This window comes from Providencia sp. PROV208 (assembly GCF_028479465.1).
In the GTDB taxonomy this organism is placed as follows: Bacteria; Pseudomonadota; Gammaproteobacteria; order Enterobacterales; family Enterobacteriaceae; genus Providencia; species Providencia alcalifaciens.
Genome location: NZ_JAMPNS010000008.1, coordinates 1 through 57,671, shown reverse-complemented (window position 1 = coordinate 57,671; position 57,671 = coordinate 1). Strand labels below are relative to the sequence as shown.

Annotated in this window: 51 protein-coding genes and 3 tRNA genes (1 of these 54 running past the window's edge); 33 read left to right on the top strand and 21 right to left on the bottom strand. The window is 42.0% G+C overall.

What is annotated here, in order from left to right; all coding sequences use genetic code 11:
* The 3 genes in view from recB to PR766_RS06725 are tightly spaced (at most 56 nt apart) and all read left to right on the top strand, a layout consistent with a single transcriptional unit that may run on beyond the window.
* Positions 1–2,448, top strand: the 3' portion of a protein-coding gene (recB, locus tag PR766_RS06735) for an exodeoxyribonuclease V subunit beta (RefSeq protein ID WP_230086777.1). It extends 1,164 nt beyond the left edge of the window; the window shows 2,448 of its 3,612 coding nt (coding positions 1,165–3,612); the start codon falls outside the window, past its left edge; the stop codon is at positions 2,446–2,448.
* Positions 2,448–4,373 (top strand): exodeoxyribonuclease V subunit alpha, encoded by a 1,926-nt coding sequence (recD, locus tag PR766_RS06730; RefSeq protein WP_036983422.1) that lies wholly within the window; start codon positions 2,448–2,450, stop codon positions 4,371–4,373. Before recB ends, recD begins: the two co-directional genes overlap by 1 nt.
* A gap of 56 nt (positions 4,374–4,429) precedes the next feature.
* A complete protein-coding gene (locus PR766_RS06725) occupies positions 4,430–5,005 on the top strand; it encodes a hypothetical protein (RefSeq protein ID WP_006659231.1) in 576 nt (191 codons plus the stop codon).
* Between the two features lie 112 nt (positions 5,006–5,117).
* On the opposite strand, the gene argA is transcribed toward PR766_RS06725, so the two are convergent.
* On the bottom strand, positions 5,118–6,458 hold the full coding sequence (gene argA / locus PR766_RS06720; protein ID WP_006662976.1) for an amino-acid N-acetyltransferase: 1,341 nt from the start codon (positions 6,456–6,458) through the stop codon (positions 5,118–5,120).
* A 393-nt stretch (positions 6,459–6,851) separates the two neighbouring features.
* On the opposite strand from argA, the gene amiC reads away from it, so the two are divergent.
* Positions 6,852–8,102: an N-acetylmuramoyl-L-alanine amidase AmiC gene (amiC, locus tag PR766_RS06715; protein ID WP_006659233.1), complete on the top strand. Its 1,251-nt coding sequence runs from the start codon at positions 6,852–6,854 to the stop codon at positions 8,100–8,102.
* Positions 8,103–8,257: 155 nt separating this feature from the next.
* Here amiC and PR766_RS06710 read toward each other — a convergent pair.
* From PR766_RS06710 to PR766_RS06700, 3 genes are all read right to left on the bottom strand, one after another.
* A tRNA-Met gene (locus PR766_RS06710) sits at positions 8,258–8,334 on the bottom strand.
* Positions 8,335–8,360: 26 nt separating this feature from the next.
* A tRNA-Met gene (locus tag PR766_RS06705) sits at positions 8,361–8,437 on the bottom strand.
* 87 nt (positions 8,438–8,524) lie between these two features.
* Positions 8,525–8,601: transfer RNA gene (locus PR766_RS06700), tRNA-Met, on the bottom strand.
* Positions 8,602–8,827: 226 nt separating this feature from the next.
* On the opposite strand from PR766_RS06700, the gene mltA reads away from it, so the two are divergent.
* Together mltA and tcdA are read left to right on the top strand one after the other, a co-directional pair.
* On the top strand, positions 8,828–9,919 hold the full coding sequence (mltA, locus tag PR766_RS06695) for a murein transglycosylase A (protein WP_006660126.1): 1,092 nt from the start codon (positions 8,828–8,830) through the stop codon (positions 9,917–9,919).
* Between the two features lie 62 nt (positions 9,920–9,981).
* Complete coding sequence (gene tcdA, locus PR766_RS06690; RefSeq protein ID WP_036962882.1) at positions 9,982–10,791, top strand: tRNA cyclic N6-threonylcarbamoyladenosine(37) synthase TcdA; 810 nt, start codon at positions 9,982–9,984, stop codon at positions 10,789–10,791.
* Between the two features lie 43 nt (positions 10,792–10,834).
* On the opposite strand, the gene csdE is transcribed toward tcdA, so the two are convergent.
* A complete protein-coding gene (csdE, locus tag PR766_RS06685) occupies positions 10,835–11,296 on the bottom strand; it encodes a cysteine desulfurase sulfur acceptor subunit CsdE (RefSeq protein ID WP_036962884.1) in 462 nt (153 codons plus the stop codon).
* Between the two features lie 11 nt (positions 11,297–11,307).
* The gene (gene csdA / locus PR766_RS06680; RefSeq protein ID WP_036968857.1) at positions 11,308–12,513 is read right to left on the bottom strand and encodes a cysteine desulfurase CsdA; all 1,206 of its coding nucleotides are present in this window, start codon (positions 12,511–12,513) and stop codon (positions 11,308–11,310) included.
* 637 nt (positions 12,514–13,150) lie between these two features.
* On the opposite strand from csdA, the gene PR766_RS06675 reads away from it, so the two are divergent.
* Genes PR766_RS06675 through rlmM form a run of 3 tightly spaced genes read left to right on the top strand, consistent with a single transcriptional unit; the run spans position 13,151 to position 15,611 of the window.
* Positions 13,151–14,092 (top strand): transcriptional regulator GcvA, encoded by a 942-nt coding sequence (locus PR766_RS06675; protein ID WP_154636125.1) that lies wholly within the window; start codon positions 13,151–13,153, stop codon positions 14,090–14,092.
* A 27-nt stretch (positions 14,093–14,119) separates the two neighbouring features.
* Positions 14,120–14,515, top strand: a complete 396-nt coding sequence (locus PR766_RS06670; RefSeq protein WP_006662981.1) for a DUF423 domain-containing protein — start codon at positions 14,120–14,122, stop codon at positions 14,513–14,515.
* A complete protein-coding gene (rlmM, locus tag PR766_RS06665; protein ID WP_036962889.1) occupies positions 14,508–15,611 on the top strand; it encodes a 23S rRNA (cytidine(2498)-2'-O)-methyltransferase RlmM in 1,104 nt (367 codons plus the stop codon). Before PR766_RS06670 ends, rlmM begins: the two co-directional genes overlap by 8 nt.
* 62 nt (positions 15,612–15,673) lie before the next feature.
* Here the strand turns inward: rlmM and xni are convergent, their stop codons facing one another.
* From xni to queF, 3 genes are all read right to left on the bottom strand, one after another.
* A complete protein-coding gene (gene xni, locus PR766_RS06660; protein WP_006662983.1) occupies positions 15,674–16,429 on the bottom strand; it encodes a flap endonuclease Xni in 756 nt (251 codons plus the stop codon).
* 44 nt (positions 16,430–16,473) lie between these two features.
* Positions 16,474–17,841, bottom strand: coding sequence for a nucleotide 5'-monophosphate nucleosidase PpnN (gene ppnN, locus PR766_RS06655; protein ID WP_006662984.1), 1,368 nt, complete (start codon positions 17,839–17,841; stop codon positions 16,474–16,476).
* Between the two features lie 103 nt (positions 17,842–17,944).
* Positions 17,945–18,790 carry an NADPH-dependent 7-cyano-7-deazaguanine reductase QueF gene (queF, locus tag PR766_RS06650; RefSeq protein ID WP_006658421.1) on the bottom strand — a complete coding sequence of 282 codons (846 nt, stop codon included), beginning with the start codon at positions 18,788–18,790 and terminating at the stop codon, positions 17,945–17,947.
* Positions 18,791–18,945: 155 nt separating this feature from the next.
* Here queF and syd point away from each other — a divergent pair, with 155 nt between their 5' ends.
* A complete protein-coding gene (gene syd / locus PR766_RS06645) occupies positions 18,946–19,506 on the top strand; it encodes a SecY-interacting protein (protein WP_006662985.1) in 561 nt (186 codons plus the stop codon).
* 383 nt (positions 19,507–19,889) lie between these two features.
* Here the strand turns inward: syd and PR766_RS06640 are convergent, their stop codons facing one another.
* Complete coding sequence (locus PR766_RS06640) at positions 19,890–20,786, bottom strand: VirK/YbjX family protein (protein ID WP_006662986.1); 897 nt, start codon at positions 20,784–20,786, stop codon at positions 19,890–19,892.
* Positions 20,787–21,034: 248 nt separating this feature from the next.
* Here PR766_RS06640 and PR766_RS06635 point away from each other — a divergent pair, with 248 nt between their 5' ends.
* Genes PR766_RS06635 through PR766_RS06625 form a run of 3 tightly spaced genes read left to right on the top strand, consistent with a single transcriptional unit; the run spans position 21,035 to position 22,612 of the window.
* The gene (locus PR766_RS06635; RefSeq protein ID WP_006658417.1) at positions 21,035–21,373 is read left to right on the top strand and encodes a YqcC family protein; all 339 of its coding nucleotides are present in this window, start codon (positions 21,035–21,037) and stop codon (positions 21,371–21,373) included.
* Between the two features lie 3 nt (positions 21,374–21,376).
* Positions 21,377–22,135, top strand: coding sequence for a tRNA pseudouridine(65) synthase TruC (truC, locus tag PR766_RS06630; RefSeq protein ID WP_154633219.1), 759 nt, complete (start codon positions 21,377–21,379; stop codon positions 22,133–22,135).
* A 24-nt stretch (positions 22,136–22,159) separates the two neighbouring features.
* Positions 22,160–22,612: a flavodoxin gene (locus tag PR766_RS06625; RefSeq protein ID WP_006658415.1), complete on the top strand. Its 453-nt coding sequence runs from the start codon at positions 22,160–22,162 to the stop codon at positions 22,610–22,612.
* An 84-nt stretch (positions 22,613–22,696) separates the two neighbouring features.
* Here PR766_RS06625 and PR766_RS06620 read toward each other — a convergent pair whose 3' ends face one another.
* From PR766_RS06620 to map, 4 genes are all read right to left on the bottom strand, one after another.
* A complete protein-coding gene (locus PR766_RS06620; RefSeq protein ID WP_006658414.1) occupies positions 22,697–23,083 on the bottom strand; it encodes a DUF3461 family protein in 387 nt (128 codons plus the stop codon).
* Between the two features lie 458 nt (positions 23,084–23,541).
* Positions 23,542–24,369 carry a 2,3,4,5-tetrahydropyridine-2,6-dicarboxylate N-succinyltransferase gene (dapD, locus tag PR766_RS06615; protein WP_006658413.1) on the bottom strand — a complete coding sequence of 276 codons (828 nt, stop codon included), beginning with the start codon at positions 24,367–24,369 and terminating at the stop codon, positions 23,542–23,544.
* 59 nt (positions 24,370–24,428) lie between these two features.
* A complete protein-coding gene (gene glnD, locus PR766_RS06610) occupies positions 24,429–27,068 on the bottom strand; it encodes a bifunctional uridylyltransferase/uridylyl-removing protein GlnD (RefSeq protein ID WP_154636126.1) in 2,640 nt (879 codons plus the stop codon).
* 105 nt (positions 27,069–27,173) lie between these two features.
* A complete protein-coding gene (map, locus tag PR766_RS06605; RefSeq protein ID WP_006658411.1) occupies positions 27,174–27,971 on the bottom strand; it encodes a type I methionyl aminopeptidase in 798 nt (265 codons plus the stop codon).
* Between the two features lie 675 nt (positions 27,972–28,646).
* Between map and rpsB the strand changes: the two genes are divergently transcribed.
* The 18 genes from rpsB (at position 28,647) to tilS (ending at position 49,724) form a co-directional block, all read left to right on the top strand.
* Positions 28,647–29,372, top strand: a complete 726-nt coding sequence (gene rpsB, locus PR766_RS06600) for a 30S ribosomal protein S2 (protein ID WP_006658410.1) — start codon at positions 28,647–28,649, stop codon at positions 29,370–29,372.
* A gap of 147 nt (positions 29,373–29,519) precedes the next feature.
* Positions 29,520–30,371, top strand: a complete 852-nt coding sequence (gene tsf, locus PR766_RS06595) for a translation elongation factor Ts (RefSeq protein ID WP_006658409.1) — start codon at positions 29,520–29,522, stop codon at positions 30,369–30,371.
* A gap of 206 nt (positions 30,372–30,577) precedes the next feature.
* Positions 30,578–31,306: a UMP kinase gene (pyrH, locus tag PR766_RS06590; RefSeq protein ID WP_006658408.1), complete on the top strand. Its 729-nt coding sequence runs from the start codon at positions 30,578–30,580 to the stop codon at positions 31,304–31,306.
* Between the two features lie 108 nt (positions 31,307–31,414).
* Positions 31,415–31,972 (top strand): ribosome recycling factor, encoded by a 558-nt coding sequence (gene frr, locus PR766_RS06585; RefSeq protein WP_006658407.1) that lies wholly within the window; start codon positions 31,415–31,417, stop codon positions 31,970–31,972.
* Positions 31,973–32,121: 149 nt separating this feature from the next.
* On the top strand, positions 32,122–33,315 hold the full coding sequence (gene ispC, locus PR766_RS06580; RefSeq protein ID WP_006658406.1) for a 1-deoxy-D-xylulose-5-phosphate reductoisomerase: 1,194 nt from the start codon (positions 32,122–32,124) through the stop codon (positions 33,313–33,315).
* Positions 33,316–33,496: 181 nt separating this feature from the next.
* Positions 33,497–34,249, top strand: coding sequence for a polyprenyl diphosphate synthase (gene uppS / locus PR766_RS06575; RefSeq protein WP_006658405.1), 753 nt, complete (start codon positions 33,497–33,499; stop codon positions 34,247–34,249).
* 6 nt (positions 34,250–34,255) lie between these two features.
* The gene (gene cdsA, locus PR766_RS06570) at positions 34,256–35,122 is read left to right on the top strand and encodes a phosphatidate cytidylyltransferase (RefSeq protein WP_006658404.1); all 867 of its coding nucleotides are present in this window, start codon (positions 34,256–34,258) and stop codon (positions 35,120–35,122) included.
* A gap of 8 nt (positions 35,123–35,130) precedes the next feature.
* On the top strand, positions 35,131–36,483 hold the full coding sequence (gene rseP, locus PR766_RS06565) for a sigma E protease regulator RseP (protein WP_006662990.1): 1,353 nt from the start codon (positions 35,131–35,133) through the stop codon (positions 36,481–36,483).
* 41 nt (positions 36,484–36,524) lie between these two features.
* Positions 36,525–38,939 carry an outer membrane protein assembly factor BamA gene (gene bamA, locus PR766_RS06560; RefSeq protein WP_154636127.1) on the top strand — a complete coding sequence of 805 codons (2,415 nt, stop codon included), beginning with the start codon at positions 36,525–36,527 and terminating at the stop codon, positions 38,937–38,939.
* A gap of 87 nt (positions 38,940–39,026) precedes the next feature.
* The gene (skp, locus tag PR766_RS06555; protein WP_006658401.1) at positions 39,027–39,521 is read left to right on the top strand and encodes a molecular chaperone Skp; all 495 of its coding nucleotides are present in this window, start codon (positions 39,027–39,029) and stop codon (positions 39,519–39,521) included.
* A gap of 3 nt (positions 39,522–39,524) precedes the next feature.
* Positions 39,525–40,562, top strand: coding sequence for a UDP-3-O-(3-hydroxymyristoyl)glucosamine N-acyltransferase (gene lpxD / locus PR766_RS06550; RefSeq protein WP_006658400.1), 1,038 nt, complete (start codon positions 39,525–39,527; stop codon positions 40,560–40,562).
* A gap of 129 nt (positions 40,563–40,691) precedes the next feature.
* On the top strand, positions 40,692–41,144 hold the full coding sequence (gene fabZ, locus PR766_RS06545) for a 3-hydroxyacyl-ACP dehydratase FabZ (protein ID WP_006658399.1): 453 nt from the start codon (positions 40,692–40,694) through the stop codon (positions 41,142–41,144).
* 1 nt (position 41,145) lies between these two features.
* Positions 41,146–41,943, top strand: a complete 798-nt coding sequence (gene lpxA, locus PR766_RS06540) for an acyl-ACP--UDP-N-acetylglucosamine O-acyltransferase (RefSeq protein ID WP_006658398.1) — start codon at positions 41,146–41,148, stop codon at positions 41,941–41,943.
* A gap of 53 nt (positions 41,944–41,996) precedes the next feature.
* On the top strand, positions 41,997–43,151 hold the full coding sequence (gene lpxB, locus PR766_RS06535) for a lipid-A-disaccharide synthase (protein WP_006658397.1): 1,155 nt from the start codon (positions 41,997–41,999) through the stop codon (positions 43,149–43,151).
* A complete protein-coding gene (rnhB, locus tag PR766_RS06530) occupies positions 43,151–43,741 on the top strand; it encodes a ribonuclease HII (RefSeq protein WP_006658396.1) in 591 nt (196 codons plus the stop codon). The genes lpxB and rnhB overlap by 1 nt, the downstream gene beginning before the upstream one ends.
* Before the next feature lie 28 nt (positions 43,742–43,769).
* The gene (dnaE, locus tag PR766_RS06525) at positions 43,770–47,252 is read left to right on the top strand and encodes a DNA polymerase III subunit alpha (protein WP_154636128.1); all 3,483 of its coding nucleotides are present in this window, start codon (positions 43,770–43,772) and stop codon (positions 47,250–47,252) included.
* Between the two features lie 12 nt (positions 47,253–47,264).
* Positions 47,265–48,224 carry an acetyl-CoA carboxylase carboxyl transferase subunit alpha gene (gene accA, locus PR766_RS06520; RefSeq protein WP_036979569.1) on the top strand — a complete coding sequence of 320 codons (960 nt, stop codon included), beginning with the start codon at positions 47,265–47,267 and terminating at the stop codon, positions 48,222–48,224.
* 123 nt (positions 48,225–48,347) lie between these two features.
* A complete protein-coding gene (tilS, locus tag PR766_RS06515) occupies positions 48,348–49,724 on the top strand; it encodes a tRNA lysidine(34) synthetase TilS (protein ID WP_036962736.1) in 1,377 nt (458 codons plus the stop codon).
* A 73-nt stretch (positions 49,725–49,797) separates the two neighbouring features.
* Here the strand turns inward: tilS and rof are convergent, their stop codons facing one another.
* A complete protein-coding gene (rof, locus tag PR766_RS06510; protein WP_006658392.1) occupies positions 49,798–50,061 on the bottom strand; it encodes a Rho-binding antiterminator in 264 nt (87 codons plus the stop codon).
* A gap of 312 nt (positions 50,062–50,373) precedes the next feature.
* Between rof and PR766_RS06505 the strand changes: the two genes are divergently transcribed.
* Positions 50,374–51,030: a copper resistance protein NlpE N-terminal domain-containing protein gene (locus tag PR766_RS06505; RefSeq protein ID WP_006658391.1), complete on the top strand. Its 657-nt coding sequence runs from the start codon at positions 50,374–50,376 to the stop codon at positions 51,028–51,030.
* Positions 51,031–51,117: 87 nt separating this feature from the next.
* Here the strand turns inward: PR766_RS06505 and proS are convergent, their stop codons facing one another.
* From proS to metN, 6 genes are all read right to left on the bottom strand, one after another.
* On the bottom strand, positions 51,118–52,836 hold the full coding sequence (proS, locus tag PR766_RS06500; RefSeq protein ID WP_006658390.1) for a proline--tRNA ligase: 1,719 nt from the start codon (positions 52,834–52,836) through the stop codon (positions 51,118–51,120).
* 120 nt (positions 52,837–52,956) lie between these two features.
* The gene (tsaA, locus tag PR766_RS06495) at positions 52,957–53,676 is read right to left on the bottom strand and encodes a tRNA (N6-threonylcarbamoyladenosine(37)-N6)-methyltransferase TrmO (protein WP_036962733.1); all 720 of its coding nucleotides are present in this window, start codon (positions 53,674–53,676) and stop codon (positions 52,957–52,959) included.
* Positions 53,677–53,683: 7 nt separating this feature from the next.
* A complete protein-coding gene (rcsF, locus tag PR766_RS06490) occupies positions 53,684–54,091 on the bottom strand; it encodes an Rcs stress response system protein RcsF (protein ID WP_006658388.1) in 408 nt (135 codons plus the stop codon).
* Positions 54,092–54,209: 118 nt separating this feature from the next.
* Positions 54,210–55,031: a MetQ/NlpA family lipoprotein gene (locus PR766_RS06485; protein ID WP_006658387.1), complete on the bottom strand. Its 822-nt coding sequence runs from the start codon at positions 55,029–55,031 to the stop codon at positions 54,210–54,212.
* 91 nt (positions 55,032–55,122) lie between these two features.
* Positions 55,123–55,776, bottom strand: coding sequence for a methionine ABC transporter permease MetI (gene metI / locus PR766_RS06480; protein ID WP_036968878.1), 654 nt, complete (start codon positions 55,774–55,776; stop codon positions 55,123–55,125).
* The gene (gene metN, locus PR766_RS06475; RefSeq protein ID WP_036975983.1) at positions 55,769–56,800 is read right to left on the bottom strand and encodes a methionine ABC transporter ATP-binding protein MetN; all 1,032 of its coding nucleotides are present in this window, start codon (positions 56,798–56,800) and stop codon (positions 55,769–55,771) included. Before metN ends, metI begins: the two co-directional genes overlap by 8 nt.
* Before the next feature lie 169 nt (positions 56,801–56,969).
* Here metN and gmhB point away from each other — a divergent pair, with 169 nt between their 5' ends.
* Positions 56,970–57,536: a D-glycero-beta-D-manno-heptose 1,7-bisphosphate 7-phosphatase gene (gmhB, locus tag PR766_RS06470; protein ID WP_230086778.1), complete on the top strand. Its 567-nt coding sequence runs from the start codon at positions 56,970–56,972 to the stop codon at positions 57,534–57,536.
* The last annotated feature ends 135 nt before the right edge of the window (positions 57,537–57,671 follow it).

The window sequence follows — 57,671 nt, the reverse complement described above, 5'->3', positions numbered from 1 at the left end:
GTCGCTATGATCGATGAATTTCAAGACACCGACCCGCAGCAATATCGTATTTTTCAGCGAATCTATCAAGAAGCAGACGAGACAGCCTTGCTGTTTATCGGTGATCCGAAACAGGCGATTTATGCTTTCCGTGGGGCAGATATTTTTACGTATATTGCTGCAAAGACGCAAGTTAGTGCTCACTATACGTTAGAAACAAACTATCGCTCATCACAGCATATGGTTGAGGCGGTCAATCAGGTTTTTCATCATGCAGAAAACCCCTTTATTTTTGAACAAATTCCATTTCAAAGTGTTAATTTTGCACAAAGCAATAGCGACAAAAAACTGATCCATGATGGAAAGGAAGTTAAAGCCCTCACGTTTTGGTTGCAGCAAGCGGAAGCTGTCTCAGTTTCAGAATATGAACAAGCGGTTGCACTGCAGTGTGCAGCTCAAATTGGGGAATATCTTGCTGGTGGCCAGCAAGGCTTTACTTACTTTAAAAATAAACAGCAAAAAACACCGGTTGAAGCTTCTGATATCACAGTGTTAGTGCGTAGTCGCCGAGAAGCAGTATTAATCCGTGATGCGCTGAATCAACTTAATATTCCGTCTGTGTTCCAATCGAATAGGGAAAGTGTATTTGCAACCCAAGAAGCTAAAGAGATTCTTTGGTTATTATTGGCGGTATTAACACCGGAAAAAGAACGGGTACTACGCAGCGCGTTAGCCACGGGCTTATTAGGTTTAACTGCTGAAGATATTGATAACCTGAATTACGATGAAAAAGCGTGGGAAGCCTTGGTTGATGAGTTTGCACGATATGCAGTAATTTGGCGTAAACGTGGCGTTTTGCCTATGTTGAGGGGAATTATGTCCCAACGACATATCGCGGAAACTTTGCTGTCGGGTACTGAAGGTGAACGTCGTTTGATGGATCTCATGCATATTGGTGAATTATTGCAAGAGATGTCTCTCCAACTTGAAGGTGAGCACACACTAACTCGTTGGTTGGCACAACAGATTGCGCATCCTGATCATCAATCAGATGCCCAACAAATGCGTTTGGAAAGTGATCGTCATTTAGTGCAAATTAGCACCATTCACAAATCTAAAGGTTTGGAATATAAAATTGTCTGGTTGCCGTTTGCGAGTAATTTTTTACCTCAGTCAAAAGGCTTGTTCCATGATCGTAATGATTACATGACTAAACTCGATCTTGATGATGCCGAAAAATACGTTGAATTAGCGGACGAAGAGCGCTTAGCGGAAGATTTACGTTTGTTGTATGTCGCGCTCACTCGTGCAATTTACCATTGTAGTGTAGGGGTAGCACCGCTTATCAAAGGTAACCGCAAAAAGTCAGGTAATACAGATTTGCATTTATCCGCACTGGGTTATTTACTGCAAAAAGGTCAAGAAGGCGATGCTTCATTACTCAGTAACATGCTAGACGTTATCAGCAACGATGTCATTGATATAAAACCGATTGTTGCGTCGCAAATGGCAAGGTTGAATTTAACGAAAGAGACTGACTGTGAGCTATATGCGAGAGAAATGTCTCGTCATTTTGATGACCATTGGCGTGTTACCAGTTATTCGGGGTTGAGCTATAGCAGTTCTCATGGAGAAGAAGAACAAACATTATCTGCTTTGCAATTTGCAAATTCATTAGCACCAAAAATGGATATCGAAGCTAGCCAAGATGTTAACGCTGAAGAGATACAAGAAAACCAACTGACGCCACACCAATTTCCTAAAGGCTCAGCTCCTGGAACTTTCTTGCATAGTTTGATGGAGGAAATTGATTTTTCAGGTGAAATTTCACCTCAGTGGTTAGAAGAAAAACTACAAGCTGCGGGGTTTGATATTCAATGGGCTCCGATGTTGCAAGTTTGGCTAAATGCGATTCTCAACGTTCCTTTGGCTGATGATGGGCTTTGCTTATCAGCGCTTCCCGCCCAAGATAGATTGGATGAAATGCAATTTTATCTGCCAATAGATAGCCTACTTAATGCAAAAGATGTCGATCGCGTGACTCACCAACATGATCCATTATCCAAACATTGCCCACCGCTTAACTTTGAGCAGGTGCAAGGGATTTTAAAAGGCTTTATTGACTTAACTTTTTGTTGGAAAGGGAAATTTTACTTATTAGATTATAAGTCTAATTATTTAGGTGAAGATGCGTCGTATTATACGCAAGAGGCGATGGCAGACGCGATGATAGACCATCGTTATGATCTGCAATACCAACTCTATTCACTCGCTTTACACCGCTTTTTACAGCAGAGGATGCCAAATTATAATTATGAAACCCATTTTGGCGGTGTTTACTATCTCTTTCTACGTGGGACTGAGCGCGTAGATTCTCAAAATGGCATCTTTTTTTATCGCCCAACAATTGAATTTATCCATGAATTTGATGCGCTCTTTCGTGAGGCTCAATCTAAGGAGCTTCAATAATGAAAGTGCTATTTAATCAAGCTATTGAAGCGCGTTTATTCACGCCTCTTGATGTACAATTTGCCTATAATATTGCAAATGAGGAAAACCCAATACTTTTGCTGGTGGGAGCACTTCTTAGCGCGGAAACCATGTCAGGGCATGTCTGTTTATCATTAGATGATATTCATCCTAACTCGTTATTTATGGGAAGGCACCCTGAGTTTGCAGCGCAGTTGTGGCAAATGATAGGGGAGCCGGATCCTAGCACGATAAGAGCCGCATTGCTGTCGAGTGAATCAGTATGTGAAGTTGGAAATAATGGCGTAGCTCCCTTGATATTGTCCGGTGATTTTCTTTATTTTCAACGCATGTGGCAATATGAGCAGTGTGTCGCACACTTTTTTTCACAGACAGGGTCAACAGATTGTGATGTAGTTAAAACCCAGTCAATTTTGTCGCAGTTATTCCCAGTCTCTGAAGATATTGATTGGCAAAAAATTGCTGCTGCAGTTGCTGTCACAAGCCGAGTTTCAGTCATCTCCGGTGGACCCGGAACAGGTAAAACCACGACAGTAGCTAAAATTTTAGCGTTATTGATTAAGTTAGGTCACCTGCCACATCGTTTACGCATCGAATTAGCCGCGCCAACAGGTAAAGCCGCCGCACGTTTAACGGAATCTTTAGGGCATGCTCTGAAGCAGTTGCCGCTGAATGATGAAGAGCGGACGTTGTTACCCACCCAAGCCAAAACATTACATCGCTTGCTAGGCGCTCAGCCAGAAAGCCAACAATTTCGTTATCATCGTGATAACCCGTTGGCACTGGACATACTGATTGTGGATGAAGCATCGATGGTAGACTTACCGATGATGAGCAAACTCATTGAAGCGTTGCCTAACTCGGCTAAGTTGATATTTCTTGGGGATAAGGATCAGCTCGCATCAGTCGAGGCGGGGGCTGTTCTTGGTGATATTTGCCGTTTTGCCGATAAAGGTTATAGCTATGAGCGAGCTGCCCAGCTTGAATTACTGACTGGATGCCCATTAAGTGATTTTACCTCCAATGAGGGGCCTGTTATTCGCGATAGTTTATGTTTACTGAGAAAAAGCTACCGTTTTTCTGCTGAGTCAGGGATAGGGCAATTAGCCTATGCCGTCAACGCAGGAAATGTAAAACGGGTTGATGAAATTCTTACCCAGAATTTCGCAGACATTCATAATTATATTTCTAACAATAATCCAAATAGCCCCTCTGAACATGAAGCCCAATCTGAGCTCGAAAGTGGAGAAAGTTACGCTCAGATGTTATTAGATGCCGTTGGTTTCTATCAAAACTATCTGTTGGCGGTTAAAGTCGGTGAAAAACCTGCAGATATTCTTTATAAATTTAACCAATACCGTTTGCTTGCTGCATTAAGAGAAGGGGCTTACGGGGTTTCTGGTTTAAATGACAAGCTTGAAAAATTACTTCACCGCCAAGGCTTAATTACAAAACCGTATAATTTACAACATAAACACTATGTTGGAAGACCTATCATGATCAGCCGTAATGATAGTGCTTTGGGGCTCTTTAATGGAGATATTGGTATTATTCTATTTGATGAAGAGCGGCAACTAAGAGCCTACTTTCAGTTCCCTGACGGTACTATTCGTGGGATTCAACCGAATCGATTACCAGCCCATGAGACAGCTTATGTGATGACGGTACATAAATCACAAGGTTCAGAGTTTGCTCATACCGCCTTGGTTTTACCCTATGTATATTCGCCCGTGATTACTCGTGAACTTGTCTATACGGCAATGACTCGAGCCAAGAATGAACTTTCGCTGTATGGCAGTAAAAAAGTGTTGCGTCGCGCGATAGAAACGCCGACTAAACGCCGTAGCGGCTTAGCATTACAGTTTGAGCAATTAAACAGTCACCATGGGATTGCTAAGAACTAGCTACAGATAATGAATTACAGAGAATTAAATTAATCCCCTGACTTTAAGGTACTTCTATGGAAAACCAGCAGCAAATGACCGCCGTAACAGTAACACTAAATGCCAAAATTGACCCCGCTCGCCGTGCAGATTTAGAAGACGCATTTGATCAAGCAATGGAAAAGCTAGGCAAGGAAGGGCAAATTCAAGTCAGCGGTGGTGGTACTCAATTAGGTGAAAATGGCGAAGTTGCTGAATGTGATATTGAATTGGCATTAACCGATGCGAGTGATGAGAATATTAGCCTAATTATTCAGATGTTCTCGGCAATGTTAGCGCCTAAAGGTTCTCGTTTAACTATTCATGGTGAAGATGTACAAATCGATTTTGGTACAGATGAAGGTTTAGCTATTTACTTTAATGGCACAGAGCTACCCGATGAAGTATATGAAAACAATGATATTAATGATTTATTTGACCAACTGGATGAGGCAGTAGAGGATATTGGTGGCATCCACGGTGTTTGGGATGGACCAACTGAAACCGCATTTTACTTTTATGGTAGTTCTTTTGCTGAAATGGAAGCAATTTTACGCCCATTATTAGATGCAAATCCACTGTGTGAAAAGTGCCGCGTCGTTCAAACCGCTTAACTTAACACTAAGTTGTATTAAAGAAAAACCCAGAATGTTGCTTGAACATCTGGGTTTATGATTGCGCATTAAATCGTGTGGCGAATTAATTTTTTCGCCTGTTTCTGGGGACTTAAGCCGCTTGGCTTTTAATATCGAGCATTAATATTTTTGATTTACGCTGATAGTTATAGAGCGCCTGTTTTTTCATGGGGAGCATTTCAATCTCAGCGGGGATAAAACCACGTTCTTGGAACCAATGAATACTTCGGGTGGTTAAGACGAAAAGTTTATCCAATTCCAGTTGCTTCGCTTGTGCCATGACACGCTGTAATAGCTCTTCACCACGAGAGGAGCTGCGGTAATCTGGGTGTACGGCTACGCACGCCATCTCACCAAGTTTTTCTTCAGGGTAAGGGTAAAGCGCTGCGCAAGCGATCACCAAGTTATCCCGCTCAATTATGGTAAATTTATCAATCTCCATTTCGAGTTGTTCACGTGAACGCCTAACTAAAATTCCTTGCTGCTCAAGTGGTCTAATTAACTCTAAAATTCCCCCAATATCATTAATATTGGCTCGGCGAGTTTTTTCAGAGCTTTCCATAACGATTTGCGTACCGATACCATCACGGGAGAATAACTCTTGGATTAACGCGCCATTTTCTTGATAGCTGAGTAAGTGACTACGGCGAACACCTCGGCGGCATGCTGAAGCAGCACCCCGTAAAAAGCGAACGGTTCCAGAGTAATAATCACCTTCTGACTCCAATTCTTGGATTCGTTCTTCAGCTTCATTCGGGAATAGCTCAGATAAGATATTACCTTCTTTATCAGCAACCCCTTGAGATGAGCAAAAACCAATGAGTTTTTCGGCTTTAATTTTAACGGCAAGCTGGGTGGCAATTTCTTCAGAGGTAAGATTAAAGCTTTCACCAGTCACTGAAACGGCGACAGGACCAATCAAAACGATCGAACCGTTATCTAATTGCGCATTGATTGCATCTTCGTTAATGCGACGGATACGACCACTATGGCAATAGTCAATGCCATCATCTACGCCAAGAGGTTGTGCAATGACGAAATTACCACTCACAACGTTAATATGTGCCCCTTGTAACGGTGTATTGCCTAAACTCATTGATAAGCGGGCTGTAATATCTAGCTGTAGAGCACCAGAAGCCTGTTTAACGTATTCAAGAGTATTCGCATCTGTCACACGGGTATGCTTGTGATAAATAGCATCGTAATTATGCTCTGCAAGAATCCCTTCTATCTGAGGACGAGCACCATAAACGACGACTATACGGATGCCTAAACTATGCAATAAACCTATATCATTGACAATGCTAGGAAAATTTTCATGCGCTATTGCTTCACCGCCAAGCATGATAATGAATGTCTTGCCTCGGTGGGCGTTTATATAAGGTACCGAATGGCGAAACTCATCAACCAACTCGGTGCTGCGCTCTTTCATAACTACCCTCTTAACTGAATTTTTATTCGCAATAACTGTATTTTTATTCTTTTTGACAAGAAATATCAAGTAAAAGTTGGGACAATAAAAGTAACAAATTTATTTTTAAGGTTTACATATCTCTAAATATAAATGGATATAATCACAACAATTCAATCTGCATATCAGATTATTGCCAATAAATGTTATTCGACATTTGAGCATCATTAACTATTTAAATTACGTAAATATGGCGTTTATATGGCATTGAATAGATGCGTGCTGGGATATAAATAGAATAGATTGGTAATGACAAAGGATGAAGAACTAGATAGAGTGCGAATTAATCGCTAATATATTATCTCTTATTTTAGATATTATTAAACTTTTCAGGAAATAGATTCGGAATTATTGATGAGTCATCAAGATCACAGCCCATCAAAACGTCGCCTATTGCAAGGTGCGGCGGCAGTCATGCTATTAAGTGTCAGCCCATTTGGATTTGCTGCCAGTAGTAGTGTTGTTGCTGTTCGTATTTGGCCAGCCTCGAGTTATACCCGTATTACTCTTGAATCCAGCATTCCTTTAAAGTATCGCCAGTTTGTTTTAAACAACCCTGAGCGTATTGTTGTTGATTTAGAAGGCGTCCAATTAAATAACGTTCTTAAGAATATGGGAAGTCAAATTCAGTCTCGAGACCCTTACTTAAAATTAGTTAGGGTGGGGCAGTTTGATCCTAAAACGGTACGTTTAGTGTTTGAAGTTAAGAATAAAGTCACACCTCGGTTCTTTACTTTACCGCCAGTAGCTGAGTTTAAACACCGTTTAGTCATGGACTTTTACCCAGGTAAAGGGGTTGAAACCAATGATGATCCGTTACTTGCGCTTCTTGAAGATTACAATAAAGGTGATTTAGAAGAGAGCATGCCTGCACAGGCGAAGAAACCGGGTAAAGCAGGTACGGATAGACCGATTGTTATTATGATTGACCCTGGTCATGGTGGGGAAGATCCCGGTGCGATTGGTAAATATAAAACGCGTGAAAAAGATGTGGTTTTACAAATTGCGCGTCGTTTGAAAACGCTAATAGATAAAGATCCTAAAATGCGAGCTTATATGACGCGTAATGAGGATGTCTTTATCCCATTGAAAGTGCGTGTTGCGAAAGCGAGAAAAATGCAGGCAGACTTATTCGTTTCTATTCATGCGGATGCATTTACGAATCGCTCAGCGAATGGCTCATCTGTTTTTGCATTATCCACGAAAGGAGCGACCAGTAATACGGCGCGTTATCTTGCTCAAACTCAGAACGAAGCTGACTTAATCGGTGGCGTGAGCAAAAGTGGTGATGTCTATCTTGACCATACAATGTTAGATCTGGTGCAAACAGCAACCATTAATGACAGTTTGAAGTTTGGTGATGAAGTCCTGAAACGGATGGGTAGAGTGAATCGGCTGCATAAAAACAAAGTAGACCAAGCTGGTTTTGCTGTATTGAAAGCTCCTGAAATTCCGTCTATTTTGGTAGAAACTGCGTTTATCAGTAACCTAGATGAAGAGCGTAAGCTTAAAACCGCGAAATTCCAACAGCAGATGGCAGAGTCTATTTTTGAAGGGATTAAAGCCTATTTTCGTAATGGTGGCGAGTTAGCTATTCGTAACTAATTATTTGATTTATATATGAAAGAAGGTGGCAAGCTGCAATGTGAGTCGCCTTTTTTATTGATAAAATAAATCGTAAATGAAGCTAGAATAATTAAAAATTAATTTGAGTGTTGAGTTTGGGACGATAAAGAAGAAAGAAAAGGAAACATAAGAATTGGTTGCGGGGGCTGGATTTGAACCAACGACCTTCGGGTTATGAGCCCGACGAGCTACCATGCTGCTCCACCCCGCGACTGAAGAGGCTAATATATCAGGAATTGGTTGCGGGAGCTGGATTTGAACCAACGACCTTCGGGTTATGAGCCCGACGAGCTACCATGCTGCTCCATCCCGCGCCTGAAATATTCACTACTTTGGGATACTACTTTGATTTTACTGCTGAATTTACTTTGACTAAATCAATATTGACTGAATCAAGAAATTGGTTGCGGGGGCTGGATTTGAACCAACGACCTTCGGGTTATGAGCCCGACGAGCTACCATGCTGCTCCACCCCGCGTCCGATAGCGGGCACTATACTCGGGATGAGATCTGATGCAAGTTTTTTCGTGTTTTTTTTTCATTTTTCATCGATGGGAGTTTAAAAATCGCACAGAATGTTGCTTTTTTGTTCTTTAGTGGTGTTGAACTCAGAAATAACTTAACTAAATATTTATACTCGTTTCATTCTCAATTTGGGTTTGCTATTGTGCGCTTCATATTGGATATGTGTTAGGTGGTAAAAGATGAATTCATGGCAGAAAGGGTTAATTGCGGGCGTCTTTTTTTCTTTACTTGCAGGGTGTCAGTCTCATCCGACAGATAAAGGACAACAATATAAAGACGGAAAAATGCATAGTGACTTGCAACAAGTTAATCAGGTTAATGTGCAAGGGCGACCAATAAATGCGCCGGATTTTAATCGCCAAGTGACTGAGATTCAAAATGCATCACCACGCTTATTCAACAGCAATAATGATACTTACCATGCGATAGAGAATTGGTTAATGGCAGGTGGGGATCCGGCTCAGTTGTCGCGGTTTAATTTATCAGCCTTCCAAATGGAAGGGATGGATAACTACGGAAACGTTCAGTTTACAGGTTACTACACTCCCGTAATTGAAGCCCGTCGTTCGCCACAAGGGGATTATCAACATCCGTTATATGGAATGCCGTCAAAAGGTAAGAAACGTTTACCAAGTCGCGCACAAATCTATAATGGTGCGCTCAGTAACAACTTGATCCTCGCTTACAGTAATTCTCCTGTCGATAACTTCATGATGGAAGTGCAAGGTAGTGGTTATGTCGACTTTGGGGATGGTAGCCCTTTGAATTTCTTTGCTTATGCAGGGAAAAATGGTCATGCCTATAAAAGTATTGGCAAAGTATTGGTTGATAGAGGCGAAGTGCCATTAGAAAAAATGTCGCTGCAAGCAATTCATGATTGGACTAACACGCACAGTGAGCAAGAGGTTCGTGAATTACTGGAAAGCAACCCATCATTTGTCTTCTTTAAACCACAATCGTTTGTCCCAGTTAGGGGAGCGAGTGCTGTGCCATTAGTGGCAAAAGCCTCGGTAGCATCAGATAAAACATTGATTCCACCTGGAACTGCATTGCTAGCCGAAGTGCCAGTATTAGATAGTAATGGAAAATTTACGGGTAGATACGAAATGCGTATGATGGTTGCTCTCGATGTGGGGGGCGCAATTAAAGGGCACCATTTCGATATTTATCATGGAACTGGGCACGAAGCGGGCAAAATGGCAGGCTTTTATAACCATTATGGTCGTGTATGGGTACTGAAAAAGAGCCAGCCTGTTTTTAGTGCGATGTAGTGATTATTTACTAGACTGTTATTTTTACTAAGTTACCGTTTTAACTAAGGTTGTTTGTGATTATGCAAGCTCAGCTTTCTGAGGCGTGGATGCAGCGATTCGCTGGAATTGGGCGCTTATATGGGCAAAAAGCCCTTCATCTTTTTGCGCGTTCACATGTGTGCGTTATTGGTGTGGGCGGCGTTGGCGTTTGGGCTGCGGAAGCATTAGCACGCTCTGGTATTGGTGCGATCACTTTGATCGATATGGATGACATTTGCGTCACAAATACCAATCGTCAATTGCATGCATTGAAATCGACGGTGGGATTACCAAAAGTTGATGTAATGAAAGAGCGTATTTTAGCCATCAACCCAGAATGTACCGTCAATGTTATTGATGACTTTATAACAGTCGATAATGTGGCTGAGTACCTTTCTTTGGGGTTTGATTACGTTATCGATGCCATCGACAGTGTAAGACCTAAAGCAGCATTACTTGCGTATTGCCGTCGTTTTAAAATCCCCGTAGTCACAACGGGCGGCGCTGGGGGACAAATTGATCCGACTCAAATCCAAGTTACCGACTTAGCTAAAACAGTCCAAGATCCACTCGCTGCCAAATTGCGTGAACGCTTAAAATCAGACTTTAACGTTGTGAAAAATGGTAAAGGCAAGCTGGGGATTGATTGTGTGTTTTCGACAGAGCAATTGGTTTACCCTCAAAGTGATGGAACCGTCTGTGCGGCGAAAAGCACAGCGGATGGCTCAAAACGGATGGATTGCGCATCAGGTTTTGGTGCTGTCACGATGGTCACAGCTAGCTTTGGCTTTATTGCCGTATCACATGCGTTGAAAAAGATGGTCGCTAAAGCGCAAAGAGAGGATAAATAGTTGGCATTGAGGCTACCGTATCCGCGTAGCCTCAATCATGTCATTATTCTGCCGGGGTCATCTCCCCTGCAATATTCTTAACCGCAGAAATTAACGCCTGTATCCCATTTTGGCGGGATTCACTGAGTTGTCCTGATAAACCCGTTTGATTGAAAATTTCATCAAAGTCAGTATCTAAAATTTGCTGTGCATTTTTATGTTCAATACAGGCAAGTAAAACGGCAAATAATCCTTTCACCACACGCCCTTCGCTATCCCCATAAAAATGAAATGTGTCATCTTCATTGAGGATGGCGCCAATCCAGACGCGGTTTTCACAACCCTGAACTTCTTGAGTTTGCTGCTTTTCTTCTTCAGTAAGGGTTGGCAGTTTTTTGGCTAATTGAATGAGCAGGCGATATTTATCTTCCCAAGCTTTTTGTTTGGAAAACTGTTCAACGATTTCGTGAATGACAATCTCTGTGCCAAATGGATGAGAAGCCAGTTCATGTCTAGACAAAGTCATGTGATTACCTTTTAATCATTTAAAATCGACAGTGCAAATTTTACAGAATTAATAAATTTATCAATATCTTGTTTGTTGTTGTATGGCATGGAAGAGATGCGCAAGCAGCCGCTTATATTGAGTGCGTCCATCAACGGTTGAGCACAATGCTGCCCATAGCGTAGTGCAATTTTTTGTTCGGTCAAGAAGAGACCTAAATCACTATGATGAATATTGTGGAAATTGAAAGATAAAAGTGGTGAGTTTTCTGTGCGATAACAAATAATACCGTCGAGTTGCGACAGTTGCTCATACGCGTAATCTATCAGAGAACACGTATAGATTTCAGCTTGTGTTAAATCTTGGGTTGAAAGCCATTTAAGCACTGCTGCAAAGGCAATGACACCTGCAATGTTAGGTGTTCCGGCCTCAAAACGTTGTGGTATTGGCGCGAGAGTAAAGCCTGAAAAATCGACGTGACTTAACATTTTGCCACCACCATGCCACGGATTCATGTTGGCTAAATGTTCTGATTTTCCGTAACAGACTCCTAATCCGGTTGGTCCATATAATTTATGGGCTGAAAACACGTAGAAATCTACATCTGTAGCCAAGATATCTAGAGGGTGATGTACAACGCCCTGTGCGCCATCCACAACAACTTTTGCTCCAACTTGATGGGCTAATTTAGTTATGGTGGAGATGTCCGGCTGGTAGCCTGTTACGTTGGACATTTGAGTGATAGCAATAACTTTAGTTTTTGTGTTTAAGATAGAGCGTAGTGCGTTGATATCGAGTGTTAAGTCAGGTTCTATTGCCCATTTTACGACCTTTGCACCTGTTTGCTGTGCCAACATCAGCCATGGTAGCAAGTTAGAATGATGCTCAGTTTCGCTGACAATAATTTCGTCGCCACTTTGAAGTTTCTCGCGAAAATAGCTTTGAGCAATCAAATTTATCGACTCAGTGGTACCGCGAGTCCAAATAATGGATTTTTCGTCAGGCGCATGGATTAACTTAGCCGCTAAGGAGCGCCCTTGCTCATAGAGTTGCGTGATTTTTAATGCCTCTGGCGATTGCCCTCGATATACAGAACTGCCTGAAAAACGATAGTAATTATCGGAGGCGTTGACCATTTCCAGCGGTTTTAGTGCGGTAGCGGCACTGTCTAGAAAAACGATATCTGAGCTGATAGCAGGAAATTGCTGGCGAAATTGAAGGGCGTTAAAGTTATCCATTATGCTGATTCTTTGTCGTTAATCATTCAGTTGGCGAATGTGATTATGATCTGGCTATGATAATAACGGAAAACAGTGAATAAGTAGATGGGTACAAAAAATGTTATTCAGTTATCGATTATTAGACATAATTTGTTACACTTAACAGGAAGATTTTTGCTCAGATTTTAGAATAATTGCGCGCCATAAAAATGCAACGTAGTTTAAAACGTTTTCGGTTTACTTTTAATCTAATGATTAAATTTAATTTAAGATGGTTTTGTGTGCTTTTTTACTCTTAGTCTGATGGGATAATAATTTTTATCTTCCATAATGGATTTTATCGCGCTCAACATAAAAAAAAGCACCGCGCTTTGGCGGTGCACTATAAAATCACTATGGACAGACAGGGTAAATGTACAGGAAGTGAAAAAAACAGTAGCAATTGCTACAAAGCCTGGTTTAACCAGACAACTTGCAAACACAACATCACAACCACAAAGCCAAAAGTTTCAAAGTAACTAAACTCTGCAACTTTTCGTTCCGGCTTAGGAAGTGTGCATACTATAGGTATTTACTAGCGGATCCTCAATGGACAATTTATAATGCTTCGGATGAGAAAAACTAATGCATATAACAAAGCTGAGCCGAAGAGATTATGTCTAAAAGATTACCGCCTTTAAATGCTCTGAGAGTGTTTGATGCCGCCGCCCGTCATTTAAGTTTTACTAAAGCGGCAGATGAATTATTTGTGACACAAGCTGCTGTTAGTCATCAAATAAAAAGCCTAGAAGATTTTCTTGGTTTGAAGTTGTTTCGTCGCCGAAATCGCTCATTGTTACTGACGGAAGAAGGGCAAAGTTATTATCTTGATATTAAGGAAATTTTCTCGTCTTTAAATGAGGCGACGAGAAAGCTTCAAGCCAGAAGTGCAAAAGGCGCACTCACTGTAAGCTTATCGCCAAGTTTCGCGATACAATGGCTAGTTCCTCGTCTTTCTGGATTTAATCAAGCGTTTCCTGGCATTGATGTACGTATTCAAGCGGTTGATCGGGAAGAAGATAAGCTAGCCGATGATGTCGATGTTGCGATTTTTTACGGTCGAGGAAATTGGACAGGTCTAAGAACTGACAGGCTGTATGCTGAATACTTAATGCCAGTGTGTTCACCTTCGTTGTTAACGGGTGGGAATCAACTTAAAAATCCTGAAGATCTAGCAAAGCATACATTACTTCATGACTCTTCTCGTCGTGATTGGCAGGCATATGTGAAGCAGTTAGATTTGCAGAATATTGTTAATGTACAGCAGGGACCTATTTTTAGTCACAGTTCGATGGTGATTCAAGCTGCAGTACATGGGCAAGGCGTTGCGCTAACTAACAATGTGATGGCAAAAAATGAAATTGATGCGGGCAGATTGGTGTGCCCATTTAGTGAAGTTTTAGTGAGTAAAAACGCATTCTATCTGGTCTGCCAAGAAAGTCAGGCCGATTTAGGGAAAATTGCGGCATTTCGTCAATGGATCCTCGCGCAAGCAGCCAGTGAGCAAGAAAAGCTCTGGTTTATTACCAATGACCAAGATTTGACGCATATACAATAATCAAACAGTAAAAACGAAGGTGCTATTGTGAATAGTCGTTTGATGTTAATTTTTGCAGGGATCAGTGGATTTTTTGTGGTCGCATTTGGTGCTATTGGCTCGCATGCACTTGCACCAATGATGAGCTCTCATCAAATGGCATGGATTGAGACAGGATTGCGTTATCAAATGTTTCATACTGTTGCATTAATGGTGCTGGGCGCAGTATTACTGCGTAAAGTCATTTTATGGTTCTATTGGGCTGGGGTATTTTTCTCCGTTGGAATACTTCTTTTTAGTGGTAGCCTTTATTGTATGGCCTTATTGCAGGTAAAATACTTCTCTTATTTTACGCCAATAGGTGGCGTTTGCTTCCTAGTTGGCTGGCTTTTAGCAGTTATTGGCGCTATGCGTCTAAGGAAATCGGCGTCACGCAATGAGTAACAAGATTGCATTATATTGCCGCCCGGGCTTTGAAAAAGAGTGTGCAGCAGAAATTACAGATAAAGCAGGACAACGTGAAATTTACGGTTTTGCTCGTGTTAAAGAGAATAGCGGCTATGTTATTTTTGAATGTTATCAGTCTGAGGACGCAGACATTCTTGCACGCACGCTGCCATTTCGTGAATTAATTTTTGCTCGTCAAATGTTTGTGGTAGGTGATTTATTAAAAGATCTACCTCCAGAAGATAGGGTTACTCCTATTGTGAATGCGCTTAGCAAGCAGGTTGAGCGAGCAGGTGATCTGCGAGTTGAAGTCGCAGATACCAATGAATCAAAAGAGTTAATGAAGTTTTGCCGTAAATTTACAGTACCTCTGCGTAATGCGTTACGCCAAGAGAAAGTATTATTGGCGAAAGAGAACTTTAAACGCCCGGTGATCCATGTGTTCTTTATTGCACCGGGGTGTTGTTATGCCGGCTATTCTTATTCGAATAATAGTTCGAATTTTTACATGGGCATTCCGCGTTTAAAATTCCCATCAGATGCACCAAGTCGTTCAACGTTAAAATTGGAAGAAGCTTTCCATGTGTTTATTCCTTATGAAGAGTGGGATGAGCGTTTAGGGAGTGGAATGAAAGCCGTTGATCTTGGAGCATGTCCAGGCGGGTGGACTTATCAGTTGGTGAAACGCAGTATGATGGTTGATGCCGTTGATAATGGTCCAATGGCGGAAAGCTTGATGAATACAGGACAAGTTCGACACCATCGTGAAGATGGCTTTAAATTTAAGCCGACATCGCAGAATATCACTTGGTTAGTGTGTGATATGGTAGAAAAACCCGCGAAAGTTGCTGCATTGATGACGCAGTGGTTACAAGAAGGCTGGTGTCGTGAAACCATTTTTAACTTGAAGTTGCCGATGAAAAAGCGTTATGAAGAAGTCGCGCATATTCTGGAAAAAATGAAAGTTCAGCTGAAAGAGAATGGTATCAACGTTCTGATCCACGCAAAACAGCTTTACCATGACCGTGAAGAAGTCACCGTGCATGTACAACGTGTTTGGTCTGCAAACCCAATGGCGCGTGAATATTATTAAGTCAAAGCTGGATTGGTTTGAATAGCAAAAAGGTCACTTTGAAGTGACCTTTTTTGTGTCTGCTATTTAGCTTGATAGCGTAATTGGTTTAGGTTGCCTTTCAACGCAATATTCGTTTTTAGTGTCGCAATTTCGCGGCAGATTATCGCTATATCTTTTTGATTTGCTAATTTTTTCTGCCATTTCTCTTCAAGAACATCAAAGTTGGCGTACAAATTTTCAATCGAGCGGAATCGCTGAAGCAGCTCCGTGGCGCTTTTAGCTCCAATTCCTGCAATTCCGGGAACTTTACTGCTGCTGATCCCCGCTAAACCCCAGTAGTCAGGAAGTTGTTCAGGTTTGACCCCAAATTCATTTTCGATAAAAGGCACGTCTAGCCAGCGTTTTTGAAAATAGTCACGAATACGTAAATTGGGTGACAGCAACTGACAATAGCCTTTATCGGTGGAGACGATGGTGACGGTATGCCCAGAATCGGCAATGCGTTTAGCGAGAGTGGCCGCTAAGTCATCGGCTTCGTCTCCCTCAGATTGCCAGCAATGAATACCATTTTCTTCAAACTGAGCAACTAAGTTGGGGAGTTCAGTGTGTAATGATTCAGGCATAGGCTGACGTCCTGCTTTATAGTCAGGTAGCTTTTCATGGCGCCAACTATGGTGTCGACCTTCCTCATCAAAGACGGCGACAACGTGAGTTGCATTAGTGTGGTTAATCAATTGAGAAATAGCGGACAAGCAGGTTTCTCCACATGGGCTACCCTGAACCGCGTGGATACGTCGAATTAAATTTAAAGCATCAATAATTAATAAATGGATCATAAGCCGTTTGGTAGTTAAACGCACCGTCCTTGGCGCGTAGGTGATTATTTCACAATTTCATAGCAAGGTTCGTAAGCGGTGCCACCCGGCAATTTCATACGATGCTGTTTCACGAAACCTTGGAGTAAAATATCCATACGTTTCATGATGTCGCTATCACCGTGAATTTTGAAAGGACCATGTTTTTCAATGGCTTTCATACCAACTTCTTTCACGTTACCCGCGACAATCCCAGAGAAAGCACGACGTAAATCAGACGCCAATTTTTCAGGAGATTGGTCTGGGTGCAAGTTCAGTGACGCCATATTTTCATGGGTTGGTTCAAATGGATGCTGTAAGTCTGGTGCAATTTTAATCGACCAGTTGAAACTGTAAGCGTCGCCAGTATTACGGCGGCTCTCTTTCACAGCAGACATTCCTTTTTTCATTACGCGAGCCACTTCTTGTGGGTTATCGATAATGATTTGATAATGTTTGCTGGCTTCATCACCCAGAGTGTGGCGAATAAAGTCATCCAGTACAGAAAAATATTCAGCACTCTCTTTTGGTCCAGTGAGCACGAGAGGTAACACTTGCTCGGTATTTTCAGGATCCATCATGATGCCTAACAAATACAGAAGTTCCTCCGCAGTCCCTACACCACCTGGGAAAATAATAATCCCGTGAGCTAAACGCACAAATGCCTCGAGACGTTTTTCGATGTCAGGCATGATAATCAGTTCGTTAACGAGTGGGTTAGGTGGCTCTGCCGCGATGATAGAGGGTTCGGTTAAACCGATAAAACGACTGTCTTTGTAACGTTGCTGCGCATGACCAACCGCAGCGCCTTTCATCGGCGCTTCCATCGCGCCCGGTCCACAACCGGTACAGATATTCAGTTCGCGTAAGCCAAGTTCATTACCAACTTTACGACCATATAAATATTCGTTTTCATTGATGGAGTGACCACCCCAGCACACGATCATATTCGGGTCTTCACCAATATGCAGAGCACGGGCGTTACGTAAAATAGAAAAGATCATGTTGGTTAGATGGACACTGTTTTCCAAATCGAGATGGAATTGCTGTTTTGCTGTACTGATTTGTCCATGCACAAACAGAATATCGCGCAGTACAGCAAACAAGTTAGCTTGTAATGAGCGAATAATTTTTCCGTCAACGAATGCTTTTTCAGGGGGATTGATGAGTTCCAGCTTAATGCCACGTTCGCGACGTAAGATATTGATATCAAAACTTGCACTTTTTTCTAATAGCTCTTTACTGCTGTCAGTTAAGCTTCCTGAATGTAACACCGCTAAGGAGCAGTTTCGATACAATTGATACAAATGGCTGCTCGCCGTACGTTTCAGCATGTCGACTTCAAGCTGAGACAGTAGATCCATAGATCCTAATGGACTGATATGAGTAATCAAGTAACACTCCTTTACCCAATTGGGCTATTGACGCGTGAATTACATTGAAAATGATTTAAATAGCATTCTCTTAAATTACACTGTTTTTCAATTTAGTAGGTACTTATTGCCGTGCCAAACGACCCGTTTCAGGCTCAAATTGTTCATTACTGCGCCATGGATTGATATCCAATCCACCTCGGCGAGTATAGCGTGCATATACCGATAACTTTTCCGGTTTGCACAGTATTGTTATGTCGTTGAAAATGCGTTCCACGCACTGTTCATGAAATTCATTATGATGACGAAATGAGACGAGGTAACGTAATAACGCTTCGTGATTGATTTTCGGACCACGATAATGAATTTGTACTGAACCCCAATCAGGCTGGTTGGTGATCAAGCAATTTGATTTTAACAGATGGCTGACGAGGATTTCTTCGACGACCTCTGATTGGGTACAATCGACCAGATACTGACGATTAAATTCATAGTTATCGATATCAATCTCTTGCTCATCAATGCAGACACCTTGGAATTGGTGAATGGCTTGCTGAGTGAAATCGTCAAGCTTATAAAGTGTAACCTTAACCTCGCCGTTAGCACAGCGGCTTAGGTCTTTTTGCAAAACGGTTCGCACATTTTCCCACGTTTCAAAACGGGTCTGGTTGAAACTGTTGAGGTAAAGCTTAAAACTTTTGGATTCTACGAGATTTTCACTTGTGGCATCAATACTAACAGAGCCTATAGCAACTTGAGGGACTCCGCGGGCGTTTAGCCAAGAAAGCTCATACAGTGTCCAGATGTCTGCGCCGTGAAATGGCAGGCTATCAGCATGAATGTCCAAAGGATCTCGATTAAGACTGCGTGGTACAGCTTGTAATAAAGCGGCATCATATTGGTCATGATAAGCCGTCTTCTTTCCCAGCGTTAAATTATCGAGAGCAGGGTTATTCTGATAGTGAGACATAGTGATCCTTATCTTTCGGCGCATCAGTCCTTAATAGGTAAACTGAGTACGTTTTATTCGTTTGTTAACTTCTGTCATAATACCACTTATCTGTAATATTGAGTCCGCCAATTTAAATTGGTTTAAATAATGTTATTTCTAACAGTTGAAAAACGATGAATACAATAATCTCTGATTTAATTAAAAATTTTACTAGCCAGTATGTAGCAAAGTGGCAAGACGTTACGGGATTACCGCCAAGTTCCTCTGAACTTTATGGCGTACCGTCTCCTTGTATCGTCCGTACTGGTGACGATGTGGTTTATTGGGAGCCTCAACCATTTCCATTAGCAGAAAAAAGCCTAAGTAATGTAGCTAATGGTGTCGACTTGCAATTACAAGATGACATCCATGCTTTTTATACTACGCAATTAGCCGGAGATATGTGTGCGACATTCAATGATCTGTCATTGAACTTGGTTCAAGTGTGGAGTGAAGAAGATTTTATTCGTTTACAAGAAAACCTGATTGGGCATCTGGTGACGCAAAAACGATTAAAGTTATCACCAACGCTGTTTATCGCCACATTAGATTCTGAATTAGAGATGATTTCCATGTGTAATTTAACGGGAGAAATTATTGTGGAAACATTCGGAAGTAAGCAGCGACGGGTAATTGCAGAAAATCTTGCGAGTTTTATTCAACAGTTGAAGCCAGTTATATCATCTCAGGGGTAAGAGATTAGCAGCATTGAACTGTAAGTCATTACCTACAATTGGGTTAAGCCATATCTTAATAAATTTTCATTTTACTGAAATGATAACTATTTAACTTTTAATTTCATGGCATTACTATCTATTTTAAGTTTTTTATTATTTTTTGAACCACATAAGAATGGAATACTAGGTTGTTTCATTAATGGATTTAATACATTCTTATCGGGCTGGACAGGGTAGTTGTTTAGCAATTTACATTTTAAAAACAAGGAAATGGATAGCCTAGCAGAGCAGTTAATTTGCTCATTTTTCTAACAGGATGTTAGGCGGCAGGAAGTCGCATTGCAGGATGCAAGTCAGTTGATAGATAAGTAGCCAGTTAGTTTTTAACTGGCTACTTTTTTTTATTTCTGCGCCGTGTTTGAGTAGAGGGTAAGGGATTGAACTATGTTCTGGAACATGGCTTCTCGTAGCGCCTCGCGTTTACGGAATTCAGAGCGTCTCTGGCTTTTAACGGATTCAATATCACGTACGGGTTCTTGAAGCGGTAACTGATACCATCCCGCAGAATTTAATACACCGCCACACTCTTCCCAAAACGTATCGTAGCTGGATTTTAAATGTTGGCTCTTGATATGACAGTTATTCGAAATCCCGTTAATGGATTTGATTTGGAAATAAGCCGCTACAGCATAAATGGCTGACATTAACAGATTTTTAGGTCTCATTGCGTGCATTTGTTTCGTGATAGATTTCACTTGCTCTACGCTCTGCTCGGTAGATGGTCCTTGTAGAGAACACACATAGAGTTGACCTTGCTCCCCGAATGAGAAACTCATCAGATAGATTTCATCGCCAGTTTCATTGAGTAAATGAATTGAGAGATCCCCTTCACGAGGATATTGGGAATAGATCATTTTTAATTGAGCAAAATCACCCGATTTTAGCTCAATATTAGCAATAGTCAGTCCTTCACGTTTATCCGAAAACATGGCAGTAATGGCTTCGGGGGTAAAGGTTCTTTCAATTAAATCTAATGTGTAGCTCGCAGTTGATAACTTTTCTTTACCACTCCACGCTTTGTGCAGATATTTATTTATAGGACGCTCAATAAATTGCGGTACGCCATCAATGGACGCGGATAATAGAGCGCTCTGATAGCTGTCGCACATCGATTGATATTGCTGATATTGTTGTGAAGGCAATCTAGCAATGCGAATCTTTCTTTTTAGCTGTACATATTTGTTAGTGAAAGATTTCCATGTCTGATTTTGTTGACGCCACTGCTTTAATAGTCCCATAGATAAACCATCTTTATGTTAATAATGAAAAAAGCAAACTGTATAGAAAAACATTTGATAATAAATGCCAAATATACAATAAATGATAAATGATTATTAATTTTTTTAATAAATATGAGCGAAAGGATATAGCGGAATAATTTGAGGGCGTTTGATTGCTTTTTATTTCAGCCATCCCCATGTTTTCGACAGAACCGTGCCATAAAATACGGTATATTTTGAATTATTACAGTCGAATAGGTTTTAGTATGAATATTGAGCAACGCATTCTAGAGAAACTCGGGCATCTCGAAATGGAAATGAGAGACAAATCTCTATGGGATGAGCTTCCGCCAAGCCCTGAAGCGTTTGAAAGCGTAGAACCTTTTGCTATTGATACGATGGAAGCTGCGCAATGGTTACAGTGGATCTTAATTCCCCGCCTAACCGCAATGATAGATCAAGGTGCGATGTTACCGAACAATTTTGCTATTGCCCCTTATTTTGAGGAAATCTACAAAGAAGATGAGGAAGGGCGCTTTATTGTGTTCCTAGACCATCTTCGTGAGTTAGATAGCTATTTTCAATTCACCATGATGGGCGAGTAACAGATGCTGGAAATTATCTATCAAGATGAGTATGTGGTTGCGGTCAATAAACCTGCAGGCATGTTAGTTCATCGCAGCTGGCTCGATAGTAAAGAGACGGTGTTTGTCATGCAAACATTGCGAGATCAAATTGGGCAGCATGTTTTTCCTATTCACCGTCTTGATAGACCGACATCAGGCGTTTTGCTGTTTGCGTTGTCCAGTGATGTAGCAAGGCTACTGGCAGAGCAGTTTGAGCAGCATCGTATGGAAAAAGTGTATCATGCGATTGTTCGAGGCTATGTCATGGATGGGGATAGGTTGGACTATCCGTTATTGGAAGAGCTCGACAAAATTGCAGATAAAAATGCGACGAAAGAACCAAGGCTACAAGAGTGTGTTACTCACTATAAACCGTTGGCAACAGTCGAGTGCTCTGTCGCTATCGGTCGCTATGATACTGCCCGTTTTAGTCTTGTCGAGTTAAAACCAGAAACAGGTCGTAAGCATCAATTAAGACGGCATATGTCCCACTTGCGCCACCCAATTATTGGGGATAGCAAGCATGGTGATTTACGGCAAAATCGCGGTGTGGCTGAGCATTTTTCTGTCTCACGTTTGATGCTACATGCTAGTCAGCTAATATTTATTCACCCTATAACAGAAGAAAAAATATCCTTAGTCGCATCGTGGGATGCACAATGGCTATCACTCATTGAGCAATTTGGATGGATTGACGCCGTCAATGAGCTCGACATCGATGTTATCAATCGTTCTATTTGATATTTTTTCATAAGGAGGGGCATTATGTCCAAAATCGGAATTTTTGTCGGGACGGTATATGGTAATGCATTAGCCGTTGCAGAAGTGGCGCAAGAGATTCTTGAACAGCAAGGTCATGAAATTGAAGTGTTTGATGAGCCGACATTGGCGGATTGGCAAGTCTATAATGCAGGTGAAGGTATTGCTTTGGTGATCACCTCTACCACTGGGCAAGGTGATTTCCCTGATACGATCGCGCCCCTATTTTATGAAATTAAAGATGTTATCGGTTATCAGCCTGAGTTGAGATATGGCGTCATTGCTTTAGGTGATAGCAGTTATGAAAATTTCTGTGGGGCAGGAAAGCAATTCGATGAGCTGTTAGCCGAGCAATCTGGCAGTCGTATTGGCGATATCTTATTTATTGATGCGACTGAAGTGGAAGAGCCCGAAGAGTTTGCTAAAGCATGGTTACAGGCTTGGGCTGATATGCTTTAAGTATGATAAAACAAGCATCTGCACTGTAAAAGTATTGGTGGTTGAATACCAAACGAGGATTTACAGTGCAGTGGGAAAACGCGATTATTTACGCGTTAACTTTTCAAGGTCGGCTTCAATTTCTGCGATTTTGTTGGATACCACATGCTCTAAATGACGTAAGTCATCCAAGATTTTGTGTTTTAAATCGATATCAGTGTGGTCGCTTTGACAAATTTGATCTAATTCTTCAATTACATAACGTAAGTTAGTATTGATTTCGTTAATTTCTTTGAAGTTATTGCTACCATCAGTGGCTGCTACCGTTTTACGCTGACGTGGGTATTTAAATTTCACGCTTTTAGCGAAGAACTCACCTTTATCTTTACGAAAATAGATTTTTAAAATGTCGTTATTAGCTTCTTGGCGCAGGGAATAGCGGTCGATATCTTGTGGATTGCTGATACCTAAACTTTTCAGATTGTCGTACATATTAGCTCGCTTAATCGTAAGGGACTATGTCAATGACCTTGGGGTTATAAACAAAGCGGTCTCTCTTTATAACCATTTACTGAGCCCTAATTGCTTATAGAATGATGAGTGACAAAATAACCATCTAATAATAGCAGTTAATTGACCAAGGGCGGTAAATTCTCGGTCATATTATGCGCGATTAATCGTGTTTGACCAACCTCTCTTTCTAATAAAAAATACTTTATTATTTAGGTTATTTATCTATAACCCAGAGGCTTCCGCTGACTTAACGGGGTATTTATGCTTAGGGGAAGGAATTTTTCATTGTGGATCAAGGGTCACTCGGCTACCCGATTTGCAGACAAAGTATGCGCTTCGGGGTAGCTTTGCGTTTGGCACCTTGTAACCCTTAAAATATAAGGGGGAGGTGAGAGTTTTGAGATTGGTTAAGTAGTTAGAGGATAATTATCCGCATATTACTCATCAATACTTCTTAATAACTCGTTGATACCCACTTTACCGCGGGTTTTTTCATCCACTTTCTTCACGATCACTGCACAGTATAGGCTGTAGCTACCATCTTTAGAGGGTAAGTTACCTGAAACTACAACAGAGCCGGCAGGGACGCGACCATAGAAAATCTCACCAGTCTCACGATCATAAATTTTGGTGCTTTGACCCAAGTAAACGCCCATTGAAATAACAGAACCCTCTTCGACGATCACCCCTTCAACGACTTCAGAACGTGCGCCGATAAAGCAGTTATCTTCGATGATAGTCGGATTCGCTTGTAATGGTTCAAGAACACCACCGATACCAACACCACCAGATAAGTGAACATTCTTACCGATTTGTGCACAAGAACCCACGGTTGCCCATGTATCAACCATCGTGCCTTCATCTACATACGCCCCAATATTGACGTAAGATGGCATTAATACGCTGTTTTTAGCGATATAAGCGCCTTGGCGTACTGCGGCTGGTGGCACAACGCGGAAGCCTTCACGTTCAAAACGGGCTTTGTCGTAGTCAGCAAATTTCATCGGAACTTTATCAAAATAACGACTTTCTGCGCCTTCAATGACTTGGTTATCATGAATACGGAATGAGAGTAAAACGGCTTTTTTCAACCACTGGTGAGTGACCCAAACTCCGCCAATTTTTTCTGCCACGCGCAGTTTACCGCTATCTAATAATGCGATGGTTTCTGTTACTGCTTGTTTGACGGCAGGTGTCACGGTGTTAGGCGTAATCGATGCGCGATCTTCAAAGGCTTGCTCAATAATTGCTTGTAATTGTTGCATTAATGCTTTTTCTCCTACAATGGTTCTCAGTCAGGGACATGCCATAAATCAGGTTGGCACTATAATTTATCCTTCGATTTAAGGGCTTCTGTCAACCTTTCTGATAACTCTTGTTGCATATTTTTATCCAGCGCTTTGTGTTCTTTATCGGCGAGAACAAAAAAGTCTTCGACTTTTTCACCAATAGTGGTGATACGGGCACCGTATAACGAAATCTCCATTTGGGCAAAAATATGCCCTATTTTGGCAAGCAGTCCAGGTTGATCGAGGGCGAATAACTCCATGTAGGTACGACGTTCATGATTGGAGTGCAAGAAATTCACTTTCGTTGGTACGCTGAAATGACGCAATTTAGCTGGGATCATGCGTGGTTTTGGTAATGGGATTTCCGGTTGTTGAACGGCGAGCAACAAGGCTTTGCGAATATGTTCATATCGATCTTTTGAAAGTGGTGAGCCATTGGGTTCAAGTACAACAAACGTATCCATCGCCATATTATCTTTATTGGTAAAAATTTGAGCGCTATGAATACTTAAATTGCGTCTATCAAGTTCACTCGCAACTGCTGCAAATAAGTGTGGCTTATCATGACACCAGATGAAAATCTCCGTTCCACCATGTTTGGGCTGCGTGCTGATTAATATCAATGGTTGGGTTAAATCATGTTTGAGCAGATGATTAGCATGCCAAGCGAGTTGCATGGGGGTGTGGCGTAGAAAATAATCCGCATGGCAGCGGGACCATAATTTGTTGAGCTGTTCTTCATCAATGTGAGATTGGCGTAGCAGCGATAGTGCCTGATAACGATGATGGCGAATGCGCTCTCGAAGATCTGGAGTGCTTTGCATTCCTTGGTTAAGCTGATGCTCTGTTGAAAGGTAGAGTTCGCGAATCAGGCTTTGTTTCCAACTATTCCATAATGTACTGTTTGTGGCACAAATATCCGCAACGGTTAAGCACATAAGATAGTTTAAGCGAGCGGTCGATATTACATTTCCAGCAAATTGTTTAATCACATCAGGATCTTGAATATCTCGGCGCTGCGCTGTTACGGACATTAGCAGGTGGTTTTTCACTAGCCATGCAACGAGTTCGGCATCTTTGGTCGTAAAATCGTGTTGTAGAGCGAACTCATAGACAAATTCAGCTCCTAGCTCAGAATGATCTCCAGAGCGTCCTTTGGCGATATCATGAAACATGGCGGCTAATCGTAGGAGCTCTGGCTGCAAAATTTTCGGGTAAACACTGACGCAAAGAGGGTGCTCGCGGCGATTTTCTTCTTGTGTGAAGCTATCAATTTTTTGTAGAACGCGAATGGTGTGTTCATCCACGGTATAGGCGTGGAATAGGTCAAACTGCATTTGACCCACAATATTGCTCCAGAACGGGGTATAGGCACTGAGAACACTGTGTAAATGCATGGGCACAAATGCCCCTTTGATTGCTCTGGGGTGGCGCAATATTTTCACAAACATACGGCGTGCTTCAGGAATTTCACATAAGGGAACCTTAAGATCGCGCCTTGCAAACCGTAATTGGCGTAATGTTGTGGAATAAATACCGTCAATATTCGGATTGCGCGCCATTTGATAAAACATTTTTAAAATGGCTTCGGGCTGCTTGATGAACAGCATTTCATCAATAACATCGATTAAATTACCACGTAGTTGAAAATACTCATCGATAGGTCGTGGTTTTTCATTTGGATTCAACGCTAAGATGGCTTCATCAAAGAGCTGAAGTAGCATTTGGTTTAGTTCTCTAACGCGGCGAGTGACGCGATAGAAATCCTTCATCATACGTTCGACAGGCTGGTTCCGTTCACCGGTATAACCTAATGATTGTGCAACACTGAATTGGCGGTCGAATAGTAATCGGTTATCATAGCGCTTAACGACCAAGTGCAAGGCAAATCGAATTTTCCATAAGAATGTTAAACACTCTTTGAGCTCATGGCGTTCCTCTTCGGTGAGAAAGCCAAATCCAACCATTTCATCTACGGTCGTTGCGCCAAAATGACGTCGTCCTACCCACAGTAAGGTATGAACATCTCGTAATCCTCCGGGGCTACTTTTAATGTCAGGCTCTAAGTTGTAACTGGTACTGTGATAACGCTGGTGGCGTTCTTGCTGTTCTGCCAACTTAGCGGCGAAGAAAGTGGCTGAAGGCCAAAAGTCATCACTAAATATGGTTTTCTGTAAGGTTAAAAATAGCGCGATATCACCACAAATTAGACGAGATTCAATCAAATTAGTGGCAGTGGTTAAGTCTTGTTTTCCTGCCTCAATGCACTCTTCCAGTGAGCGAACGCTGTGCCCAATATCAAAGCGTAGATCCCAAAGTAAGGTGATAAATTGTCCCACTTTGGTGGCAATATTTTCAGGAAGAGGCTGTTGGCTTAGGACTAAAATATCAATATCTGACAGCGGGTGAAGTTCATGACGCCCGTAGCCGCCCACTGCAATCAGTGACATATTGGCACATTGATCAAATTGGTAAGATTGCCAGAGCTTGGTCAGTAAGGCGTCAAGGTAGTCGCTGCGCGCGTGCAGTAAATCCACGACATTTTGCCCTTGGTGAAAAGCGGATTCTTGCCAAGCATCAAATTGATCAACGTGTTGTCGAAGCGCTGAAAGCTCAAGGTCAGAAGGTTGGAACTGAGTGGGGGAGAGGTAGCTGTTTGAAGGTGCTGTCATCATGATCTGTCCGTGTTGAGAGCCATACAGAGATTATGATCAGCTTACGTTTTTTTAGCAGGGATGAACAGTAAAACTAAGCTCCTCATACGAGGAGCTTAAAGATGATTACTCGTTAATCAGAACAGCCGAAATAAAAGGCTCTTCTTCTTTACGTAGAGTTAAAATTTCACAGCCATTGTCAGTCACTGCTAAGGTGTGTTCGTACTGCGCAGACCAACCGCGGTCTTTGGTTTTCACGGTCCAGCCATCTTTCATGGTGCGGATGCGGTAATCGCCTGTATTGACCATTGGCTCGATAGTAAATGTCATTCCTTTTTGCAGGACAACACCGCTGTCATCTGCATCATAGTGTAGAACTTGTGGTTCTTCGTGGAAGCCTTCACCAATACCGTGTCCGCAATATTCGCGAACAACGGATAAGTCTTGTTTTTCAACAAATTCTTGAATTGCTTTACCGATAGTACGTAAACGGATACCCGGTTTAACCATGCGAATTGCCAAATATAAGCTTTCTTGGGTTACTTGGCACAGGCGCTCGCCTTGGATCGTTGGTTTACCGACGATGAACATTTTAGAAGTATCACCGTGGAAGCCATTTTTGATAACGGTAACATCAATGTTAACCACATCACCGTCTTTTAGAATTTTATCGTCGCTTGGAATTCCGTGACAGATAACATCATTCACAGAAATACAAACAGATTTAGGGAAACCATGGTAGTCAAGGCAGGCAGGGATCGCTTGTTGTTGCTCAACAATGTGTTTGTGGCAAAGGCGATCCAGTTCACCTGTACTGACTCCCGGCACAACATGCGGTGCAATCATTTCTAACACTTCTGCTGCTAGGCGACCAGCAACACGCATTTTCTGAATATCTTCTTCAGTTTTGATAATAATAGCCATGAGTTCAGTCCATATATGTCTGCAAGAATTTGAGACATGTTAAAAAAAGGGATTCGAAATGGGCAATTGTTGCGACATTTTTACTGTTGATGCTGAGTATGGTAACAGTCACCGCATTTTCTGCCAACTAGTAGGCGATATGTTTAGGCGCCTAGAGTCGGGTTAAAAACAACGAATGAGGCATAGGGTAAGCCAAGCCTTAAGGTGGGCTTGTTCAAATTGAGCTTTTTAGAGCACAAATTGCCAAAATTGCTCGTCTATTCTAGATGGAATAGTTTTTACTTCTCGCATTTTTCGCTATCGTTTTGTTGTCGTTCCAAATTTGCTAAATAGTGATTTTATTTTGCGGTAAAGTTCGTCGTGACGGGAATGACTATTTCGGTTTTTATCAGTGAAAAAAACAACAATTATTGGATTACAACTGCATTTTATGGTATAAAGCGCGCCGGCAATCCATATTTTTCTCTTTATCTCATTTTTAATCCAATCTTGGGTTTGCGAATGAACATCGAAGACATCAATTGGATGTGCGTAAACTAAAACTCAATTGTGTAATAACACACACGAATCGGCACATGCGCCGGGGTGCTCTTATGCGTTTAGACGCAGCTTTAGAGTCGGTAGCATGGGATTCGTGGAGGCATAACCCCAATTACTTATATACAGAGGTATAAAATGGCAACTGTTTCCATGCGCGATATGTTACAAGCGGGCGTTCACTTTGGTCACCAGACTCGTTACTGGAACCCTAAAATGAAACCTTTCATTTTCGGCGCTCGTAACAAAGTTCATATCATCAACTTGGAAAAGACTGTTCCAATGTTCAACGAAGCTCTGGCTGAGTTGACTAAAATTGCTTCTCGTAAAGGCAAAATTCTGTTTGTTGGTACTAAACGTGCTGCAAGCGAAGCCGTTCAAGAAGCTGCTAACAGCTGTGATCAATATTTCGTTAACCACCGTTGGTTAGGTGGTATGCTGACTAACTGGAAAACTGTTCGTCAGTCAATCAAACGTCTGAAAGATCTGGAAGTTCAGTCACAAGACGGTACTTTCGACAAACTGACCAAGAAAGAAGCGCTGATGCGTACTCGTGAACTTGGTAAGTTAGAAAACAGCTTAGGCGGTATCAAAGATATGGGCGGTTTACCAGACGCTCTGTTCGTTATCGATGCAGACCACGAACACATTGCTATCAAAGAAGCTAACAACCTGGGTATCCCAGTTTTCGCTATCGTTGATACTAACTCTGATCCAGACGGTATCGACTTCGTTATCCCTGGTAACGACGATGCAATCCGTGCAATCAAACTGTATCTGGGCGCTGTTGCAAACACCGTTCGTGAAGGCCGTTCACAAGATCTGGCTGTTCAAGCAGAAGAAAACTTAGTAGAAGCTGAATAATAAGGTCACCCCTTATTAACTAGGTATTGCTATACAGGTACTGCTATATATAGTTAGAAGGGGCCTGATTGGGCCCCTTTTGTACTCTGTGAATCAGAACTATCCTCGTGAGAAAACTCTCACGGGGAACATCGAGGAATAAATCACATGTCTGGAATTACCGCTGCATTGGTAAAAGAACTGCGCGAACGTACTGGCGCAGGTATGATGGAATGTAAAAAAGCATTAGTTGAAGCTAACGGCGACATCGAATTAGCAATCGACAACATGCGTAAATCAGGTCAAGCAAAAGCGGCTAAAAAAGCAGGTCGCGTTGCAGCTGAAGGCGTTATTCTGACTGAAGTTTTCAACGACGGTAAAACTGGCGCACTGATCGAACTGAACTGTGAAACTGACTTCGTTGCTAAAGATGCTGGTTTCTTAGCATTCGGTAAAGAAGTATTAGCTTCTGTTGTTGCAGATAAAAATGCTGATATCGACGCTCTGAAAGCAAAATTCGAAGAAGCTCGTACAGCGTTAGTTGCGAAAATTGGTGAAAACATCAATATCCGTCGCGTTGCTATTCTGGAAGGCGCACAAGTAGGTAGCTACCTGCACGGTGCTCGTATCGGTGTTCTGGTTGCTGGCGAAGGCGCAGATGAAGAACTGCTGAAACACATCGCTATGCACATTGCTGCAAGCAAACCAGAATATGTGACTCCAGACAACGTTCCAGCTGATGTTGTTGCTCACGAGCACCAAATTCAGTTAGACATCGCTATGCAATCTGGTAAACCACGCGAAATCGCTGAAAAAATGGTTATCGGTCGCATGAACAAATTCACTGGCGAAATCTCTCTGACTGGCCAGCCTTTCGTAATGGATCCAAGCAAATCTGTTGGTGACTTACTGAAAGAAAAAGGTGCTACTGTAACTAACTTCATCCGTTTCGAAGTTGGCGAAGGTATCGAAAAAGTTGAAACTGACTTCGCAGCAGAAGTTGCTGCAATGAGCAAGTAATCAACTTAAAGGGCCGCCAATTGGCGGCCTTTCTTTAATACACTGCATATTTCAAGCTGCATGCTTTCGCACTCTTTTAGAGTAGCGACTTAACTTCCTGCAACTTGAACTATTTTTGTGTAGCATTCTGTATAAATACATTTTTCGGCATAGAGAGCGTGACTCTTTATGTATGACTCCAATAATGACCTGTTAGGACACAACTCATGGCAACCAATGCAAAACCCGTTTATCAGCGTATTCTGCTTAAACTAAGTGGCGAGGCTCTACAAGGTGCAGAAGGTTTTGGTATCGATGCTAGCGTTTTAGATCGTATGGCTCAGGAAATCAAAGAACTTATAGAACTGGGTATACAGGTCGGTGTGGTTATTGGTGGTGGTAACTTGTTCCGCGGTGCTGGCTTGGCACAAGCAGGTATGAATCGTGTTGTTGGTGACCATATGGGGATGCTAGCAACTGTCATGAACGGTCTGGCAATGCGTGATGCACTACACCGTGCATACGTTAACGCAAGACTGATGTCTGCAATTCCACTCAATGGCGTATGTGATAACTATAGCTGGGCTGAAGCCATTAGCTTATTGCGTCATGGTCGTGTGGTTATTTTCTCTGCGGGTACAGGAAATCCATTCTTCACAACGGACTCAGCAGCTTGCTTACGAGGCATTGAAATTGAAGCTGATGTTGTACTGAAAGCCACAAAAGTTGATGGCGTTTACTCGTCAGATCCTGCCAAAGATCCTGATGCCGTTCTGTATGAAAAACTGAATTATCAAGATGTTCTTGAGCGTGAATTGAAAGTTATGGACTTAGCTGCATTTACGCTAGCCCGCGATCACAACCTGCCAATTCGTGTTTTCAACATGAATAAGCCAGGCGCATTACGCCGTGTTGTGATGGGTGAAAACGAAGGAACTCTGATTTCTCACAATTAATACTCAGAGACATGACCTGAGTTTGAATGTATTATCTAGCATAAATTCAGACAATTTAAGCGAGGCTGCTTAGCGGCCTTTAATAACTAGTTCTTAAGGGTTGATAACGTGATTAACGAAATCCAAAAAGATGCTCAAGACCGTATGGAAAAGAGCCTTGAATCATTAAAAAGTCAAATCAGTAAAGTTCGTACTGGCCGCGCTTCTCCAAGCCTGTTAGACGGTATCACTGTTGAATATTACGGTTCTGCGACGCCTTTACGTCAATTAGCTAACGTGACTGTTGAAGATTCACGCACATTAGCTATTTCTGTTTTTGACCGCAGCATGTCTCCTGCAATTGAAAAAGCAATCATGGCATCTGACTTAGGTCTGAACCCTTCTTCAGCGGGCACTGTTATCCGCGTTCCACTTCCTCCATTAACGGAAGAACGTCGTAAAGACTTAATCAAAGTGGTACGTGGTGACGCAGAACAAGGTCGTATTGCTATCCGTAACGTCCGTCGTGACGCTAACGATAAAGTTAAAGCTTTACTGAAAGATAAAGAAATCAGTGAAGATGACGAGCGCCGTTCACAGGATGACATCCAAAAGTTGACTGATCATTTCATCAAAAAAGTGGATGAAGCATTGGCTCAGAAAGAAGCGGAGCTGATGGAGTTTTAATCCATCTTAATAATAAAGCCATCTGAACACATTTTTTAAAAGTGTGCTTTAGCATGGCTTTATTATTTATCATTTCTATTAAACAATCCTTTCTCATCACTAAGCTGATATAATCTCAGTATTGAATTAATACAGAGCATCTGATCACTATGAAACGTCTTACTATCCTGGGTTCTACAGGCTCAATCGGTACAAGTACACTTTCTGTTGTTCGTCAAAATCCTGATAAATTCCAAATTCTTGCATTAGTTGCAGGTCAAAACGTATCTGAAATGGCAAGCCAGTGCCTTGAATTTAATCCTAAATATGTCTCTATGTCTGATGAGCGTGCCGCGAAAGCATTGCGTTCTATTTTGACGGAAAATAACTGCAAAACAGACGTTTTATCGGGCAAAGAATCAGCAATTGAACTCGCGGGACTCGATGAAGCAGATCAAGTGATGTCAGCTATTACGGGTGTCGCAGGACTTTTGCCGACACTAGCGGCTATCCGTAAAGGAAAAAGAATATTATTAGCGAATAAAGAGTCTCTGATTACCAGTGGCCGTTTATTCTTTAATGCGATTCGTGAGCACCATGCTACAGTTTTCCCAATAGATAGCGAGCATAATGCAATTTTCCAAAGTTTACCTGAAGAAATTCAGCTGAATTTAGGTTTTGCAGATCTAACGGCTTCCGGTATTTCCAGCATTGTTTTGACGGGGTCCGGTGGACCATTTAGGGATACGCCATTATCTTATTTTGATCAGGTGACGCCTGATGAAGCGTGTAACCACCCAAATTGGTCTATGGGGCGTAAGATCTCCGTTGATTCTGCAACGATGATGAATAAGGGGCTAGAATATATCGAGGCCTGTTATTTTTTTAATGCGACTGAACAGCAGATGGAAGTGATTATTCACCCACAATCGGTGATCCACTCGATGGTGCGTTATCGTGATGGCAGTGTGATTGCTCAATTAGGAACGCCGGACATGCGTACACCAATTTCGTATAGCATGGCATACCCTCAGCGTATTATTTCTGGTGCTAAACCATTGGATTTCACTACATTATCTTCACTGACTTTCGTTGAACCTGATTATCAACGTTATCCTTGCCTGAAATTGGCTATCGATGCATGCCACCAAGGCCAAGCGGCTACCACAGTATTAAACGGTGCGAATGAAATTACCGTAGGCGCATTTTTGGAAGAGAAAATTCGTTTTACGGATATTGCAAAAATCAACCACAAGATTATGGATAAATTAGATTTTTCGGAACCCACATCCATTGATGAGGTCTTAGAAATCGATGCTTGTGCTCGTCGTGAAGCCGCTCAACTCATTACTCAAGAATTTTAATCTTGATATGTGATTTATTTAGTTGCTGATAACTATAATATATCTTTAATATGTGGCGGGTTGAGAATAAAAAGCATATCAACAATAAGTAAATTAAGGATGTGTCTTATCAGCAATTATAATTATAAGAGTTATGATTGAGCCGGATTTCCCAAGTAGTACAGACAAGGATTAACATTTAATGAACTCTAGTGGTGAAAATCTCTCTGATTCTATGATGCCTAAGCATGTTGCTATCATTATGGATGGCAATGGGCGATGGGCAAAGCAGAGAGGAAAATTCAGAATTACTGGTCATCGAGCAGGTGTTGAATCTGTACGTAGTTCTGTGCGTTTTGCAGTAAAGAATAATATTCGTTCTCTCACACTTTACGCATTCAGCAGTGAAAACTGGAAAAGACCCGAGAAAGAAGTCAGTTCACTGATGGATCTGTTTGTTTTTGCATTAGATAATGAAGTCAAAAACCTGCATAAAAATAACGTAAAACTAAAAATTATTGGTGATGTTGGTCGCTTTAGTGAAACTTTAAGAAAAAGAATTGATAAAGCCGAAGCATTAACAGCGAATAATACGGGGCTACAGCTGAATATTGCCGCCAATTATGGTGGACGATGGGACATCGTTAATAGTGTTAAACAAGTATATGAGAAAGTGAATCGTGGTGAGTTGTCTGTCGATGACATCACGGAAAGTACGATTAGTGACCACATTTGTATGCATGATCAAGAGTGTGTTGATTTGGTTATTCGTACAGGTGGAGAACATCGCATTAGTAATTTCTTGTTATGGCAGGTTGCGTATGCGGAATTTTATTTCACCAACGTTTTATGGCCAGATTTTGATGAAATGGTGTTTCAGGATGCAGTCGATGCTTTTAGCAAGCGCGAACGCCGTTATGGTGGGGCAGAATCAGATGACGAACTTGTCAAATAAAAGGGGATGGATGTGCTGAAGTATCGTTTACTCACTGCGGTGATTTTAATTCCAATTGTTATTGCTGCACTTTTTTTACTGTCTCCAGCGAATTTCGGTCTAGTTGTGATAGCTGTCTGTGCTCTAGGTGCGTGGGAATGGGCCCAATTTGCAGGATGGCACTCTCCAGCTAAACGTATTGGTTTAGCTGTTGTATTTGCAGTGGCACTACTCGCAATACAATTTTCTCTGCTTGATATGACTGCGTTAGCCAATTCCTCGTTTATTTTATATAGCCTATGGGCGGGTTTAATCTGGTGGATTGCCGCAATTTTATTAGTGGTGACTTACCCTGCATCGGCATCGTGGGGCAAATCAGTCATAATTCGATTGCTATTTGGTGTATTAACTATCGTACCTTTCTACAGCGGTATGATGGTATTAAGAACGATTGGTTATCAAGCGGATACCTCTGTTGGAGCATGGTGGCTGCTGTATGTCATGTTGTTGGTATGGGGAGCGGACTCCGGCGCTTACGCATTTGGACGTACGATAGGGCGTAATAAAATGGCACCGAAAGTGTCTCCGGGTAAAACATGGGAAGGCTTAATCGGTGGTTTGATTACTGCGGGAATTATCTCATGGTTATTTAGCCTGTATGCCCCAATCCCTGCAATGCCAGATTATTTACTAGTGACTTCAATTATTGTTGTTGTAGTATCAGTGTTTGGTGATTTGACAGAAAGTATGTTTAAACGCCAATCAGGTATTAAAGACAGTAGCCATTTGATCCCAGGTCATGGCGGAATATTAGATAGAATTGATAGCCTAACTGCGGCAATTCCCGTATTTGCAGGGCTGAATTTGTTAGTTTTTAACGGTTTTGGTCTTTAGGAAGATTAATGGGATTTATTTGGAGCTTAGCGGCGTTTATTATTGCAATTGGTGTGCTGATTACCGTGCACGAATTTGGGCATTATTGGGTCGCGCGTCGTTGCGGTGTTTACGTTGAAAAATTCTCTATAGGGTTTGGTAAAACACTCTGGCGTAAAGTTGATAAACATGGCACCGAGTTTGTTTTGGCACTGATCCCGCTTGGTGGTTACGTCAAAATGCTCGATGAACGCGTTGGTGAAGTGAGTCCAGAACGTCGACATTTGGCTTTTAATAACAAAACAGTTGGACAGCGAGCCGCCATTATTAGCGCGGGACCTCTTGCGAACTTTTTGCTTGCTATTGTTGTCTACTGGATTGTCTTTATGATTGGGATACCGTCAGTTCGCCCAGTGATTGAGAGTATTAAACCGAATTCTATTGCCGCTGAGGCAAATTTTGAGCCTCAGATGGAACTAAAATCGATAGATGGTATCGAAACACCTGATTGGAATTCAGTTCGTTTAGCATTGGTGAGTAAAATAGGTGATAGGGAATTTACTGCACAAGTTTTGCCTCAAGGATATAATGAGCCGGTTTCTAAAACAGTAGATTTAAGTTCATGGCAATTTGATCCTGAAAAACAGGACCCAATTTTATCCATTGGTATTATGCCAGTGTCTGCGAAAGTTGATCCGGTTATCCATAAAGTAACGGAAGGCTTAGCGGGTGAACGTGCCGGTTTAAAACCGGGAGATAGAATTATCAGTGTCAACGGAGAAGTGCTGGACGATTGGAATCCTGTCACGAGAATTATCCGAAATAATCCGGGGACACCACTAAAATTAGCCGTACAAAGAAATTCGCAATTGATCACTTTAACCTTGGTACCTGATGCTCAGGACGGTAAAAAAGGTGAGCGCTTTGGTGTTGCGGGTGTCGAATTAACAGTGTTACCGTTAGCAGATGAATATAAAATGGTGCAACAGTACAACCCTGTTTCTGCACTATATCAAGCTAGCGATAAGACGTGGCAGTTGATGAAATTGACTGTCAATATGATGGGTAAACTGGTTGTTGGGGATGTCAAACTCAATAACTTGAGCGGTCCGGTATCTATCGCAAAAGGTGCGGGGGTTTCGGCGGAGTCAGGCTTGGTATATTATTTGATGTTTATTGCGCTGATTAGCGTGAATTTAGGCATCATCAATCTATTTCCATTGCCTGTGTTAGATGGGGGGCACTTACTCTTCTTATTAATTGAAAAAATTAAAGGGAGTCCGGTGTCTGAGCGAGTACAAGACTTTAGTTTTCGAATTGGTGCAATGGCATTGATTTTGTTAATGGGGCTTGCACTTTTTAATGATTTCTCTCGCTTCTAATTTTGTAAGCTTGGGACCAGTAAGGAATACGCATAACAACGATGGCGATGAAAAAGTTGCTCATAGCGTCGCTGCTTTTAGGTAGCGCCACTGCATACGGTTCAGACGGATTCGTAGTTAAAGACATTCGTTTCGAAGGTCTACAACGCGTCGCCGTTGGTGCAGCATTATTGAACATGCCTGTCAGGGTCGGGGATTCAATCGATAACGAAGATATTAGTCGTTCGATTCGTTCGCTATTCTCTACGGGTAACTTCGAAGATGTTAGGGTCCTGCGTGATGGAAACACGCTGATCGTTCAAGTTAAAGAGCGACCAACCATCGCGAGTATCACTTTTACAGGAAATAAATCTGTAAAAGATGACATGCTAAAGCAGAACTTGGAAGCATCAAATATCCGTGTGGGTGAGGCATTAGACCGCACTAAAATTGCGAATATTGAAAAAGGCTTAGAGGATTTTTACTACAGCGTTGGTAAATACAATGCAACAGTAAAAGCCGTGGTCACACCATTACCACGTAACCGCGTGGATTTAAAATTCGTGTTCTCTGAAGGCGTATCTGCAAAAATTCAGCAGATCAACATCGTAGGTAATAAAAATTATTCGACAGCGGAATTGGTGAATAAACTCCAATTACGTGACGATGTGCCATGGTGGAACCTTGCGGCTGACCAAAAATATCAAAAACAAAAACTGGCGGGAGACTTAGAAACTCTGCGTAGTTTCTACCTTGATCGCGGTTATGCACGTTTTAATATCGACTCAACACAAGTGAGTCTGACGCCAGACAAGAAAGATATCTACATTACGATTAATGTGACTGAAGGCGATCAATATAAGATTTCCGGTGTAGACGTTAATGGTAATACGGCTGAGCATTTAGCAGATATCCAAGAACTGATCACTATCACACCAGGTGAGTTATACAATGGTGCGCAAGTGACTCAAATGGAAAACCAAATTAAAGATTTATTTGGTCGCTATGGCTATGCGTACCCACGCGTCATGACCCAACCAGAAATTAACGATGCAGATAAAACCGTTAAATTACATGTGAACGTCGATGCAGGTAACCGTTTCTATGTTCGTCAAATTCGTTTCCAAGGTAACGACACCAGTAAAGATTCTGTTTTACGTCGTGAAATGCGTCAAATGGAAGGGGCGTGGTTAGGTAACGATTTAGTTGAATTGGGTAAAGAACGTCTGAATCGTACAGGCTTCTTCGAAACAGTTGATGTTGAAACCCAGCGTATTCCAGGTAGCCCAGACCAAGTTGATGTTATCTATAAGGTTAAAGAACGTAACACCGGTTCAATGAACTTTGGTGTTGGTTTTGGTACTGAAAGTGGCGTTAGCTTCCAAGTTGGTGTAACTCAGGATAACTGGTTGGGTACAGGTAATGCGGTTGGCATTAACGCTAGCCGAAATGACTACTCAACCAACGTCGAGTTTTCAATGACAGACCCTTACTTCACTGTTAACGGTGTGAGTCTGGGTGGACGTATTTTCTATAACGACTTTAGTGCGAAAGATGCGGACTTATCTGGCTATAACAACAAAACGTATGGCCTAGATAGCACATTAAGCTTCCCATTCAATGAAAATAACTCCTTCCGTATTGGTGCGGGTTATGTTCATAACGACCTGTCTGACATGCGTGCGCAAGCAGCTATGTGGGATTATCTGCAATCTATGGGTGAAAACCCACCGGTGACTAAAGATGGTCGTAACAAAGAAAGCTTCAGAGCGGATGACTTTACGCTGAACTTAGGTTGGACGTATAACTCCTTAAACCGTGGTTTCTTCCCAACATCGGGTAACAAAACCAGCGTTTCAGGTAAAGTGACAATCCCTGGCTCTGATAACGAATACTACAAACTGCGTTTTGATACTGCCCAATACCTCCCACTGAATGATGATGAAACATGGGTTGTGTTAGGTCGTGCACAGGCAGGTTATGGTGATGGTATTGGTAGCAAACAAATGCCATTCTATGAGAACTTCTATGCAGGGGGCTCTAGCACCATCCGTGGTTTCCGTTCGAATAACATCGGTCCGAAAGCGGTTTATCTGAAGAATATTAATGACAAAGATGGTCCTGAGCCAGGTAGCCCATCCAGCGATGCAGTTGGTGGTAACGCGATGTATGCAGGTTCATTTGAGTTGATCACCCCAACGCCATTTGTCGACGAAAAATATGCGAATACAATCCGTACATCCCTATTTGTGGATGCGGGTACAGTATGGGATACCAATTGGAATAGTATTAACCCAGCGTGGCGTGCAGGTATGCCTGACTACGGTACAGCAACCAATGTCCGTGTTTCTACTGGTATTGCTTTACAGTGGATTTCGCCGCTTGGACCTCTGGTCTTCTCCTATGCGCAACCTATCAAGGATTACGAAGGCGACAAGTCAGAACAGTTCCAATTTAATATTGGTAGAACTTGGTAATAGCCCAGTCTCTATCGAAATCAGCCCTCATAAGAGAATGAGGGCTACCAAAATTTCCAGCCATAAGAATGGGTTAAGGAGTTTAGTGTGAAAAAATTGTTGTGTGCAGCGGGTGTGAGTATTGCTTTAGCAATGTCTGCGGGTGCGTATGCTGAAAAAATCGCTATCGTGAATGTTGGCGAAGTTTTCCAAAACATGCCTGCTCGTGAAGCCGTTGCTAAGCAGCTTGAAAGTGAATTCAAAAGCCGTGCTACTGAATTGCAAAATCTGGAAAAAGATCTGCAATCACGCGTAGAAAAACTGCGTCGTGACGGTGCGACTATGAGCACTAGTGATCGTGAAAAGCAGGAAAAAGAATTAATCACTAAACGTGACCAGTTTGCTGAAAAAGCTCAAAAATTTGAGGAAGACAATCGTCGTCGTCAATCTGAAGAGCGTAATAAAATTCTGAGCCGTATCCAAGATTCTATTAAAGCTGTTGCAGCGAAAGAAGGCTATGATGTTGTTATCGATGCAAACGCAGTTGCGTATGCAAAAGATGGTATCAATATCACCAGCCAGGTTCAAAAACAGGTTAAATAATAGATGTCTTCAATTCGATTAGCTGACCTCGCTCAGCAGTTGAATGCACAGTTACACGGTGATGGCGATATCGTCATCACCGGTATCGCACCGATGTATTCAGCGAACAATCAACAGATTACTTTTTTATCTGATAGCCGTTACAGCGACAAATTGGCAGACTGCCAAGCTGCTGCTGTGGTTTTAACGGAAAAAGATCTGAGTGCTTGTAAGGTTGCTGCACTGGTTGTAGATAATCCTTACCTTGCTTATGCGTATATGGCACAAATTATGGATACCACTCCAGCTCCTGCGGAGAATATCCATGTTTCAGCCGTTATTGCTGATGATGCTCAGCTTGGTCAAAATGTCGCTATTGGCGCGAATGCTGTTATCGAAAGTGGCGTAGTGCTAGGTGATAACGTTGTGATCGGCGCTGGTTGCTTTATTGGTAAAAACACCCGTATTGGCGCAGGTACCCGTTTATGGGCGAACGTCAGTGTGTATCATCATGTTGAAATTGGTGAAAGCTGTTTAATCCAATCTGGCACAGTGATCGGCTCGGATGGCTTTGGTTATGCCAATGATCGTGGTAATTGGATCAAGATCCCTCAGTTGGGTACCGTGATCATCGGGTCTCGTGTTGAGATCGGTGCGTGTACAACAATTGACCGTGGCGCATTAGATAACACAGTCATTGGCAATGGCGTTATTATCGATAACCAATGCCAAATTGCGCACAATGTAACAATAGGTGATAATACCGCAGTTGCGGGGGGTGTCATCATGGCCGGTAGTTTAAAAATCGGTCGTTATTGTATGATTGGCGGAGCCAGTGTTATCAATGGGCACATGGAAATCTGTGATAAGGTTACCGTAACAGGTATGGGAATGGTCATGCGACCAATTACTGAGCCTGGAGTTTACTCTTCTGGTATCCCTTTACAGCCGAATAAAACATGGCGTAAAACTGCGGCTTTAGTCTTAAACATCAATGAGATGAATAAGCGTCTAAAAACAATTGAACGTGAATTAGATAGCCAAAATCAAAAAAATCAGTAATTATTTGGTAATTCAAGCTAAAATAGTTTCTTGAGTTACGTTTTTCCGGCCTGCCTGTTAACTCACCATTGAGTTAAAGCGGGCCGATTCATTAATTAAATAGTATTAATTGACAGGAAGAGTATTTCGATGAGTGATAATCATACTCTGAATATAGAAGAAATCTTAGAACTACTTCCGCACCGTTACCCATTCCTTTTGGTTGACCGTGTATTGGATTTTGAAGAAGGTAAATCTTTGCGCGCGGTAAAGAACGTCTCTTTTAACGAGCCATTCTTTCAGGGACATTTCCCTAGCAAACCAATTTTTCCGGGTGTTTTAATCTTAGAAGCGATGGCTCAGGCTACAGGCATTCTTGCGTTTAAAAGCGTAGGTAAACTTGAGCCCGGCGAATTGTATTATTTTGCAGCTATAGATAACGCGCGCTTTAAACGTCCCGTTCTGCCAGGAGACCAAATGATCCTGGAAGTCGAATTTATCAAAGAACGTCGCGGTGTTGCTCGTTTTAAAGGTGTTGCAAAAGTTGATGGAGAAGTGGCCTGCGAAGCAGAAATGATGTGCGCCCGTCGTCGTGAGGTCTGATATGATTGACAAAACTGCCTATGTTCATCCCTCATCTATTGTAGAAGATGGAGCTGTTATTGGTGCCAATGTACGCATTGGACCTTTTTGCTATATTGGCGCTGATGTTGAAATTGGTGAAGGTACTGAGCTGAAATCTCACATTGTTGTGAACGGACACACAAAAATCGGTCGTGACAACGTTATTTTTCAATTTGCTTCAATTGGTGAAATTAACCAAGACCTGAAATACCAAGGTGAACCGACTCGTGTTGAGATTGGCGATCGTAACCGCATCCGTGAGAGTGTGACAATCCATCGTGGAACCACACAAGGCGGTGACTTAACTAGAATTGGTAATGATAATTTACTGATGGTTAACGTCCATATTGCACATGACTGCATCATTGGTAACCGCTGTATTATTGCGAATAACGGAACGTTAGGTGGTCACGTCACTTTAGGTGATTTCGCCATTATTGGTGGCATGACTGCGGTGCATCAATTTTGCCAAATTGGTGCCCACGTTATGGTGGGTGGGTGCTCTGGTGTTGCACAAGATGTGCCTCCGTACGTCATTGCACAAGGTAACCATGCAACTCCATTCGGTTTAAACCTTGAAGGTTTGAAACGTCGTGGTTTTGAAAAAGAGTCTCTACATGCGATCCGTAACGCGTATAAAACGTTATATCGCTCAGGAAAATCTTTAGAAGAAGCGCGCGAAGAAATTGCTGAAATGGCTAAAACGGATGAACACGTTAAAGTGTTTAGCGACTTTTTAGAAGACTCAGCACAATCTAAGCGTGGAATTATTCGTTAATTTTTTGCTGTTGTAGATGAAGATACGAAAAGGCCTTTAATAAGGAGCGAATTTTGGTAAATAGCAACCGCCCACTTACTATTGGCCTTGTTGCCGGAGAGACATCTGGCGATATCTTAGGCGCAGGACTCATCCGCGCCTTAAAACAACACGTTCCCAATGCCCGTTTTGTCGGTGTCGCTGGACCACTCATGCAAGCTGAAGGTTGTGAAGCATGGTATGAAATGGAAGAGCTTGCCGTCATGGGAATTGTTGAAGTCCTTGGTCGATTACCTCGCTTATTATCTATACGCAAAGATTTAACTCAGCGTTTTACTGAGTTACAGCCTGATGTGTTTGTTGGTATTGATGCACCTGATTTTAATATCACTCTTGAAGGTCGTTTAAAATCAAAAGGTATTAAAACTATCCATTATGTTAGTCCCTCTGTTTGGGCTTGGCGTCAAAAGCGTGTATTCAAAATTGGTCGCTCAACAAATTTAGTCTTAGCATTTCTCCCATTTGAGAAGGCATTTTATGACCGCTTTGATGTTCCTTGCCGTTTTATTGGGCACACAATGGCGGATTCGATTCCCCTCAACCCAGATAAATACGCGGCACGCGAGCGTTTAAATATCCCAGCAACTGCAAAATGCTTAGCCTTATTACCGGGTAGTCGACATTCTGAAGTGGAGATGCTCAGTGCTGATTTTTTAAAAACCGCTACACTATTAAATAGTCATTTCGATGATTTACATATTGTAGTGCCTTTGGTAAATCAGAAGAGACGTCAGCAATTTGATGAAATAAAGCAGCAGGTTGCTCCTGAATTGAATGTCCATATTCTTGATGGACAAGCTCGCGATGCGATGACTGCGGCTGATGCGACACTTTTAGCATCAGGCACGGCAGCGTTGGAATGTATGCTAACAAAATGTCCAATGGTTGTGGGGTATCGAATGAAACCCTTCACATTCTGGCTTGCAAAGCGCTTAGTTAAAACCCCTTATGTTTCTTTGCCAAACTTATTGGCAGGTAAAGAAATTGTCAAAGAATTACTCCAAGAAGAGTGTCAGCCACAGCAGCTTGCTGCGCAATTACTGCCATTATTGGAAGGTGGTGAAAAAGTGGAAGCGCTGAAGCAAACTTTCTTACAATTGCATCAACTCATTCGTTGTGATGCGGACCAACAAGCCGCAGAGGCTGTACTGGATTTGGTTAGAAAATAATGGAATTTATATACCCGAAAGCCAACTTAATTGCTGGTGTTGATGAAGTCGGTCGTGGACCTTTGGTGGGCGCTGTAGTGACAGCAGCAGTGATTTTAGATCCCAATAATCCTATAGAAGGACTGGCTGATTCAAAAAAGCTCAGTGAAAAGAAACGAGAAAAACTGTTCGATGAAATCAAAGAAAAAGCGCTGTGTTGGTGCATTGGACGTGCTGAACCAGAAGAAATCGATCAGTTGAATATATTGCATGCCACTATGTTGGCGATGCAAAGAGCCGTGGAAGGATTATTGATTAAACCGGAATTTGTTTTGGTGGATGGTAATCGCTGCCCTAAGCTAGATATGCCATCACAGGCAGTAGTCAAAGGCGATAGCTTAGTCCAAGAGATAAGCGCGGCATCTATTCTAGCGAAAGTCGTCAGAGATAGAGAAATGGTTGAGCTCGATAAAGCTTTTCCTGAGTATGGTTTTGCGAAACATAAAGGCTATCCTACAGCGTATCATTTAGAAAAATTAGCTGAATTTGGCGCTACCGAGTTTCATCGTAAAAGCTTCGCGCCTGTAAGACGTGCGTTAGACATTAAATAGTCGGCATAGAAAAATAGGTATAAGGTTAATGGCTTCTCCTCGTTTTATTCATCTACGTGTTCATAGTGACTATTCCATGATTGATGGGCTGGCAAAAACCGGTCCATTAGTCAAAAAAGTTGCCGCCATGGGCATGCCTGCATTTGCCATCACGGATTTTACTAACCTTTGTGGGTTAGTGAAGTTTTATGGTGCGGCTCATGGTGCGGGTATCAAGCCAATCATTGGGGCTGATTTTTATATGGAAAGTGAGCTACTGGGTGATGAGGTTGCTCACTTAACCGTTCTGGCTCGCAATAACGAAGGCTATCAAAACCTCACTTTACTCATCTCCGAAGCATACCAAAAAGGCTATGGCGCCATTGGCCCAACGATTCATCGCGATTGGCTTGTCAAACATAAAGAAGGTTTAATCCTATTATCAGGCGGGCGAAAAGGGGATGTGGGGCAATTTTTACTGCGCGGTAACCAAGCGTTAGTGGATGAAAGCCTTGAATTTTATCAAACACATTTCCCTGATGCTTATTATCTGGAGCTTATACGTACAGGTCGACCTGATGAAGAAAGCTACCTTCATGCGGCGGTTGAGCTGGCAACCCAGCGCGGCCTGCCTGTTGTTGCGACTAACGATGTCTGTTTTATTGAAAGCAGTGATTTTGATGCCCATGAAATTCGTGTCGCTATCCATGATGGTTATACATTAGCAGATCCGAAACGCCCTAAAAATTATAGTCCTCAGCAATACTTACGTACTGAAGAAGAGATGTGTGAGCTGTTTTCCGACATCCCTGAAGCATTAGAAAACAGTGTAGAGATTGCTAAGCGCTGTAACGTAACCATTCGTCTTGGTGAATATTTCCTGCCTAAATTCCCGACTGGGGATATGGAAACAGAAGACTTTTTGGTTATGCGTGCGAAAGAAGGCTTAGAAGAGCGACTCAAATTTTTATTCCCAGACGAAAAAGTGCGGGCTGAAAAGCGTCCTGAATACGATGAGCGTTTAGAAATAGAGCTTAATGTTATCAACCAGATGGGATTCCCTGGTTATTTCTTGATCGTGATGGAGTTTATCCAATGGTCGAAAGATAATGGTGTTCCTGTTGGACCAGGCCGAGGTTCAGGTGCTGGTTCTTTAGTCGCTTATGCCTTAAAAATTACAGACTTAGATCCTCTTGAGCTAGATTTACTGTTTGAGCGTTTCCTAAACCCTGAGCGGGTTTCTATGCCTGACTTCGACGTTGACTTCTGCATGGAAAAACGGGATCAAGTTATTGATCACGTAGCACAAATGTATGGACGAGATGCCGTATCTCAGATTATTACCTTCGGTACGATGGCAGCAAAAGCCGTTATTCGTGACGTAGGGCGTGTGCTTGGTCATCCATATGGTTTCGTGGATCGAATTTCTAAATTAGTTCCTCCTGACCCAGGAATGACTCTCGAGAAAGCGTTTGAAGTTGAGCCGCAACTGCCAGAGATTTATGAGGCAGATGAAGAGGTCAAAGCGCTGATTGATATGGCGCGTAAGCTTGAAGGGGTAACTCGAAACGCCGGTAAACATGCGGGTGGGGTGGTGATTGCCCCAACTAAGATTACTGATTTTGCACCACTCTATTGTGATGCAGAAGGAAATAACCCAGTTACGCAATTTGACAAGAACGATGTTGAATATGCAGGGCTGGTGAAGTTTGACTTCTTAGGTCTCCGAACGCTGACCATCATTAACTGGGCATTGGAAATGATCAATGCCCGTCGAGCGAAGAAAAACTTAGATCCAATTGATATCGCTGCAATTCCATTGGATGACAAAAAAAGCTTCGATATGCTACAGCGCTCAGAAACTACGGCGGTATTCCAGTTGGAATCCCGCGGAATGAAGGATCTGATTAAGCGCCTGCAACCGGACTGCTTTGAAGATATGATCGCATTGGTGGCGTTATTCCGCCCAGGACCATTGCAATCAGGAATGGTAGATAACTTTATCGACCGTAAACATGGACGTGAAGAGATATCATACCCTGATGTGAATTGGCAGCACGAATCATTAAAACCTGTTCTAGAGCCAACTTATGGTATTATCCTATACCAAGAACAGGTTATGCAGATTGCTCAGGTATTAGCGGGTTACACCCTTGGTGGCGCAGATATGCTGCGTCGTGCGATGGGTAAAAAGAAACCTGAAGAGATGGCAAAACAGCGCTCCGTTTTTGAGGAAGGTTCTATCAAAAATGGGGTAGATGGCGAATTGTCGATGAAAATCTTTGACTTGGTGGAGAAATTCGCCGGTTATGGATTTAACAAATCGCACTCGGCTGCTTATGCTCTCGTTTCATACCAAACCTTATGGTTAAAAGCCCATTATCCGGCTGAATTTATGGCAGCAGTAATGACTGCGGATATGGATAATACCGAAAAAGTGGTGGGACTGGTTGACGAATGCTGGCGTATGGGCTTAAAAGTATTGCCGCCAGATATCAATAGCGGGCTATATCACTTCCATGTGAATGATGAAGGTGAGATAGTTTACGGAATTGGTGCGATTAAAGGCGTCGGAGAAGGTCCAATTGAGGCGATCATTGAGGCTCGCCAACAAGGCGGGATCTTCAAAGAAATTTTTGATCTTTGTGCCCGAGTGGATATTAAAAAGATCAACCGCCGTGTGATGGAAAAACTGATCATGGCAGGGGCTTTCGATCATTTAGGTCCTCATCGTGCTGCGTTAATGTCTTCCCTTGAGGATGCATTAAAAGCTGCTGATCAGCATGCAAAAGCTGAAGCTATCGGGCAAGGCGATATGTTTGGTGTTCTTGCTGAAGCCCCTGAACAAGTTGAAAGCTCTTACGCAAGTGTACCGAAATGGCCTGAACAAGTCGTGCTTGATGGTGAGCGTGAAACATTGGGGCTGTATTTGACAGGTCACCCAATAACGCGATACTTAAGTGAGATAGAGCGTTATACGAATGGTTTGAGATTAAAAGATGTGAACCCAACCCCTCGTGGTCAAGTGACAACTGTGGTAGGTTTAGTGCTCTCTGCAAAAGTGATCACCACGAAGCGTGGGAACAGAATTGGGATTTGTACGCTTGATGATCGTTCCGGTCGTCTGGATATTATGTTATTTTCAGATGCGCTGGATAAATACCAACATATGTTGGAAAAAGACAATATTTTGATTGCCACCGGTCAGGTCAGCTTTGATGATTTCAATGGTGGTAATAAAATGACAGTGCGCGAATTGATGGATATCGGAGAAGCAAGGGAGAAATATGCGCGCGGCCTTGCAATATCGTTGTCCGATAAACAAATTAACGATCAATTACTGAATCGGCTTCGTAATGCTCTTGAACCTCACCGCTCAGGCACGATACCGGTTCATTTGTATTATCAGAAGGATGATGCCAGAGCTAAGCTCAAGTTTGGCGTTGTTTGGCGTGTGACACCCGTGGATCCCCTTCTGAACGACCTTCGAACTCTGCTGGGTAGTGAGCAGGTAGAATTAGAATTTGACTAAAATAGGAATATTATGAGTCTGGACTTTCTTGATTTTGAACAGCCAATTGCTGAATTAGAGGCGAAAATCGATTCCCTAACCGCAGTTAGCCGTCAAGATAACAATTTAGAAGTCAACCTAGATGAAGAGGTTGCCCGCTTACGTGAAAAAAGTGTTGAACTGACACGTAAGATTTTCTCTGATCTGGGAGCTTGGCAAATTGCTAAACTCGCTCGTCACCCACGTCGTCCTTATTCTTTGGATTATATTTCCCGTATTTTTACGGACTACCAAGAATTAGCGGGTGATCGTGCTTATGCCGATGATAAAGCGATTATTGGTGGTCTGGCTCGTTTAGATGGGCGCCCTGTGATGGTTATTGGTCATCAAAAAGGTCGTGAAACCAAAGAGAAAATTCGTCGTAACTTTGGTATGCCAGCGCCAGAAGGTTATCGTAAAGCACTGCGTTTAATGGAAATGGCTGAGCGTTTTAATCTGCCAATTATTACCTTCATCGATACCCCAGGTGCATACCCAGGCGTTGGTGCTGAAGAACGTGGTCAATCAGAAGCAATTGCACGTAACTTACGTGAGATGTCTCGCTTATCCGTTCCTGTGATCTGTACTGTAATTGGCGAAGGTGGCTCTGGTGGGGCATTAGCGATTGGTGTTGGTGATAAAGTGAATATGCTGCAATACAGTACTTATTCTGTTATCTCACCAGAAGGCTGTGCATCTATTTTGTGGAAAAGTGCAGATAAAGCACCATTAGCAGCTGATGCGATGGGAATTACAGCGCCTCGTTTAAAAGAACTGAAGTTAATCGACAGTGTGATCCCAGAACCTCTGGGTGGTGCTCATCGTAACTACGATGAAATTGCTGAATCTCTGAAAGCACAACTCACGCAAGACTTGAGTGAGTTAGATACGTTGGATGTAGAAGCACTGAAAAATCGTCGTTATCAACGTCTGATGGGATATGGTTACTGCTAATTAGCTAACCTATTAAGTGCAATCCATTCTATTTTGAAACGGGAGTCGGTTTAGCCAGCTCCCGTTTTTTATTATCTTTAATATAAAATTGAATTAAGAAGTGAGTGGAATAAAGGGAAGATAATGGCGAAATCCTCACAGCATATTCTCGCAACAGTTCGAGAAAAAATCGGAAGCTACCGAAAAATTCTGGTTGGATTCAGTGGTGGTATCGACTCCACGGTATTACTTCATGCTCTTTATCAGATAAAAATCAGTGAATTACCGTCATTAGAAATCCGCGCCATTCATGTTCATCATGGTTTAAATATACAAGCGGATAAGTGGGAAGCTCACTGCGCTTCATTGTGTCAGAAATGGGATATTCCATTTATTTGTCGGCATGTGACGGTGGAGGGAAGCAATAAAGGGATTGAAGCAGCTGCTAGAGCCGAACGTTATCAAGCTTATCGCGAAGAGCTACTCGAAGATGAGATTATCGTGACGGCTCAGCATCTTGATGACCAAGCTGAAACAGTTATGTTGGCGCTTAAACGAGGAAGTGGTCCTACAGGGCTTTCTGCCATGCCGGAATCACTTGCTTTTCAAGCTAAATGTGGAAATACGGTCCTGCTACGCCCTCTACTCACGATTTCTCGTCATGCGTTGGAACATTACCGTGCTGAGCAGCAATTGCCTTGGGTTGAAGATGATAGTAACCAGGATGACCGTTATGATCGTAACTTTCTCCGTTTACATATCATGCCAAGGTTATCGGAACGCTGGCCACATTTTGCCAATGCAGTTTCTCGCAGTGCCTCATTGTGTGCAGAACAAGAAGCGCTATTGGATGAATTACTGCAAGATTCACTTGATGAGATTATCGATTATCGTGGCGGGTTATATATTGACGGGCTTGTTCACTGTTCAGTTGCCAAGCGTAACGCCTTAATCCGCAGGTGGATTGGCCTTCATCAGCTAGCCATGCCACCCTTTAATCAATTGGAACGTATATGGCAGGAAGTGGCACTTGCTCGGCAGGATGCAGAACCTATCTGTCGTTTGGGTAACGTGGAAATTCGCCGTTATCAAGGGGCTCTGTGGGTGGTTAAGCGCATTAATAGCCTGATGGGGAAACAATATCAGTGGAATTATCCTGAGGATTATTTATTACCTGAATCACTGGGGATGCTGGTTGTGATGGAGGGAGAAGGGCAGATCCGTCCCCCACAAGAAAACGAAGTTGTCACTATCCGTTTTGGTTTACAAGGTTCACTAAGTATTGTCGGTCGAAATCATTCACGTAGCAGTAAAAAGATTTGGCAAGAACTTGGTGTTGCACCATGGATGCGAGAACGAACGCCACTTATTTACTATAACGATACGTTAATTTGCGCGGTGGGGTGTTTTATTACACCTGATGGATTTGTGGGTGAGAACAATGTGGGTATTGCTATTGATTGGCAAAATTCTGAGCACTGGATAAATAACGGTGAGTTTTCAAGTGAGTTATTTCAGTAGCGGTTCTAAAATTAGAAACCCCTTATGACTGTGATTATCATAAGGGGTATAGAAGAAACTCAGAAAACGAGGATTAGTGAGAGTGGTCGACAACGATAGTGCCGATTTCAGGATGACTGAAGGATGAGATAATATCCAGTCGTAGCTCCTTGGTACCTTCCTGCGTAATTAGGACGAGGTACTCAATTTTTTTTCGTAGGAGCAAATCACTGGCTTGCCCTTCAATATTCTCGCCGTCATTAAGCTTAATTTGCAGCTTTAATTGACGCTGGCATGCGATTTCTAGATATTCGTAATCATCACAATTGATTGGTTGATATTCATTATCTGTAGACATATTCCCTCACCACTGTGTTAGTGGCGGTTATTGCCGCCTTGAACATGTTTGTCTTATCTAAAAACACTAAGCGTTTATCGACTCATCAAAAAGAACTAAGTCAGATGTGCTTCGTTCGATAATAGCATAGTAATTTAATAACTATAATCAGTGACGTGGGAAAAGGAAAATTCTTATTCATTAAACTGATGTCTTTAGCTGGTTATTTATCCTATTGTAAATTTTTGCATACCTTATTTTTTTATTCTTTGAGATGCTATGATGTCTTAATAAGCGAAACTGTGATAATTGAATGATCTGAAGGGAATTATAATGAAGAAAGCACTTTTATTGGCTCTTATTTCGGCGGGCGCCGTGGCACTATCCGGTTGTCAAAGTAGTGTGAATGAAGCGAATTTTGCACCTGTAGACCATGTTTATAGTGGTGTGCTTCCTTGTGCGGATTGTTCTGGTATTGAAGCGACATTATTGGTTAATCCAGATGGCAGTTATGTTGAGCAATTACTCTATTTAGAGACGCGTGAAGGCAACCAAATGTTCCATGAAACTGGAAATTGGTCCAGTGCTGACAGTGTATTAACGCTGACTAACTCAAAAGCAGAGCGTACCTACTTTGCTCAATCTCCAGATAATCAATCGATCACCCTGTTAGATATAGAAGGAAAGGCGATTGAAAGCTCAATGAACCATACATTGAAACAAGTTACGCCGAGTAAAAAACGCGGTGAATATCGTTATATGGCGGATGCTGCGGTATTTACTGAATGTGAATCTGGACGTAAATATGCGACATCAGGTATTGAGCTAGAAAAAGCATATAGTGATACTGATGTGGATGGCGGTACGCCAGTTTATTTAGAGGCGGATGGCTATTATTCTGTGCGCCCATCAATGGAAGATGGTCAATTTGATTCTGCATTTATTCCTACAGGGAATATTCAGTTTGATAAAACGAAATCTTGCAAATAATCTGAATTTATTCTGATCACATCATAAAAAAGCTCAGAGACAGTGAACTGAACTCTGAGCTTTTATTATTTAAGGCTCAATTAACGATTATTTAGCTAATTTTTCTTTCAGGAAGCTAACCACGTTATCTAAGCCAACCAGTTGTTTATCATCACTACGGCGTGATTTATATTCAACTTGGTTAGTATCTAAGTTGCGGTCACCAATAACGATAGTGTATGGAACACCAATCAGTTCCATATCTGCAAACATGACGCCTGGACGCTCTTTACGGTCATCGAAAATGACATCGATGCCTTGTGCTTTCAGGTCTGCATACAGTTTTTCTGCAACTTCTTTTACGCGATATGACTTATGCATGTTCATGGGTAAAATGGCGACATGGAATGGTGCAATAGCATCAGGCCAAATAATCCCACGGTCATCATGACTCTGCTCAATCGCAGCTGCGACGATACGCGTTACACCAATACCATAGCAACCCATTGTTACTATTTGATTATGACCTTCTTCGTTTTGCACTGATGCTTTCATCGCTTCAGAATATTTGGTGCCTAACTGGAAGATATGACCAACTTCAATCCCGCGTTTAATCAGCAGGGTACCTTTACCATCTGGGCTTGGATCACCCTCAACCACATTACGTAAGTCATAAACTTCAGGTAATTTCAGGTCACGTTCCCAGTTGATGCCAAAATAATGTTTGCCATCAATATTTGCACCCGCACCAAAATCACTCATCACCGCAACACTGCGATCAATGACGATTGGCATTGGCATATTGACAGGGCCTAAAGAGCCTGGACCTGCATTTACGACTTTACGGATTTCTTCTTCAGACGCAAATTGCAATGGGCTTGCCACTAACGGGTGTTTCTCTGCTTTTATTTCATTCAGTTCATGGTCACCACGAATTAATAGGGCAACTAAAGTATGACCAGAATCTTTTTCTGCATGAACAATCAGAGTCTTAACTGTTTTTTCGATTGGCAGATTAAACTGTTCAACTAATTCAGCGATCGTTTTTGCATTTGGGGTATCGACTAAATGCATTTCTTGGCTAGGTGCTGCACGCTGCACATTTGGTGCAACAGCTTCAGCGAATTCGATGTTCGCCGCAAAATCAGATTCGGTGGAGAACACTACGTCGTCTTCACCGCTTTGTGCCAAGACTTGGAATTCGTGAGAAGCATTACCACCGATAGAACCCGTGTCTGCGTGTACTGCACGGAAATCAAAGCCAATTCGGGTGAAAATCTTGCTATAAGCTTCATACATTGCATCGTAAGTTTCTTGCAATGATTCTTGGCTCGTGTGGAATGAGTATGCATCTTTCATGATAAATTCACGAGAACGCATAACACCGAAACGAGGACGAACTTCATCACGGAACTTGGTTTGAATTTGGAATAAATTCAATGGCAATTGCTTGTATGAAGTGATTTCGTTACGCACTAAATCCGTGATAACTTCTTCGTGAGTTGGACCTAAAACAAACGGACGCTCTCCGCGATCGACAAAGCGCAGTAACTCAGGACCATATTGTTCCCAACGTCCACTTTCTTGCCATAAGTCAGCAGGTTGAACGACGGGTAAAGATACCTCGATTGCGCCTGCATTTTCCATTTCCTCACGAACGATGTTTTCAACTTTACGCAGAACACGCACGCCAGTGGGTAACCAGTCATACAGACCAGAAGCAAGTTTACGGATCATCCCTGCACGCAGCATCAGTTTATGGCTGATAACTTCTGCATCCGCAGGGGTCTCTTTTAGAGTTGAGAGCAGATATTTGCTAGTACGCATTGTATAGGTTCCATTAGAACAACAAATTATGGTAGGCGTTGAGCCTACCCAATAATTTAAAGCTGCTAAGCAGCGGAATAAAGAGCTAGTCTACCAGTGACGATGCTTTGTCAAAAGAGGTTAACGCGATTTTTCGTTATGTTCGATGGCAAACACGTCAGTGATATTGTCAATCACTCGCCAGCGTACATTGAAATCTAATAAATGAACCGCGTAATCACGAGCTTCATTGGACTGTTTTTTATAGGCAGGACGAGGGTCTTGCTTTAATACTTGCTCAATAAAAGCCGCTAACCCAGGATAACGTGATTGATATTTAGCTAACTCAAGTTGAACGAGAGGGCTAAATATAACTTGCATATCTTCTGATGGAGCTTCTTGAGCATAACCGGCTTTCGCTGTTGTGACTGCTTCAGCAAAAGGAAGGTAAGGTTTGATATCCACCACGGGGGTTCCATCAACTAAATCAAGGCTACCAAGTTCAAGGATGACTTGGTGGTTATCGATAGTCACATCTTTTAATTCAACTAATGACATCCCAATTGGGTTAGGTCGAAATGTAGAGCGTGTTGCAAATACACCCATCTTATCGTTACCACCTAAGCGAGGAGGGCGCACTAAAGGTTTCCAACCCCCATCCATTGTTTGGTGAAAAACAAATAAAACCCAAATATGACTAAATTGAGTTAATCCTCTAACGGCATTTGGGTCATTGTAAGGCGAGTGTAGATGTAAGCGCCCAAAGCCGTTTTGGACCAGCCCAGGCTGGCGAGGAATGGCAAACTTTTCTTTATAAGGAGATTCGATATGCCCAATAACATTAAATTGAAAAGATTGCATAAGTTGATTATTCAACAATTTTAAGTGCACTACCTTCACATACCGTTGCTTGGTAACAACCCGGCGCTGATTTGGTTTGGCACTGATGTAATAACACGGCATCCGCAGCGATATAAGCGGCTTGCGTCAACATGCTGTTTTTTGCAGAGTCTAGATTAATAGGAGGACTCTTTGCATTTTTTCTGCATGACTCTCCAGAAACAATACCTAAATCACGAAATGGCATTCCTAATAATTCTTCAGGGCTGTTCATTAACTTAATGTTTTCTGCACTGACATCTTCTTCAGTTTCTACAGGTAAAGGTTTCGACAGTTTCATACTCGAAAACCCTTTATTCATGCTTGGACTGGTGTATTGATTAATTCCGCACCCAGCTAAAGCAAATGTAGCGAGGGCGAGCAAAAACAATCTCATAAATATTACCTTTTTATTATCTGCGCGAACGCATTAATTATGTAATCGGTTTAATAAAAAATGCTAGGTGACATAACGTCACCTAGCATTTTATACACATTCTATTTAAGAGAAAAGCTTACCAGCCTTTAACTGCACCACCATCGAATACTTCATTAGCTTTTTCTGCGACTTCATTAGATTGATATGCTTGAATAAACTTCTTCACATTCTCGCTATCTTTATTATCTTCACGGGTCACAATAATGTTCACGTATGGTGAATCTTTATCTTCAACAAACAGACCATCTTTTGCTGGAGTCAGTTTTGGTGTTGCGCTGCTTGCCCACGTTGTATTGATGATAGCCAATGCAATTTTTTGGTCATCCAGAGCACGCGGTAACTGAGGTGCTTCTAATTCAACAAATTTTAAGCCTTTTGGATTTTCAACAACATCCAATACTGTTGGCATTAAACCTGTGCCATCTTTTAACTTAATTAAACCTTGTTTTTGCAGTAACAGTAATGAGCGACCTAAGTTTGTCGGGTCATTCGGCAGAGCAACCTGCGAACCATCTGCTAGTTCATCAATAGATTTAATTTGTTTAGAGTATCCTGCGATTGGATAAATAAAAGTATTTCCAACAGGCACTAATTTGTAATTGCGATCTTTAATTTGTTGATCCAAATAAGGCTTATGTTGGAATGCATTAGCATCAATATCACCTTTGCTTAATGCTTCATTTGGTAATACGAAGTCATTGAAAGAGACGAGCTCAACATTCAGACCATATTTTTCTTTAGCAACTTTTTGTGCAACTTCAGCAACTTCAAATTCTTTGCCCATGATCACACCGACTTTGATGCTATTTGGATCTTTTTGTTTTTCACCACAGCCAGCGAGAGCTAATGTTCCTAACAGCGCGCCAACTACTGCAATTGATTTTAACTTAATAGACATAACTTACCCCTTTAGACACTATTTATAGCACCTTAACTACTGTGTAGCGTTTTTTGGCGCTGCTATTGTTTCTGACTATCTATATGACGGACTATTTATGTGACACTTTTTTCATTAGATATTCACCGGTGAACTGAATGATGAATACTAAGACAATTAATAGAACAAGTACGGTATTCATAACTAATGGATTATAAGTATAGTACCCATATTGCATTGCAATTTGTCCTAATCCACCGGAACCTACTGCACCACCCATTGCGGAATAACCAACTAACATAATTAATGTAATGGTTGCTGCGTTAATTAACCCCGGTAAAGATTCTGGCAGTAATACTTTGCGGATAATCTGTAACGGTGTTGCACCCATAGCGCGTGATGCTTCAATTAAACCATTCGGTACTTCTAATAATGCGTTTTCAACCATGCGAGCAATAAATGGAATTGCACCAACAGTCAATGGAACAATCGCCCCTTCGATACCAATCGCAGAACCTACGATGAATTTGGTAAACGGGCTGATCCAGACTAATAAAATAATAAACGGTATTGAGCGGAATACGTTCACGACAGCAGAAATAACGCTATACAGAACGGTGTTTTCCATCACTTGCCCACGACGAGTGACATAAAGTAGGACGCCTGTCGGGATACCTAAAATAAAACCTAAAATTGCAGAAACGAAAGTCATGATAATCGTATCAATCGTTCCTGAAATAAGCAGTGAAATCATTCCCTCAGACATAACCTAAAACCTCAACTTTCACATGGTGCTCTTTCAAAAATGTAATTGTGGATTCCACGCTATCATGTAAACCGTGTAATTCAGCCAACATCACTCCAAATTTAACGCCACCGGCATAATCAATCTGAGAGCTTAAAATATTAATATCGATATCAAATTTACGAACAGCCATAGAAATTAATGGAGCATCTACGGATTGCCCTGTAAATTCCAGCTTCAGCAATGGAGATAAATCTTTACCAGGTTCACTTTGTAGGCGCTCTTTATAGTCATCCGGAATATCAATAACGAGTGTTGATTTAATAAATGCTTGAGCGACAGGTGTTTTCGGGTGAGAGAAAACTTCACTGACTTTATCTTGCTCGATGAGCTGACCACCGCTGATCACGGCAACTTGGTCGCAAATTCGTTTTACCACATCCATTTCGTGGGTGATTAATAAAATCGTTAACCCTAAGCGGCGGTTTATATCTTTCAGTAATTCTAAAATAGAACGAGTGGTCGCTGGGTCTAATGCGCTTGTTGCTTCATCACATAATAAAACTTTTGGTGAATTAGCCAAAGCACGCGCGATAGCAACACGTTGCTTTTGACCACCAGACAGGTTGGCTGGATAAGCATCTTTTTTTTCAGATAAACCGACCAACTCCAGTAATTCATTAACACGCTGTTTAATCGTTTCTTTCGGTGTATTGTCTAACTCTAATGGCAATGCCACGTTATCAAACACAGTGCGTGAAGATAATAGATTAAAGTGCTGAAAAATCATGCCAATACCACGGCGTGCTTTCGTTAGCGCTTTTTCTGGCAGAGAGGTTAAATCTTGCCCATCAACAATGACTTGCCCTGATGTTGGACGTTCCAGCATATTCACACAACGAATTAAGGTACTTTTACCTGCGCCGGATGCACCAATAACACCATATATTTGACCAGCAGGAACATGCAGGCTGATATCAGTCAGTGCCTGTATATTGCGATTTCCTTGCTGGAACACTTTATTAATATTTGAGAGCTTTATCATTCTATCTTCTATTCTCTGACGAATTATATTTTAGATACTGTATCTAACATGCATTGGATGTTAAGGCGTCTAGACGTCTAAGTCAATAAAGTTTGATGGATTTATTCTATTCTCATTTCATTTCTTTTCGTGAGATACTAAAAACCATTTCAGTTTGAGGAGTAAAGCAGTGAGCAAAGGTATTCCAGCAGTCTTTCTAGATAGAGATGGCACAATTAATATCGATCATGGTTATGTACATCAAATCGATGATTTTGAATTTATCGAAGGCTCTATTGAAGCTATGGTTGAACTCAAAAAAATGGGATATGCATTAGTTGTCGTGACTAATCAATCTGGTATTGGCCGTGGTATCTATACTGAAGACCAGTTTATGACGCTAACTGAGTGGATGGATTGGTCTCTTGCCGACCGTGGTGTTGATTTAGATGGTATCTATTTCTGCCCTCATCACCCGGATGCAACAGTAGAAGAATATAAGCAAGAATGTAATTGCCGCAAACCAAAACCAGGAATGCTCTTAGATGCCCAGCAATTTTTAAACATTGATATGGCTTCTTCTATTATGGTTGGCGACAAGCTTGCAGATATGCAAGCGGGCAAAGCGGCTCTTGTGGGGACAAATGTATTAGTAAAAAGCGGAGAACCTGTTACAGATGACGCTATTGCGAGTGCAGATCTGGTGATTAATAGCCTTGCAGACCTGCCAAAAGCCTTAAAAAGCATCACAAAGTAACCGTTTTGGGTGATAAATCAGCACTTGGAAATTATTTTAAAAAAAACACTTGCGAGATTTTGGGAGCTCCCTATAATGCGCATCCGTTGTCACGACAAACCGGCTCGAAGAAAACCTCGAAGCCCCGTGATAACA

Coding starts and splice junctions, on each gene's coding strand:
- recD (WP_036983422.1), top strand. CDS start 2,448: ATGAAAGTGCTATTTAATCAAGCTATTGAAGCGCGTTTATTCACGCCT.
- PR766_RS06725 (WP_006659231.1), top strand. CDS start 4,430: ATGGAAAACCAGCAGCAAATGACCGCCGTAACAGTAACACTAAATGCC.
- argA (WP_006662976.1), bottom strand. CDS start 6,458: ATGAAAGAGCGCAGCACCGAGTTGGTTGATGAGTTTCGCCATTCGGTA.
- amiC (WP_006659233.1), top strand. CDS start 6,852: ATGAGTCATCAAGATCACAGCCCATCAAAACGTCGCCTATTGCAAGGT.
- mltA (WP_006660126.1), top strand. CDS start 8,828: ATGAATTCATGGCAGAAAGGGTTAATTGCGGGCGTCTTTTTTTCTTTA.
- tcdA (WP_036962882.1), top strand. CDS start 9,982: ATGCAAGCTCAGCTTTCTGAGGCGTGGATGCAGCGATTCGCTGGAATT.
- csdE (WP_036962884.1), bottom strand. CDS start 11,296: ATGACTTTGTCTAGACATGAACTGGCTTCTCATCCATTTGGCACAGAG.
- csdA (WP_036968857.1), bottom strand. CDS start 12,513: ATGGATAACTTTAACGCCCTTCAATTTCGCCAGCAATTTCCTGCTATC.
- PR766_RS06675 (WP_154636125.1), top strand. CDS start 13,151: ATGTCTAAAAGATTACCGCCTTTAAATGCTCTGAGAGTGTTTGATGCC.
- rlmM (WP_036962889.1), top strand. CDS start 14,508: ATGAGTAACAAGATTGCATTATATTGCCGCCCGGGCTTTGAAAAAGAG.
- xni (WP_006662983.1), bottom strand. CDS start 16,429: ATGATCCATTTATTAATTATTGATGCTTTAAATTTAATTCGACGTATC.
- queF (WP_006658421.1), bottom strand. CDS start 18,790: ATGTCTCACTATCAGAATAACCCTGCTCTCGATAATTTAACGCTGGGA.
- syd (WP_006662985.1), top strand. CDS start 18,946: ATGAATACAATAATCTCTGATTTAATTAAAAATTTTACTAGCCAGTAT.
- PR766_RS06640 (WP_006662986.1), bottom strand. CDS start 20,786: ATGGGACTATTAAAGCAGTGGCGTCAACAAAATCAGACATGGAAATCT.
- PR766_RS06635 (WP_006658417.1), top strand. CDS start 21,035: ATGAATATTGAGCAACGCATTCTAGAGAAACTCGGGCATCTCGAAATG.
- truC (WP_154633219.1), top strand. CDS start 21,377: ATGCTGGAAATTATCTATCAAGATGAGTATGTGGTTGCGGTCAATAAA.
- PR766_RS06625 (WP_006658415.1), top strand. CDS start 22,160: ATGTCCAAAATCGGAATTTTTGTCGGGACGGTATATGGTAATGCATTA.
- PR766_RS06620 (WP_006658414.1), bottom strand. CDS start 23,083: ATGTACGACAATCTGAAAAGTTTAGGTATCAGCAATCCACAAGATATC.
- dapD (WP_006658413.1), bottom strand. CDS start 24,369: ATGCAACAATTACAAGCAATTATTGAGCAAGCCTTTGAAGATCGCGCA.
- glnD (WP_154636126.1), bottom strand. CDS start 27,068: ATGATGACAGCACCTTCAAACAGCTACCTCTCCCCCACTCAGTTCCAA.
- map (WP_006658411.1), bottom strand. CDS start 27,971: ATGGCTATTATTATCAAAACTGAAGAAGATATTCAGAAAATGCGTGTT.
- rpsB (WP_006658410.1), top strand. CDS start 28,647: ATGGCAACTGTTTCCATGCGCGATATGTTACAAGCGGGCGTTCACTTT.
- tsf (WP_006658409.1), top strand. CDS start 29,520: ATGTCTGGAATTACCGCTGCATTGGTAAAAGAACTGCGCGAACGTACT.
- pyrH (WP_006658408.1), top strand. CDS start 30,578: ATGGCAACCAATGCAAAACCCGTTTATCAGCGTATTCTGCTTAAACTA.
- ispC (WP_006658406.1), top strand. CDS start 32,122: ATGAAACGTCTTACTATCCTGGGTTCTACAGGCTCAATCGGTACAAGT.
- uppS (WP_006658405.1), top strand. CDS start 33,497: ATGAACTCTAGTGGTGAAAATCTCTCTGATTCTATGATGCCTAAGCAT.
- cdsA (WP_006658404.1), top strand. CDS start 34,256: ATGGATGTGCTGAAGTATCGTTTACTCACTGCGGTGATTTTAATTCCA.
- rseP (WP_006662990.1), top strand. CDS start 35,131: ATGGGATTTATTTGGAGCTTAGCGGCGTTTATTATTGCAATTGGTGTG.
- bamA (WP_154636127.1), top strand. CDS start 36,525: ATGGCGATGAAAAAGTTGCTCATAGCGTCGCTGCTTTTAGGTAGCGCC.
- lpxD (WP_006658400.1), top strand. CDS start 39,525: ATGTCTTCAATTCGATTAGCTGACCTCGCTCAGCAGTTGAATGCACAG.
- fabZ (WP_006658399.1), top strand. CDS start 40,692: ATGAGTGATAATCATACTCTGAATATAGAAGAAATCTTAGAACTACTT.
- lpxA (WP_006658398.1), top strand. CDS start 41,146: ATGATTGACAAAACTGCCTATGTTCATCCCTCATCTATTGTAGAAGAT.
- rnhB (WP_006658396.1), top strand. CDS start 43,151: ATGGAATTTATATACCCGAAAGCCAACTTAATTGCTGGTGTTGATGAA.
- dnaE (WP_154636128.1), top strand. CDS start 43,770: ATGGCTTCTCCTCGTTTTATTCATCTACGTGTTCATAGTGACTATTCC.
- accA (WP_036979569.1), top strand. CDS start 47,265: ATGAGTCTGGACTTTCTTGATTTTGAACAGCCAATTGCTGAATTAGAG.
- tilS (WP_036962736.1), top strand. CDS start 48,348: ATGGCGAAATCCTCACAGCATATTCTCGCAACAGTTCGAGAAAAAATC.
- rof (WP_006658392.1), bottom strand. CDS start 50,061: ATGTCTACAGATAATGAATATCAACCAATCAATTGTGATGATTACGAA.
- PR766_RS06505 (WP_006658391.1), top strand. CDS start 50,374: ATGAAGAAAGCACTTTTATTGGCTCTTATTTCGGCGGGCGCCGTGGCA.
- proS (WP_006658390.1), bottom strand. CDS start 52,836: ATGCGTACTAGCAAATATCTGCTCTCAACTCTAAAAGAGACCCCTGCG.
- tsaA (WP_036962733.1), bottom strand. CDS start 53,676: ATGCAATCTTTTCAATTTAATGTTATTGGGCATATCGAATCTCCTTAT.
- rcsF (WP_006658388.1), bottom strand. CDS start 54,091: ATGAGATTGTTTTTGCTCGCCCTCGCTACATTTGCTTTAGCTGGGTGC.
- PR766_RS06485 (WP_006658387.1), bottom strand. CDS start 55,031: ATGTCTATTAAGTTAAAATCAATTGCAGTAGTTGGCGCGCTGTTAGGA.
- metI (WP_036968878.1), bottom strand. CDS start 55,776: ATGTCTGAGGGAATGATTTCACTGCTTATTTCAGGAACGATTGATACG.
- metN (WP_036975983.1), bottom strand. CDS start 56,800: ATGATAAAGCTCTCAAATATTAATAAAGTGTTCCAGCAAGGAAATCGC.